The 57,671-nt window shown below is 41.5% G+C and carries 54 protein-coding genes, 1 pseudogene and 1 riboswitch; of the genes and pseudogenes, 29 read left to right on the top strand and 26 right to left on the bottom strand.

Translation table 11 applies throughout. The features are described 5' to 3' along the window. The first annotated feature begins 18 nt into the window (after positions 1 to 18). The 3 genes from sstT to FTU00_RS07845 are packed head-to-tail and all read left to right on the top strand — an operon-like array spanning position 19 to position 2,484. Positions 19 to 1,215 (top strand): serine/threonine transporter SstT, encoded by a 1,197-nt coding sequence (sstT, locus tag FTU00_RS07855; RefSeq protein WP_004785593.1) that lies wholly within the window; start codon positions 19 to 21, stop codon positions 1,213 to 1,215. A gap of 42 nt (positions 1,216 to 1,257) precedes the next feature. Then, positions 1,258 to 1,932, top strand: coding sequence for a YoaK family protein (locus FTU00_RS07850; RefSeq protein WP_104426089.1), 675 nt, complete (start codon positions 1,258 to 1,260; stop codon positions 1,930 to 1,932). 15 nt (positions 1,933 to 1,947) lie between these two features. Beyond that, positions 1,948 to 2,484 carry a DUF2058 domain-containing protein gene (locus FTU00_RS07845; RefSeq protein ID WP_180179459.1) on the top strand — a complete coding sequence of 179 codons (537 nt, stop codon included), beginning with the start codon at positions 1,948 to 1,950 and terminating at the stop codon, positions 2,482 to 2,484. Between the two features lie 196 nt (positions 2,485 to 2,680). Here FTU00_RS07845 and FTU00_RS15650 read toward each other — a convergent pair. Further along, positions 2,681 to 3,009 (bottom strand): annotated as a pseudogene (locus tag FTU00_RS15650) (hypothetical protein). Positions 3,010 to 3,405: 396 nt separating this feature from the next. On the opposite strand from FTU00_RS15650, the gene FTU00_RS07840 reads away from it, so the two are divergent. The 5 genes from FTU00_RS07840 to FTU00_RS07820 all read left to right on the top strand — a co-directional run bounded on the left by FTU00_RS07840 (position 3,406) and on the right by FTU00_RS07820 (position 10,055). Beyond that, positions 3,406 to 4,665: a mechanosensitive ion channel family protein gene (locus FTU00_RS07840; protein ID WP_125278616.1), complete on the top strand. Its 1,260-nt coding sequence runs from the start codon at positions 3,406 to 3,408 to the stop codon at positions 4,663 to 4,665. Positions 4,666 to 4,910: 245 nt separating this feature from the next. After that, a complete protein-coding gene (locus FTU00_RS07835; RefSeq protein WP_180179458.1) occupies positions 4,911 to 6,767 on the top strand; it encodes an ABC transporter ATP-binding protein in 1,857 nt (618 codons plus the stop codon). A gap of 374 nt (positions 6,768 to 7,141) precedes the next feature. Next, the gene (locus FTU00_RS07830; protein WP_104426084.1) at positions 7,142 to 8,170 is read left to right on the top strand and encodes an AraC family transcriptional regulator; all 1,029 of its coding nucleotides are present in this window, start codon (positions 7,142 to 7,144) and stop codon (positions 8,168 to 8,170) included. 82 nt (positions 8,171 to 8,252) lie between these two features. Next, positions 8,253 to 8,627, top strand: coding sequence for a glycine cleavage system protein GcvH (gene gcvH, locus FTU00_RS07825; protein ID WP_104426083.1), 375 nt, complete (start codon positions 8,253 to 8,255; stop codon positions 8,625 to 8,627). Positions 8,628 to 8,879: 252 nt separating this feature from the next. Continuing rightward, positions 8,880 to 10,055 (top strand): MFS transporter, encoded by a 1,176-nt coding sequence (locus FTU00_RS07820; protein ID WP_179992609.1) that lies wholly within the window; start codon positions 8,880 to 8,882, stop codon positions 10,053 to 10,055. Positions 10,056 to 10,130: 75 nt separating this feature from the next. On the opposite strand, the gene FTU00_RS07815 is transcribed toward FTU00_RS07820, so the two are convergent. The 5 genes from FTU00_RS07815 to FTU00_RS07795 all read right to left on the bottom strand — a co-directional run bounded on the left by FTU00_RS07815 (position 10,131) and on the right by FTU00_RS07795 (position 16,621). Beyond that, entirely contained in the window at positions 10,131 to 11,327 is a 1,197-nt protein-coding gene (locus FTU00_RS07815; protein WP_125278619.1) for a PilT/PilU family type 4a pilus ATPase, read from the bottom strand. Between the two features lie 404 nt (positions 11,328 to 11,731). After that, the gene (locus FTU00_RS07810) at positions 11,732 to 12,910 is read right to left on the bottom strand and encodes a PilT/PilU family type 4a pilus ATPase (protein ID WP_180130790.1); all 1,179 of its coding nucleotides are present in this window, start codon (positions 12,908 to 12,910) and stop codon (positions 11,732 to 11,734) included. A 255-nt stretch (positions 12,911 to 13,165) separates the two neighbouring features. Beyond that, a complete protein-coding gene (locus FTU00_RS07805) occupies positions 13,166 to 14,215 on the bottom strand; it encodes a 3-deoxy-7-phosphoheptulonate synthase (protein WP_180179457.1) in 1,050 nt (349 codons plus the stop codon). A 538-nt stretch (positions 14,216 to 14,753) separates the two neighbouring features. Beyond that, positions 14,754 to 15,278, bottom strand: a complete 525-nt coding sequence (locus tag FTU00_RS07800; protein WP_180053223.1) for a hypothetical protein — start codon at positions 15,276 to 15,278, stop codon at positions 14,754 to 14,756. A 230-nt stretch (positions 15,279 to 15,508) separates the two neighbouring features. Further along, complete coding sequence (locus FTU00_RS07795; RefSeq protein WP_180053222.1) at positions 15,509 to 16,621, bottom strand: S-(hydroxymethyl)glutathione dehydrogenase/class III alcohol dehydrogenase; 1,113 nt, start codon at positions 16,619 to 16,621, stop codon at positions 15,509 to 15,511. Between the two features lie 120 nt (positions 16,622 to 16,741). Between FTU00_RS07795 and FTU00_RS07790 the strand changes: the two genes are divergently transcribed. The 3 genes from FTU00_RS07790 to FTU00_RS07780 all read left to right on the top strand — a co-directional run bounded on the left by FTU00_RS07790 (position 16,742) and on the right by FTU00_RS07780 (position 19,660). Beyond that, the gene (locus FTU00_RS07790) at positions 16,742 to 18,295 is read left to right on the top strand and encodes a phospholipase D family protein (RefSeq protein ID WP_166138148.1); all 1,554 of its coding nucleotides are present in this window, start codon (positions 16,742 to 16,744) and stop codon (positions 18,293 to 18,295) included. Positions 18,296 to 18,558: 263 nt separating this feature from the next. Beyond that, positions 18,559 to 18,996: a hypothetical protein gene (locus FTU00_RS07785; protein ID WP_125278624.1), complete on the top strand. Its 438-nt coding sequence runs from the start codon at positions 18,559 to 18,561 to the stop codon at positions 18,994 to 18,996. A 172-nt stretch (positions 18,997 to 19,168) separates the two neighbouring features. Beyond that, positions 19,169 to 19,660, top strand: a complete 492-nt coding sequence (locus tag FTU00_RS07780) for a pyridoxamine 5'-phosphate oxidase family protein (RefSeq protein ID WP_159122904.1) — start codon at positions 19,169 to 19,171, stop codon at positions 19,658 to 19,660. A 60-nt stretch (positions 19,661 to 19,720) separates the two neighbouring features. On the opposite strand, the gene FTU00_RS07775 is transcribed toward FTU00_RS07780, so the two are convergent. The 7 genes from FTU00_RS07775 to FTU00_RS07745 form a co-directional block, all read right to left on the bottom strand. Further along, on the bottom strand, positions 19,721 to 20,305 hold the full coding sequence (locus tag FTU00_RS07775; protein ID WP_159122903.1) for a uracil-DNA glycosylase family protein: 585 nt from the start codon (positions 20,303 to 20,305) through the stop codon (positions 19,721 to 19,723). A 32-nt stretch (positions 20,306 to 20,337) separates the two neighbouring features. Next, complete coding sequence (locus tag FTU00_RS07770) at positions 20,338 to 21,048, bottom strand: SGNH/GDSL hydrolase family protein (RefSeq protein ID WP_159122902.1); 711 nt, start codon at positions 21,046 to 21,048, stop codon at positions 20,338 to 20,340. 158 nt (positions 21,049 to 21,206) lie between these two features. Continuing rightward, positions 21,207 to 22,265: a fatty acid desaturase gene (locus FTU00_RS07765; protein WP_125278627.1), complete on the bottom strand. Its 1,059-nt coding sequence runs from the start codon at positions 22,263 to 22,265 to the stop codon at positions 21,207 to 21,209. A gap of 410 nt (positions 22,266 to 22,675) precedes the next feature. Next, the gene (locus FTU00_RS07760) at positions 22,676 to 23,419 is read right to left on the bottom strand and encodes an SDR family oxidoreductase (RefSeq protein WP_004785546.1); all 744 of its coding nucleotides are present in this window, start codon (positions 23,417 to 23,419) and stop codon (positions 22,676 to 22,678) included. A 50-nt stretch (positions 23,420 to 23,469) separates the two neighbouring features. Then, positions 23,470 to 24,168: a histidine phosphatase family protein gene (locus FTU00_RS07755; RefSeq protein ID WP_034702771.1), complete on the bottom strand. Its 699-nt coding sequence runs from the start codon at positions 24,166 to 24,168 to the stop codon at positions 23,470 to 23,472. After that, entirely contained in the window at positions 24,165 to 25,286 is a 1,122-nt protein-coding gene (locus FTU00_RS07750) for a phosphotransferase family protein (protein ID WP_180179456.1), read from the bottom strand. The genes FTU00_RS07755 and FTU00_RS07750 overlap by 4 nt, the downstream gene beginning before the upstream one ends. A gap of 54 nt (positions 25,287 to 25,340) precedes the next feature. Further along, positions 25,341 to 26,582, bottom strand: a complete 1,242-nt coding sequence (locus FTU00_RS07745; protein ID WP_180179455.1) for an acyl-CoA dehydrogenase family protein — start codon at positions 26,580 to 26,582, stop codon at positions 25,341 to 25,343. Between the two features lie 94 nt (positions 26,583 to 26,676). On the opposite strand from FTU00_RS07745, the gene FTU00_RS07740 reads away from it, so the two are divergent. Then, complete coding sequence (locus FTU00_RS07740; RefSeq protein ID WP_125278631.1) at positions 26,677 to 27,594, top strand: LysR family transcriptional regulator; 918 nt, start codon at positions 26,677 to 26,679, stop codon at positions 27,592 to 27,594. Positions 27,595 to 27,755: 161 nt separating this feature from the next. Next, complete coding sequence (locus tag FTU00_RS07735; RefSeq protein WP_180179454.1) at positions 27,756 to 28,373, top strand: thermonuclease family protein; 618 nt, start codon at positions 27,756 to 27,758, stop codon at positions 28,371 to 28,373. Between the two features lie 195 nt (positions 28,374 to 28,568). Here the strand turns inward: FTU00_RS07735 and cydB are convergent, their stop codons facing one another. Both cydB and FTU00_RS07725 read right to left on the bottom strand, forming a co-directional pair. Further along, entirely contained in the window at positions 28,569 to 29,573 is a 1,005-nt protein-coding gene (gene cydB, locus FTU00_RS07730; protein ID WP_180179453.1) for a cytochrome d ubiquinol oxidase subunit II, read from the bottom strand. Continuing rightward, on the bottom strand, positions 29,570 to 31,015 hold the full coding sequence (locus FTU00_RS07725) for a cytochrome ubiquinol oxidase subunit I (RefSeq protein ID WP_159122896.1): 1,446 nt from the start codon (positions 31,013 to 31,015) through the stop codon (positions 29,570 to 29,572). Before FTU00_RS07725 ends, cydB begins: the two co-directional genes overlap by 4 nt. 260 nt (positions 31,016 to 31,275) lie before the next feature. Here FTU00_RS07725 and FTU00_RS07720 point away from each other — a divergent pair, with 260 nt between their 5' ends. The 4 genes from FTU00_RS07720 to FTU00_RS07705 all read left to right on the top strand — a co-directional run bounded on the left by FTU00_RS07720 (position 31,276) and on the right by FTU00_RS07705 (position 33,492). Next, the gene (locus tag FTU00_RS07720; protein WP_180179452.1) at positions 31,276 to 31,719 is read left to right on the top strand and encodes a MarR family winged helix-turn-helix transcriptional regulator; all 444 of its coding nucleotides are present in this window, start codon (positions 31,276 to 31,278) and stop codon (positions 31,717 to 31,719) included. Continuing rightward, complete coding sequence (locus tag FTU00_RS07715) at positions 31,716 to 32,915, top strand: MFS transporter (RefSeq protein WP_180179451.1); 1,200 nt, start codon at positions 31,716 to 31,718, stop codon at positions 32,913 to 32,915. The genes FTU00_RS07720 and FTU00_RS07715 overlap by 4 nt, the downstream gene beginning before the upstream one ends. Positions 32,916 to 33,064: 149 nt before the next feature. Beyond that, a complete protein-coding gene (locus tag FTU00_RS07710) occupies positions 33,065 to 33,271 on the top strand; it encodes a helix-turn-helix transcriptional regulator (protein WP_034702754.1) in 207 nt (68 codons plus the stop codon). Then, entirely contained in the window at positions 33,268 to 33,492 is a 225-nt protein-coding gene (locus FTU00_RS07705) for a hypothetical protein (protein ID WP_166138169.1), read from the top strand. Before FTU00_RS07710 ends, FTU00_RS07705 begins: the two co-directional genes overlap by 4 nt. 150 nt (positions 33,493 to 33,642) lie before the next feature. Here the strand turns inward: FTU00_RS07705 and FTU00_RS07700 are convergent, their stop codons facing one another. Beyond that, positions 33,643 to 34,623 (bottom strand): GlxA family transcriptional regulator, encoded by a 981-nt coding sequence (locus FTU00_RS07700; RefSeq protein WP_180179450.1) that lies wholly within the window; start codon positions 34,621 to 34,623, stop codon positions 33,643 to 33,645. Positions 34,624 to 34,701: 78 nt separating this feature from the next. Here FTU00_RS07700 and FTU00_RS07695 point away from each other — a divergent pair, with 78 nt between their 5' ends. Then, complete coding sequence (locus FTU00_RS07695) at positions 34,702 to 36,525, top strand: acyl-CoA dehydrogenase (RefSeq protein ID WP_180179531.1); 1,824 nt, start codon at positions 34,702 to 34,704, stop codon at positions 36,523 to 36,525. Positions 36,526 to 36,581: 56 nt separating this feature from the next. Here FTU00_RS07695 and FTU00_RS07690 read toward each other — a convergent pair whose 3' ends face one another. After that, a complete protein-coding gene (locus FTU00_RS07690) occupies positions 36,582 to 37,796 on the bottom strand; it encodes an alkane 1-monooxygenase (protein WP_180070798.1) in 1,215 nt (404 codons plus the stop codon). 187 nt (positions 37,797 to 37,983) lie between these two features. Here FTU00_RS07690 and FTU00_RS07685 point away from each other — a divergent pair, with 187 nt between their 5' ends. Beyond that, positions 37,984 to 38,934 carry an AraC family transcriptional regulator gene (locus FTU00_RS07685; RefSeq protein WP_180179449.1) on the top strand — a complete coding sequence of 317 codons (951 nt, stop codon included), beginning with the start codon at positions 37,984 to 37,986 and terminating at the stop codon, positions 38,932 to 38,934. On the opposite strand, the gene lpxB is transcribed toward FTU00_RS07685, so the two are convergent. Further along, positions 38,923 to 40,095: a lipid-A-disaccharide synthase gene (lpxB, locus tag FTU00_RS07680; protein WP_180179448.1), complete on the bottom strand. Its 1,173-nt coding sequence runs from the start codon at positions 40,093 to 40,095 to the stop codon at positions 38,923 to 38,925. The genes FTU00_RS07685 and lpxB overlap by 12 nt on opposite strands. Positions 40,096 to 40,503: 408 nt before the next feature. Here lpxB and FTU00_RS07675 point away from each other — a divergent pair, with 408 nt between their 5' ends. The 3 genes from FTU00_RS07675 (at position 40,504) to FTU00_RS07665 (ending at position 43,202) form a co-directional block, all read left to right on the top strand. Next, positions 40,504 to 41,394: a sulfite exporter TauE/SafE family protein gene (locus tag FTU00_RS07675; protein WP_180002067.1), complete on the top strand. Its 891-nt coding sequence runs from the start codon at positions 40,504 to 40,506 to the stop codon at positions 41,392 to 41,394. Between the two features lie 127 nt (positions 41,395 to 41,521). Next, positions 41,522 to 42,613, top strand: coding sequence for a 3-deoxy-7-phosphoheptulonate synthase (locus FTU00_RS07670; protein ID WP_125278643.1), 1,092 nt, complete (start codon positions 41,522 to 41,524; stop codon positions 42,611 to 42,613). A gap of 64 nt (positions 42,614 to 42,677) precedes the next feature. Continuing rightward, positions 42,678 to 43,202: a protein tyrosine phosphatase family protein gene (locus FTU00_RS07665; RefSeq protein WP_125278644.1), complete on the top strand. Its 525-nt coding sequence runs from the start codon at positions 42,678 to 42,680 to the stop codon at positions 43,200 to 43,202. 2 nt (positions 43,203 to 43,204) lie between these two features. On the opposite strand, the gene ispF is transcribed toward FTU00_RS07665, so the two are convergent. Continuing rightward, positions 43,205 to 43,693: a 2-C-methyl-D-erythritol 2,4-cyclodiphosphate synthase gene (gene ispF, locus FTU00_RS07660; RefSeq protein ID WP_034171374.1), complete on the bottom strand. Its 489-nt coding sequence runs from the start codon at positions 43,691 to 43,693 to the stop codon at positions 43,205 to 43,207. A 99-nt stretch (positions 43,694 to 43,792) separates the two neighbouring features. On the opposite strand from ispF, the gene FTU00_RS07655 reads away from it, so the two are divergent. Continuing rightward, entirely contained in the window at positions 43,793 to 44,446 is a 654-nt protein-coding gene (locus tag FTU00_RS07655; RefSeq protein WP_180179447.1) for a hypothetical protein, read from the top strand. A 194-nt stretch (positions 44,447 to 44,640) separates the two neighbouring features. On the opposite strand, the gene FTU00_RS07650 is transcribed toward FTU00_RS07655, so the two are convergent. The 7 genes from FTU00_RS07650 to FTU00_RS07620 all read right to left on the bottom strand — a co-directional run bounded on the left by FTU00_RS07650 (position 44,641) and on the right by FTU00_RS07620 (position 51,251). Beyond that, positions 44,641 to 45,885: a D-amino acid dehydrogenase gene (locus FTU00_RS07650; RefSeq protein WP_180179446.1), complete on the bottom strand. Its 1,245-nt coding sequence runs from the start codon at positions 45,883 to 45,885 to the stop codon at positions 44,641 to 44,643. Between the two features lie 134 nt (positions 45,886 to 46,019). Further along, positions 46,020 to 46,107, bottom strand: a riboswitch (glycine riboswitch). A gap of 292 nt (positions 46,108 to 46,399) precedes the next feature. Further along, positions 46,400 to 47,308 (bottom strand): AEC family transporter, encoded by a 909-nt coding sequence (locus tag FTU00_RS07645; RefSeq protein WP_159122882.1) that lies wholly within the window; start codon positions 47,306 to 47,308, stop codon positions 46,400 to 46,402. Positions 47,309 to 47,467: 159 nt separating this feature from the next. Continuing rightward, positions 47,468 to 47,902: an Imm44 family immunity protein gene (locus FTU00_RS07640; RefSeq protein WP_180179445.1), complete on the bottom strand. Its 435-nt coding sequence runs from the start codon at positions 47,900 to 47,902 to the stop codon at positions 47,468 to 47,470. 52 nt (positions 47,903 to 47,954) lie between these two features. Then, the gene (locus FTU00_RS07635; protein WP_180179444.1) at positions 47,955 to 48,485 is read right to left on the bottom strand and encodes a GNAT family N-acetyltransferase; all 531 of its coding nucleotides are present in this window, start codon (positions 48,483 to 48,485) and stop codon (positions 47,955 to 47,957) included. Between the two features lie 64 nt (positions 48,486 to 48,549). Further along, positions 48,550 to 49,644 carry a chorismate synthase gene (gene aroC / locus FTU00_RS07630; protein ID WP_004785500.1) on the bottom strand — a complete coding sequence of 365 codons (1,095 nt, stop codon included), beginning with the start codon at positions 49,642 to 49,644 and terminating at the stop codon, positions 48,550 to 48,552. A gap of 12 nt (positions 49,645 to 49,656) precedes the next feature. Then, positions 49,657 to 50,667 (bottom strand): 50S ribosomal protein L3 N(5)-glutamine methyltransferase, encoded by a 1,011-nt coding sequence (prmB, locus tag FTU00_RS07625; protein WP_104426049.1) that lies wholly within the window; start codon positions 50,665 to 50,667, stop codon positions 49,657 to 49,659. 197 nt (positions 50,668 to 50,864) lie between these two features. Then, the gene (locus tag FTU00_RS07620; protein WP_166138208.1) at positions 50,865 to 51,251 is read right to left on the bottom strand and encodes a DUF1311 domain-containing protein; all 387 of its coding nucleotides are present in this window, start codon (positions 51,249 to 51,251) and stop codon (positions 50,865 to 50,867) included. A 201-nt stretch (positions 51,252 to 51,452) separates the two neighbouring features. On the opposite strand from FTU00_RS07620, the gene FTU00_RS07615 reads away from it, so the two are divergent. The 6 genes from FTU00_RS07615 (at position 51,453) to FTU00_RS07590 (ending at position 57,439) form a co-directional block, all read left to right on the top strand. Next, entirely contained in the window at positions 51,453 to 51,761 is a 309-nt protein-coding gene (locus FTU00_RS07615) for a hypothetical protein (RefSeq protein ID WP_166138211.1), read from the top strand. 156 nt (positions 51,762 to 51,917) lie between these two features. Continuing rightward, positions 51,918 to 53,291, top strand: a complete 1,374-nt coding sequence (locus FTU00_RS07610) for an AarF/ABC1/UbiB kinase family protein (protein WP_005235905.1) — start codon at positions 51,918 to 51,920, stop codon at positions 53,289 to 53,291. Between the two features lie 252 nt (positions 53,292 to 53,543). Continuing rightward, positions 53,544 to 54,830, top strand: a complete 1,287-nt coding sequence (locus tag FTU00_RS07605; RefSeq protein WP_180130805.1) for an acyl-CoA dehydrogenase family protein — start codon at positions 53,544 to 53,546, stop codon at positions 54,828 to 54,830. Between the two features lie 23 nt (positions 54,831 to 54,853). Beyond that, complete coding sequence (locus FTU00_RS07600; protein ID WP_180130736.1) at positions 54,854 to 56,053, top strand: acyl-CoA dehydrogenase family protein; 1,200 nt, start codon at positions 54,854 to 54,856, stop codon at positions 56,051 to 56,053. A gap of 105 nt (positions 56,054 to 56,158) precedes the next feature. After that, entirely contained in the window at positions 56,159 to 56,647 is a 489-nt protein-coding gene (locus FTU00_RS07595) for a GNAT family N-acetyltransferase (RefSeq protein WP_166138223.1), read from the top strand. 213 nt (positions 56,648 to 56,860) lie between these two features. After that, positions 56,861 to 57,439, top strand: coding sequence for a lytic transglycosylase domain-containing protein (locus FTU00_RS07590; RefSeq protein WP_166138226.1), 579 nt, complete (start codon positions 56,861 to 56,863; stop codon positions 57,437 to 57,439). Positions 57,440 to 57,671 lie beyond the last annotated feature (232 nt).

Raw genomic sequence — 57,671 nt, 5'->3', positions numbered from 1 at the left:
TTTTCACAAGGCAACCTTATGTTTTCTGCCCTATCGCGTCTGAGTTTAGTCTCCCGAATCATCATCGCCATTATTCTAGGCGTTGGTGTGGCTCTGTTATTTCCTGAAGCTGCACCTTCCTTAAGCCTGTTGGGTGATCTGTTTATTAAGGCACTAAAATCCGTCGCGCCAGTTCTGGTTTTCATTCTGGTTCTTGCATCAATTGCAAATTTCCAGGTTGGCCAGACCAATTCAACGATAAGACCTATTATGCTGATGTATGCTGTCGGCATGTTCCTGGCAGCATTAAGCGCTGTGATCGCCAGTATTTTATTTCCAAGCACATTGTTCCTGGATATTGCAGCGCAAGGTGATTTACAGCCGCCAGGCAGCCTAGGTGAAATTCTCAAAAATCTGGTGCTGAGCTTTGTAGCGAACCCGGTGGTTGCCATTGCTGAAGCGAATTTTATTGGAATTCTGGCATGGTCAATTGCGTTAGGAATTGCCTTCCGTCATGCATCACACACAACTAAAACCTGTTTAAATGACGCTGCCAATGCCATCAATTATGTAATTCGTCTGGTGATCAGCTTTGCGCCAGTGGGTATTTTTGGTCTGGTTGCCGTGACTTTTGCTGAAGCGGGCCTAGATACCTTGACCAGCTATGCGCATTTATTAGCTGTTCTGCTGGGTACCATGGTATTTGTAGCCTTGGTGATTAACCCGTTAATGGTCGGTTTCATTACCCGTCGTAATCCGTATCCACTGGTCTTTACCTGCTTACGTGAAAGTGGCATTACCGCGTTCTTTACCCGCAGTTCTGCTGCCAATATTCCGGTAAACCTGGACTTGGCAAAACGCTTAGGTGTGAAAGAGACTACTTCAAGCGTAGCAATTCCTTTAGGTGCAGCAATTAACATGGCCGGTGCATCAGTGACGATTACCGTGTTGTCTTTAGCTGCAGTAAATACTTTAGGTGTTAATGTTGACTTCACTACTATGCTAATTCTTTCTATCGTAGCGACTGTGTCTGCGTGTGGTGCTTCAGGTGTGGCTGGTGGTTCACTATTGCTAATTCCCGTGGCTTGTGGCCTGTTCGGGATTTCTTCAGATATCGCAATGCAAGTGGTGGCAATTGGTATGGTGATCAGTGTATTGCAGGACTCTACCGAGACTGCACTCAACTCATCTACCGATGTTTTATTTACAACAGCAGTAGACCGCGCTACAGATTGATTTTATATTGAAGAATCAAGATGTTTTTCTAATGATATTGCCATGCCATTACAGCGTTTACCATCGTGGGTTCAATTGGGTGCATTCTTCCTTGCGGTAAATGCCGGAATGATTAATGTATTAGGACTGGTGACCGTGTTGCATCAGTCCGTTTCACATATGACCGGTAACGTCAGTATGCTGGCGATGGCGCTGCTGGACTGGCAACCACGCCAGATTTTATATCTGATTCTGGTTACGCTCTGTTATGTGATTGGCTCGATGTATAGCGGGCTGATTTTAGGAAATAGTCACTTTCGCTTGGGACGCCTGTATGGTTATCCTTTAAGCCTGGTGGCTTTTTTTATATTCATTTGCTGGCTGTTATTGCCCTATTTCCCGCGTTATGCCTTGTTATGGGCCTGTGTCGCGATGGGTGTACAAAATGCCATGGTCAGCCACTATAAAGGTGCGATTATCCGGACCACCCATTTGTCTGGTGTACTGACCGATTTAGGTCTGGCTATGGGCTATCGCCTGCGTGGTCTGGTAGTAGAATCCCGTAAAGTGATCCTGCATATGCTGATTCTGGCCGGCTTTTTGGTGGGTGGCATACTTGCCAGCTGGATTTATCCTTATTTAAAATTAAATGCATTCCTGGTCCCTACAGTGTTAAGCCTGCTGCTTAGCCTGACCTATTGGGTGATCTATTTACGTTATCGACATCAACACGACTAATTTCTGGAAACTCTCATGGTTAAAAATGCATTACAGGCACAATTGTTAAAGACAGGCCTGGTCGATAATAAAAAAGCCAAAAAACTGTCTAAACAGGCTGTACATGAAAAGCGCACAGGCGACAGTAAAGAAGCCGAAATCAAGGCCAAGATTGAACAGGACAAACAGGAAAAGCTGGCTAAAGACCAAGCCATTGAACAGGCGAAAAAAGCCCAGTTGCAGGAAAAAGAACTCAAAGCTGCCATCATGCAGATGATTAATCAGCATAAAATCCGCGATACGGATGGCGAAATTAGTTATCAGTTTATTGATGACAGCAAGATCAAGAAAGTTTATATCAACCAGCAGATTTATAATGCACTGGTCGCTGGCAGTCTGGTGATTGCACGTGAAAATGAGAGTTATGCCTTCCTGCCTAAAGCTCTGGCGGATCGCATCAATTCAAAAATGGAAGGCTTTATCATCGTGAATAATTCAGAGAAAAATGAAGAAACTACTGATGAAGAAGATCCATATGCAGCTTATGTGATTCCTGATGATTTAATGTGGTAAGCACATTTTCCTTAAAAGAAAAGCATAAATAAAAAAACCGGCATACTTGCCGGTTTTTTTAATCTGTTTCATTAAGTCTATGTCAGCTTGTCTTTTGCATATTCTTGTTTTAATAGATAGCAAATTTCACTCAATTCAAATCCTATTTGGAAACTTAAGATTTCATATAACAGGCTTTAAATGAAAGCGCTAATAACTAAAATTTAGTCTGTAAATATTCAATAAATCCCTCAATTTTCTTAATCACGTATAAGCAGATATGCAAAGGACTCACGTTATTTTGCTGAGCTTTTTCTACCCTATACTTTGCTCTTTCTAAGAGTGCTATTACATAATGTATAGAGCTTTTAAGAATTTTTTTTGGATCTTTCTTTGAATACAAGTAACAATCAATTTTTTCAAAAGATTCATCATTAACCACTATCTCTAATATAGTGTTATTAATTTCATGGCTTATTGATTGCTCAATATGTTCCAGTTCATAGGAATGTAAGCTTGTGCTATAACTATTTGAAGATTTTTCATTTTTAATGATTAAGATTATATGATTTTAATCCTAGCACTATCGTAAGTATATAAAATGTAAAATAAACATTAAGTTATGTCGAATTAACATAATTAAACGCTATATTAAATTCTTTAATTCACTTTGACATTTTTAATTTTTTAAAGTTTAAAAAGAAGCATAGGAATACCAAGTTAGGCTGTTCTATCGATTTTTCACATTTCCTAGCCATTAACCAATCAATTTTCATTGATCTATTTAATCTGAATTAACCTGCAGGAAAAAATAAATGCCTGAATAGTGATTAAGTTCGCCTCCTCTAAGAAAGATATGTTTTAAAAGGTTATCCAAGATTAAAAAATTGCGTTTAAACCTATAAACTCTAACAAATTTTTTGAGTTAAAGAGAAAGATCAGTTGGAACAGTTTAATTTTATTCAGAATATTCGAGATTGGGCCGATCAGTACCCATGGCTGGAAATGTTATCTTCACTGAGTATTGTGATTTTACTGGCCATCCTTGCCAATGTGTTTGCCAAACAGATTGTCGTACGCGGTATTCGTCAACTGATTTCCAAAATGCCCTTTGCCAATAATCAGATTTTTGCTGAACATAGTGTGATTCGCCGGATTTCCAATATTGTTCCGGCAATCGTGATCATGAACGGGATTACCACTGTCCCGCATTTATCCGATAAGGTGCAAACCTTTGTGCAAATGGGTGCTCAGGCGTTTATTTTCCTGACCATTGCTCTGGCACTCGGTGAGTTACTGAATATCTTTAACCTGATTTATCAGCGTAATCCCAAGTCACGCAACAAGCCGATTAAAGGTTATTTACAGCTGGTCAAGCTGATCATCTTCATTGTTTGTGGCTTGATGATTTTAGGCACTTTCCTGAAAAAAGATGTATTCACCTTGCTCGCTGGCTTTGGTGCGATGGCCGCTGTCCTGATGCTGGTCTTTCAAAATACGATTCTGTCACTGGTGGCTTCGGTTCAGATTTCATCTTATGACATGGTACGTATTGGTGACTGGATTGAAATGCCGACCCTAAATGCCGATGGTGATGTCATTGATATGTCATTACATACAGTGACTGTGCAGAACTTTGACAAGACTGTGACCACGATTCCGACCAATAAACTGGTGACTGATACCTTTAAAAACTGGCGCGGCATGCAGGAAGCGGGTGCCCGCCGGATCAAACGTTCAATTCATATTGATCAAACCAGCGTACATTTCATGACGGCTGAAGAACAGAACAAGCTGAAAAATTTTATCCTGCTGGATCAATATCTGAATACCAAATCAGAAGAACTAGAGAAGTTTAACCAGCAGCTCCAGCATCATTCACAATACAACCAGCGCCGTCTGACCAATTTAGGAACGTTCCGCGCTTATCTGGAATTTTATCTGCAACAGCATCCGGGTATTGCCAAAGATTTCTCATTGATGGTGCGTCAGTTACAACCGACCAGCGAAGGTTTACCACTGGAAATTTATGCTTTCACCAATACGACGGTTTGGGCAGAGTATGAAAATATCCAGTCAGATATCATGGACCATATTCTGGCGATTATTCCGGAATTTGGATTGAAGGTGTATCAAGCTCCTTCTGGGAGTGATTTTAAGGAATCTTTTAACGCGAGTTCTTCATCTCCGATTATCACTTAAACTAACCTCTTAACTTAAGCCCGAAATAATCTCTTATTTCGGGCTTTTTATTCAGTATTTAAAATGAATTCAATCTCTTATTTTTGGTCTTCATATTATTTGGTATAAATCTGGCATGAGTTTTTGCTCTGCAACCTAAAGTTTGATTTAGTTAAACATTTGTGGCAATTTCACTCAAATTCAGACTTCAAAAAGCAGAATCCTTTATAATTTCCGCAAAGAAAATACATGATAAGAGTACGTTAATGTTTCGATGGCTTGAACGGCTGGTAGACCCCTATCCCACCAAAAACCTGAATCAACCTTTACCCACCAGGTTTTTCCCCTTTGTCTGGCAAGCAGCTTATGGGGTACGCCGTTATTTGCTGATTCTAGTATTGTGTACCGCAGGTGCAGCCAGTTTTGAGGCCTTACTGTATTCAAAAATTGGTGATCTGGTGAACTGGTTGAGTCAAAGTCAGCCAGAGACTTTTTTAGATCAACATGCCAGCAACCTGACCTTATTGAGTATTATCTTGCTGGCCAATATCCTGTTTGCCAGTGCCCAGTCCCTGATCAAGCATCAGATTTTATACAGTAATTTCCCGATGCGTCTGCGTTGGCGCTTCCATAATTTATTGCTCAAACAGAGTTTGGACTTCTTCCATAATGATTTTGCCGGACGTTTATCGGCCAAAGTCATGCAAACGGCGCTGGCGATCCGGGAATTCTGGGTCATTTTGGGCGATATGCTGGCCTATGTGTTGATTTATTTCGTCACAATCAATATTGTTTTGGGTGCCATTTCACCTTTACTTATCTTGCCGCTTATGGTCTGGTTATTACTGTTTATCTGTGCTGCCTGCTATTTCATTCCAAGACTAAGCAAGATTTCGTCCTTACAAGCGGATGCGCGTGCAGTCATGACCGGACGTGTGACTGATGCCTATACCAATATTCAGACCGTAAAACTCTTTGCGCATGCGGGTCGTGAAAGCCAGTATGCCAAATCCTCCATGCAGGAATTTATGGTTACGGTATATAAACAGATGCGGCTGGGCGCTCAATACGAAATCAGCATTCTGATGCTGAGCGTTGTGCTGTATGCAGGTGTGCTGGGAACTGCGATCTGGCTCTGGATGCAAGGTCAGGCGCAGCTCGGGATTATTGCAGCCACTACAGCGATGGTATTAAAGCTGAATAGTATTGCCGAGTTCATGATGTGGCAGACCTCTGCCCTGTTTGAAAATGTCGGTACCATTCAGGACGGGATGAAAACTCTAGGTCGTCGGATCAATATTCAAGACAAAGAAGATGCGAAAGAACTGGAGCTAAAACACGGTGAGATTAAATTTGATAATGTCACTTTTGCCTATAATGAAAAACCGGTCATTGACCAGTTTAATCTGACCATTCGTCCGGGTGAAAAAATCGGGATCGTGGGGCGTTCCGGTGCCGGTAAATCAACCCTGATTCAATTGCTATTGCATTTCTATCATCTGAATCAGGGCCGTATTCTGATTGATGGTCAGGATATTGCCGATGTCACTCAGGACAGCCTGCGTAAAAACATTGCGCTGGTCACTCAGGATACGTCTTTGCTGCATCGTACCGTAGCTGAAAATATCAAATACGGTCGTCCGGATGCAACTGATGAAGAGATGTTTGAAGCTGTACGCAAGGCCAAAGCGGAAGAATTTATTCCGAATCTGACTGATTTGCGTGGCCGTAGAGGCTATGAAGCCTATGTGGGTGAACGTGGCGTGAAGCTTTCTGGTGGACAACGCCAACGTATTGCCATTTCCCGGGTATTCCTGAAAGATGCACCGATTCTGATTCTGGATGAAGCCACAAGTGCTCTGGATTCCGAGGTCGAAGCGGCTATTCAGAATAGTCTGGATGATTTGATGCAAGGTAAAACGGTTATTGCCATTGCGCATCGTCTTTCTACCATTGCGCAGATGGATCGTCTGATTGTGATGGATCAAGGTAAAATTGCCGAGCAAGGTACGCATGATGAACTGGTGGCCTTAAACGGAATCTATGCGCAGCTATGGCAGCGTCAAACCGGCGGGTTCTTGGTACAGCAACATGCCAAAACTGATAACTTACACGAAGCATAATCGCTCTATTCAGTAGTAGCTAAGCTCTACAACAGAAACCGAAGCATTCTATTTGAGTCACTTGAATAGCCATGCTTCGGTTTGCTTTTATGGGAATATCAACTATTCCACAAGCATTTTTAAATTCCAGATTATTCAAAAAACAGCCCTATTCTGAATTAATAGAAATCTGTAGGCTTAAAATTAAATCCCTAAAATATCTCTGGTTTACATTGATTTCCAACTTTAAGTTGAGCTACTCTGCTTTAAGTTGATTAAAATCTGCTTGTGGAAATTGCCACAGCTTTGTCCAACAATTTTTATCAAGAAAATGGCTTTTTCATGCCAATATGAAGTGAAAATAAAAAAATTTGAATGAGTGCAACGGATCGCGCATGAAAACAATAGCTCCACGCCAAGACCAAGGTATTCCAGGTGTATACGGTCTCTTGCTTCTCGATGTCATTTCCCGCTGGGGGTATAATAATGAGTCGCTTTTTAAGCCTTTTGGCCTGACCAGTGAACAGTTGGCAGATCCTGATTACCGTATTCCGACCCCTGTGGCCAATGAACTGGTCAAGCATGCCCTGAAGCTCACTGGTGAACCGACACTGGGTTATCACTTAGGTACCCAGATGCGGATTTCGATTCATGGCTTTATCGGTTATGCCATCATGACGGCGAATAATATTACCGAAGCTCTGGTGCTAGCGAACCGATTCATTCAGTTACGTTTACCCTTCCTGCAGCTATTTTTCTCGACCTTTGGCGCTAAGGCAACCGTACAGTTGCAAACTGATATTCAGCTGGAACCGCTTCGCACCGAAATTTCAATTGCCCTGATGATTGGCCTGATCAGTATGGCCAAAGCCATTACCGGGGTTAACGATGCAACCGGTGAAATCGACTTTGATTTCAAAAAACCGGAAGGTTTTGAGCGCTTCATGGCGAAATTTCCTACGCATCAGTTCCGTTTTGAACAGCCGCATTTAATTTTAAGCTTTGATAAAAGCTACCTGATGAACAAGTTGGTACACGCTGATCCGATTGCTAGCCAGATTGCGATTAACCAGTGTGAAGCTGAATTATCGGCACTTGGTGAACGGCACCGGATTGCCATGCGGGTACGGGATATTCTGACTCATTCCGAACAGCATTATCTGAGTATTGAAAGCGTAGCTGAACGGCTGCATATGTCGGATCGAACCTTAAAGCGTCAGTTGGCCGCTGAAGGTACTTCTTTCTCTACGCTAGTGGATGAAGTGCGCTACCGGCATGCCACTTCCTTATTATCCCGTACAGACTTTACTCTGGAGCAGATCGCTGATGAACTTGGCTATAGTGATGTGGCCAATTTTAGTCGGGCGTTTAAGCGCTGGAGTGGTCGTAGCCCGAGCAACTGGCGTAAAGATCCTTATTTATAAGCACGGATAAACCTTTTGTTTTGGCCAAAAAGAATGTATAAAACATATCAAAAATGATCTTAAGATTTTTAGGGAGTTATCAATGAATCATCCTTCAGAATTAAAGTACGCAAGTACGCATGAATGGGTACGCATTGAGGGTGATCTTGTTGTGACCGGTATTTCCGACCATGCACAGGATGCATTAGGTGATCTGGTTTATGTAGAAGCACCAGATCTTGACTCACATATTACTGCGGGCGAACAGGCTGGCGTGGTTGAATCAGTGAAAACTGCTTCTGATATTCATGCACCTGTCTCTGGTACAGTGGTTGAAATCAATGCTGCGCTTGAAGATGATCCTGATTTCATTAATGATGACCCGTATGGCAAAGGCTGGATCTATAAAATCAAACCGGACAATATGGCAGATGTAGAAAAGCTATTGTCTAATACAGAATATGAAGCTGGCCTATAAGCTACTTTGATTTAGTATGGAAAAATAAGAATCAGCCTGCGGGCTGATTTTTTTACGCATTGAAAACTTCGTATTTAAAGCTCACCATCAAATACAATGTATTTATATCGGAATTTTATTGTATTTTTCACACATTTTTCTTAAAGTCTTTGCTGTACCTGCTATCACTCGCATCAGATAGCTCAGGCTGCTTTATAAAAATAATATTCATGCTCATCGCAGCATTTCCCTATAGATCAATTTAGGAAAATTATGAAATCCAATCTATTGCCTTTATGGACCAAGCCTTTTGTGCTGTGTCTGGCCAATAACCTGTTTTTATTTATTTTCTATTTTGCACAAACCACGATTTTACCGATTTATATCCTGAAAGAATTAGGCGGAAACTTAGCCCAAGCTGGTCTGGCCATGACCTTGTTCATGATTTCAGCGATTGCTGTACGACCATTTAGTGGCCTAATTATTGAAAAATTGGGTATCCGTAAAACCCTGATTGTTTCTGGAATCTTTTTCAGTCTATTTTCCCTAGCCTACCTGCTTGCCGATCAGTTGACGACCTTATTTATCATCCGTTTTTTGCATGGGATCTGGTTTAGTATTTTGACTACCGTCTGTGTCCCTGTAGTAAATCAGTTTATTCCAGAACAGCGTAAAGGCGAAGGCATGGGCTATTACGTCATGTCAGTCAATCTGGGTATTGTTCTAGGACCATTGATTGGCTTAAGTCTGATTGAATACTGGTCTTATTTTCAGATCACAACGCTGCTTATTGCATTAGTTTTTATCGGATTTGCTTTCTGCTTAATGATTCCGGTCAAAGAGCCTGAGCACATCATTCAAACTATTCCTGAGAAAAAAGGACTGGTGTTGTCTGATGTTGTAGAAAAGAAAGCATTGCCTGTTGCTGTTCTGGCAGCTCTGATTTCTTTCTCTTATGCCAGCATCATGTCTTTTATTGCACCTTTTGCTGCCAGTAAAAACCTGATGGCTTATGCCAGTTTATTCTTTGTCGTATTCGCCATTTCCATGATGAGTTTACGTCCGATTACCGGAAAAATTTACGATCGCAAAGGTCCACAATATGTGATTTATCCTGCGCTACTCATCTTTAGCTTAGGACTCTTTTTACTCAGTCAGATTCAGACGTTGGGGGGATTCCTGCTGGCTGCGGTATTGATTGGTATCGGTTTTGGCAGCGCACAACCTTGCATTCAAACACTGGCCATTCAACGTGCACCGAAACACCGGATTGGTTATGCTACTTCGACCTTTTATACCTTCTATGATGTAGGAATTGCGGTCGGTTCGCTACTGATTGGGGCGCTTATTGCGACTTATAGTTATCAGTTCGCCTTTATTCTCTGTAGTTTACTCACCTTATGCAGTATTGTTTACTTTAAACTGGTCGTTCAAGTTAAGACTGCCTAATACAAGTTAATATCTAAATATAATAAAAAAACAGGCAGATGAACTGCCTGTTTTAATTCTGACACGAAGATGTATTTATTCAGATGCTGAAGTATTTTCCTGTTCTTTTTCTTCAGCTTTCGGTTCTTGCATCATCGTGAATTGTGTTGCTTCTCCAGCAGCAGGATTATCCTGGCGGTTGCTTTTCAGCTTGATCTGTAAACGTAATTCATTAGTCGAATCAGCATTACGCAATGCTTCCTCATAAGAAATCGCACCCTCGTTATACAGGTCAAATAAGGCCTGATCGAAAGTCTGCATGCCCAGTTCACGAGATTTGCCCATAATGGCTTTCAGCTCATGAAACTCACCTTTTAGAATCAGATCAGAAATCAAAGGTGTATTTAACATGATTTCAATTGCAGCCCGACGCCCTTTTCCATCCTGAGTACGAATCAGACGCTGGGAAATAATCGCCTTCATATTCGAAGATAAATCCATTAATAACTGATTACGGCGTTCTTCCGGGAAGAAGTTAATAATCCGGTCCAAAGTCTGGTTAGCATTATTGGAATGCAGTGTACCCAGACATAAATGTCCGGTTTCAGCAAAGGCAATTGCGTGTTCCATGGTTTCGGTATCCCGAATCTCACCGATCAGAATTACATCGGGGGCCTGACGCAAGGTATTTTTCAGCGCATTGTGCCAGGAATGGCAATCGACTCCAACTTCACGGTGAGTAATCATGGATTTCTTGTGTTTATGTACATATTCCACCGGATCTTCCACGGTAATGATATGCCCCGCCGAATTTTCATTGCGGTAGTCAATCATCGCTGCCAGAGAGGTCGATTTACCTGAACCCGTTCCTCCTACAACCAGTACCAGACCGCGTTTTTCCATAATCACGTGTTTCAATGATTCTGGTAATTTCAGTTTCTGGAAATTTGGAATTTCTGCCGTAATGGTCCGGATCACCATCCCGACCTGAAGCTGTTGTACAAAAACATTTACCCGGAAGCGCGATACACCCGGTACAGTAATCGCGAAGTTACATTCCAGTTCAGCTTCAAACTCTTGACGCTGTTTATCATTCATCAAGCTATAAGCAAACAGTTTGGTTTTTTCAGCAGTAAGAATTTGTTGTCCAAAGGGCTTCATTAAGCCCTGATGTTTAATACTCGGTGGAAAATCTGCGGTAATAAATAAGTCTGAGCCCCCATATTCCACTACTTTGGTCAGCATGTGATGCATGAATTTTTTTGCTTCGTCCAACAGTTCTGCCGTGAACATTCTCTTCCCCTGGAAATACACAATTACATGAATTTAAATGCTTGATTCATGCCAATATCATTTGATTTTTATTGTGCAGCGTTTTTTTTAAAGCCTCAAATAGATTTGATTTATAAAGAAAATATTTTTTTAAAATTTATGTGATGTAGTTCAATTAAATATCAATTAAGTAGACATATATTGCCTTTTAAAACCTATTTCATTTTAAAAGAATATTACAATGAAAAAGATCATATTCAGGATAAATGCAAGACGGTGAAACTGAATTCACCAGGCAAGTAAGGATAAAATTAAAAAATTAGATAGGTGGCCTAAAACTGCCTTGCTTAAAAGCCACCATTAAAGAAGATTTATGACTCAGTTCTATTGAACTGAATAGTAGTCTGTTTATTAAAAAGCCAAGATTAATCAGGAGAAAGTGCACGCGATCTGGACTGTTCCAGAAGTGAAATCTGGGCATTTTCTGCCTGTAAAACAGGATTGATACGACTGCTCTTCAGCTTGATTTGCAAACGTAATTCATTGCTGGAGTCTGCATTACGCAAGGCTTCTTCATAAGAAATAATGCCTTGGTTATATAAATCAAATAATGCCTGATCAAAGGTTTGCATGCCCAGTTCCCGCGAACGAGCCATAATCGTTTTAAGTTCATGGAATTCACCTTTACGAATCAGGTCAGAAACTAAAGGAGTATTTTGCAGAATTTCTACCGCCGCACGACGACCTTTACCATCTTCAGTGCGAATTAGCCGCTGAGAAATCACGGCTTTGATATTAGCTGATAAATCTAGCAGTAACTGATTACGGCGTTCTTCTGGAAAGAAGTTAATAATCCGGTCCAGTGCCTGATAGGCATTATTAGAATGGAGTGTTGCAAGACATAAATGGCCAGATTCAGCAAAGGCAATTGCATGCTCCATACTGTCTGTATCCCTGATTTCGCCAATCACGATAACGTCAGGTGCCTGCCGCATGGTATTAATCAGTGCATTGTGCCAGGAAACGCAATCTACACCAATTTCACGCTGGGTGATCATCGAGTTTTTATGCTGATAGACATATTCCACCGGGTCTTCGATCGTAATAATATGCCCTTCAGTATGCGTATTACGATAATCAATCATGGCTGCCAATGTAGTCGATTTCCCGACACCCGTTGCACCAACTACCAGCACCAAACCACGTTTCTGCATGATGACCTGTTGCAATGAAGCTGGTAAGCCTAACTGCTCAAAGCTTGGAATATCTGTCGTAATGATTCGAATCACCATGCCTACATTGTGCTGTTGCTGAAAGACATTAACCCGGAAGCGCGACACGCCCGGGATGCTAATACTAAAATTGCATTCCATCACCGATTCAAATTCCTGAATCTGTCGCTCATTCATCAAGGCATAAGCAAACAAACGGGTCTTATCGGCTGTGAGTTTCTGCTGACCAAATGGTTTCATCAACCCCTGCTGTTTGATACTGGGCGGGAAATCAGCTGTAATAAAAAGGTCGGAACTACCATATTCCACGACTTTGGTCAGCATATGGTGCATAAATTTACGTGCTTCATCGAGTAATTCAGTTGTATACATAGCAAGCTTCCCGGGATCATTACTCATCCGCTGTTTAAAAACAGTATCAGGCTGACCTCTAATAAATTATTGTTATTGTTTATTTTTTTAAATTAATTATTTTTTATGAATTTTTTAAAATCGTTTTAATACTCATTGTTTTAATTTTCAAAATATCGAATTGTTGCTTTCAGCATTTAGAAAAATACTTCTGAACAACCATATCCGATCATAATATCTTTCCTCAACGAATTGAGGAAAGATAAGATCGTGAGTTTAAGCGCTACGCTTTAAACTTTCGCATCGCAGTGAATCAGCCATATTTAACAATAATTGCTCGGTTTTTGTCCAGCCCAGACATCCATCAGTCACTGACTGGCCGTAAACCATATCTTCAGAGATTTTCTGATTGCCATCGACCAGATGACTTTCGAGCATTACACCCCGCACATTGCTGTGCAAACGTTCAGCGACGATCTGCTCCAGCACTTCAGGTTGTAGCATTGGGTTTTTTGAACTATTACCATGACTGCAATCAATAACCAGGGCCGGCAAATCGGTTGAGTGTTTCGCTTTAATTTTTTCAATTTCAGACAACTGGTAGTTCGGACCACTATTTGAACCACGCAGGATCAAATGTGCTTTTGGATTCCCTTTTGAGCTCAGGATACACGGCAGACCCGATTGGCTCATGCCCATGAACTGATGTGGATTGGAAGCTGACTGAATAGCATCAAGAGCAATTTGAATCGAACCATCTGTCCCATTTTTGAAACCGATGCTGTACGGCATATGGCTGGAAATTTCACGGTGAATTTGTGATTCACTGGTACGCGCGCCAATCGCACCCCAGGCCAATAGATCATCGAAATACGCCGTTGCCATTGGACTTAAGATCTCTGAGGCAATCGGCAGGCCCATGCCAATCAGTTTTAGGTACAGTGCACGAGATTTTTCCAGACCCAATTGCATATTGGATGAGCCATCGAGTTCTGGGTCATACAGGAAGCCTTTCCAGCCTACGGTGGTACGTGGTTTTTCAATATAAGCCCGCATAACCAGGAAAATTTGATCAGAAACCTGTTCCTGAAGCTGTTTTAATTTTTCTGCATATTCCAGTGCGGAAGCTTCATCATGAATGGAACATGGTCCGGTAATCACCATTAAACGGTGATCTTTACACTCTAAAATATTTTGAATAATTTGACGCTGTTCAGCGACTTGTACAGCCAATTGCGGAGACAGTGGCAATTGCTGCTTAAGTTGCTGTGGCAAAGCTAAAATGGTTTCTGTTTGATGTTGTTGTGATGTATTTGCAATATTCATGACTTTAAATCCTGGGACTGGCAATCAGTCCAAACTTTTATTTGAGCGTTATGGGTCTAATCGAAGATGTCGAAAGCGTCATTAGCTGGCTAAAGTAAGACCAATAAAAGTTGCTAAAGTATGAATAGTTAAAGTTTGTCATGGCTGTCTCCAAAAAATTGTTAAATCACATGCATAAAAAAACCTGATCAGGGTTGCCGATCAGGTATTAACTGGTGGGCAACCTTTTCATTGCCCAAACGCATTCAGGCAATTATCTAAACTGCCAGAAATAAAAATAAGCGTTTGAAATGATAGGTTGCTTTAACATGTTTATGTCTTTCATAAAAATGTGAATCTGAAATTAAAATACGCGCTCTATCCAGTTTTGACAAGTAGTAAATATAAAAAAATATTTATCAGTATTTATACTTTTACTTATCGCCCTAGAATTCTAACCTTTCAGATATTAATAATGGACAAAGTCGTGACGGTCAGCAGACTTTGCCCATTTCCTTAAAACCAAGAGCATATTAGATCTTGGTTTTGGCATTTGCAATTAACGGGTTACGCGATTCCATGCATCACGTACTGCAAATTTTGCCTGTTCCCAGTTCAGACGTGACTGGCCTTTTACTTGCTCCCATTTTACTTTCAGATCGCTTTCTACGTCTTCAAAACGGGTATTAGCATCATATGCCCCACGGTTTTCATAACCGACACGATAGGCCGCATCATAGTCACGATCGTAATCTAAATCGCTATACGTGGTACGGGCATCTGAATAATAAGGGGTTTCAACGGCATTATCTCGCCAGAATGCTGCTTCTTCAGTCGGGTTCACAGCTTCGCCTACGCCTTTACCTGCGAGACCACCGACCACTGCCCCCACAACACCGCCTACTGCTGCACCAACAGGACCGCCTGCTGCACCGACCGCTGCACCTGCAGCTGCACCACCGGCGGCACCTACGCCTGTACCAATAGGATGTGCACCTGGCTCGCCGCTAATTGGATCGGCATTTAAATCATCACGGACATCTTTAGGAGAATTTTTAATACGATCAAATCTATCATTCGACATAGAGCTTATCCTTATTCTTTAAAATGATTCTTAAACATGGTTTTAATCGCGTCTATCGATACGCTTCTATTCACTATAAGCATCTGGCATGTAATGACCTTAGAAGCCTTGTGTTTTTTAGGTAAAGCTCTGTGGTGCTTTGATAGGCAAATGTATCTGATATATTTTAATTATTAAAATAAAAGGCCGGTGTTTACCGGCCTTTATGAAGTTTAAATCGCTAAATCATTTTAATCAAAATGAATCACGCTACGGATCGATTTGCCTTCATGCATCAGATCAAAGGCTTCATTGATCTGTTCTAATGGCATCTTATGTGTCACAAATGGTTCTAACTGAATTTCACCTTTCATGGCCTGTTCAACCATGCCCGGTAATTGAGAACGGCCTTTAACACCACCAAATGCCGTACCCATCCATTTACGGCCTGTGACTAGCTGGAATGGACGAGTTGAGATTTCTTTACCTGCACCTGCTACGCCAATAATCACAGACTGACCCCAGCCACGGTGTGCACATTCTAGTGCTGAACGCATTACGTCGACATTACCAATACATTCAAAAGAGTGGTCTACGCCCCAACCGGTCATTTCCACAATCACTTGCTGAATTGGCTTGTCATAGTCTTTTGGATTCACAAAATCAGTAGCGCCAAACTGTTTAGCCAGTTCGAATTTATCTGGATTGGTATCCACGGCAATAATACGGCCGGCTTTGGCTTGGCGAGCACCTTGTACAACTGCAAGACCAATACCGCCTAAGCCAAATACAGCGACGCTATCGCCTTCCTGTACTTTAGCAGTGTTATGTACTGCACCAATACCGGTAGTCACGCCACAGCCCAATAAACACACTTGCTCATGGTTAGCTTCAGGGTTAATTTTCGCCAGAGAAACTTCTGCAACGACTGTATATTCAGAGAACGTTGAACAGCCCATATAATGATAAATCGGCTGGCCATTATAAGAAAAACGGGTAGTTCCATCTGGCATTACACCTTTACCCTGAGTCGCACGAACCGCTACACACAGGTTGGTCTTACCCGATTTACAGAACAGACATTCACCACATTCTGCTGTGTAAAGTGGAATCACATGATCACCCGGTTTCAGACTCGTCACGCCTTCACCTACCTCAACGACCACACCCGCGCCTTCATGGCCTAAAATTGCTGGAAATACGCCTTCCGGATCATCACCAGACAAGGTAAATGCATCGGTATGACATACGCCAGTATGGCTAATTTTTACCAGTACTTCACCTGCTTTTGGTGGAGCAACATCTACTTCCACAATTTCTAATGGCTGACCTGGGCCAAATGCAACCGCTGCACGTGATTTCATGTAAAACGATCCTTTTATTACTGATTTACAGATGGTTAACAGTAACCTCTTTCTATTCGGAGATTCAACCATTAACATCACAAGTTGAGGAATAAAACCCCTATAACTAATGGAACATCAATGACTAAGCCCTCGTCAATTACATGTTTAAGTATTTTTGTTTTTAGCCTGACTATTTCTGGCTGTGAATTAGCTCCCAATACAGCAAAAGAAGAAGCTATTACTCCAGTACAATCGACCCACTGGATCAGAGAGGAACAACTGCCACAGATTCAGGAAGGGAAAACGGCTTATCTGCCTTTATATGACGGTTTTATGAGTATGGCGGCAAGGTTATATCTGATTAATCAAGCCAAATACCATCTCGACCTGCAATATTACATCTGGAAAGATGACTATATTGGCAACATGATCCTCTCCCAATTATTAAAAGCCGCAGACCGTGGCGTGAAGGTTCGGGTTCAGATTGATGACCAGAACGGGACTCAACTGGATGATAAGTTGCTGGCCTTAGCCCAGCATCCTAATTTCGAAGTCCGACTATTTAATCCTTATAAATTCCGTCAATTGCGTGCCCTGGATTACGGATTCCGTATGAAATATATTAATCCGCGTATGCATAACAAACTGATTATTGCGGATGGTACGGCAGCGGTCACAGGTGGTCGGAATATCAGTAGTGAATATTTTGATGCCAGTAAGGATTTTCAGTTTAGCGATGTTGATATTTTCTTTGCCGGAAAGCCAGCACACGATGCGAATCAAACCTTTATCAAATTCTGGAACGATGATCTAAGCTATGATATCCGACAAGTTCTAAATGATTCGGGTAATCCACAACTTTTAAAACGACTAAGAACTGAATTTAAAGAAGATGAAGTCGATAAAAATGAATTGAAACGCCGAGTCGGTATTGCGGAGCAGCAGATTGATGAACAACTGAGAAAGCGCCCGATCAAATGGGGAAATGCCTATTTTGTTGCCGATGCCCCTTCCAAGGTTCGTCGTAGCGCCCAGAATGGCGATTATATTTATACCCATATGCTGGAACTCATGGGTGAACCCAAAGACCACCTGGAATTGGTTTCTTCTTATTTCATTCCTACTCAGGAAGGTGCGGATTATTTAAGTAAACGTTCCCAACAGGGTGTCAAAATCAGAATTTTAACCAATTCTTTCCAAGCAAATGATGTTGCTTTGGTTCATGCCTATTATCAGCAATACCGTAAACAGCTGCTCAAGAATGGAATCGAGCTCTGGGAATTCAAACCTTATATTGAACGGCCAAAACGGACCTGGTATGAAATTATGACCGGTAATATTATTCCGGCCAAAAATAAGAACAGTTCCAGTTTACATGCCAAATTCTTTGATCTGGATGGCATGGTATTTATTGGTTCCTTTAACTTTGATCCACGCTCTGCCTATTTAAACACTGAAGTCGGTCTGGTGATTGAATCTGATCAGCTCCAAGATGAAATTACCAAGTCCTTAAACCAGTATTTACCCAGAATGGCTTATCAACTGAAGTTAGATAAAGAGGGTGAGATCATTTGGCTGGAACACCAAAAAAATGGTTCAGTCATTCAGCATAATCATGACCCTGAAACGACACAGTTCCAGCGTTATATGATGAATCTGGCAACAAAATTCCCGGGAGAATGGTTAATGTAATGACAGATACATTGCAATCAAATTACATTTAATGTGATTTTTCCTTAATTGATAGTTGGCTTTGGATATTTTAAATCTTTATTGGTGATAAGCTGAACAATATAAAATTGACTAAATCTCTAAATCGGGTTTTTATACTTATATTTTTCAGCTTATTTCTTATATATTAATCAGATCAATACCTACAAAGGTTTTACCTATTCCGTTGATTGCTCTAAAATTACACTTTTCCAGTATTTTGCGAATTTTCGCTTTCCACTCCCATGCAATTTTTTGATTTAAGTCGTCAGTTTAAACTCAGTGATATTCTCACCCCTGTTAAGACCTTGCAGGATCTGTCTCAACAAGAATGGTTTTTAGCCAAAATACGGGTTGAACATGACTGCCTGTCTGATTCGGACTTGGTCGAAGGTCAGGTCGTACTTAAATCTAATCAGAATATCCAGGTCGAACTGGAATGGCTGATTCAGGATACCGGTTATGAATTACAGGTGCTATTCAAAGGTGTTGAAACCGAAGCTTCTGAAGAAACACTGGTGATGGTTAAAGGCGCGCAACTGGTCGATGAACAACAGCAACTGATTTCTGCACAAGCTTTAAGTTTATGGATTGACGGGACATTACTCCCGATGTTGCCGAATATCCGCAAAGAAATTAAAGCGCGCTTAAACCTGTGGGATTATGTGGAATATGATGGTTAATTCATTTTTCCATTTCTAAAATTTGAAAGAGCCATATCGGCTCTTTTTCGTTTACAGGGAATTTACCTAATATATTTAATTGGTTAAATTGCCCTTGCCTGAATATTTTTATGGCAATGCCTATTTTAGACATACAGATTAAGCTTGATTAAAATAATAAAGAGAAAACATCATGATTTCCCCTTCTGAATGGCAAAATATCCGTCAAGTTGTTGCAGATGCGCAGCGTGCAGCAATGCATTGTTCGATCGCAACCGTCAATCCCCGAGGCTTTCCTAGTATTACTCCGATCGGAACTGTCTTTCTGGATCAGCAGTCTAGTACAGGTTTCTTTTTTGATACTTACTCCACCACCTTCTCTGAAAATTTACAGCATCAGCCACTTGCCTGCATTCAGGCTGTGAATAGCAGCAAACTGTTCTGGTTAAGTTCCATGTTCAAGGGAAAATTTAAGCATTATCCCGGTGTACGTTTATATGCAGAGATTGGCTCTTTACGTCCTGCAACAGCGGAAGAGATTGAGAAAGTTGAATCTCGTATCTCTACATTAAAATGGAGTAAAGGTAGCAAACTGATCTGGTCCAGCTTTCATCATGTTCGGGATATTAAAGTTAAGGATTATCGCTGGGTCGAATATCCCAATATGCAGGTAGAAAATACTTAAATACTTTCTAAAAGTAAGCTTATTTCATAAATATACTTAATATTTATATTTATTCATAACTCAAATTAGACCGACATGCTCGAACATCATCCGGTAACTATCTGCTTTCTTATCCAGAGCCAAAGGATAAGCCCGGGATGAAGATGGCATCCGGTATAGATACAGGTCACGGCCAAGAAAATGTGCCTGTGTTGGCTCACCTATACCGGGTTTCAACGTACCTTCAGGCATAGAGAGCATCAAAGTATCTGTGGCCTTGTCGCCTGTAGTCATGATGTGGTTGCAGTCCGGCATTTTCCCTAATAGATCCTGCAAATTGGTTAGCACTACAATTTCTAGAAATTTATCGGAAGCATTTCCCTTCAGGCGTCGGATCTGATAAGCACTGTCAAAAATCGCAATCCCCGTTTCAGTTAGAAACTCACGGATTAGATGTTCCTGAAATTTTTTATTAGGTAAGTCCAAAAAGTAATCTTTATTTTTAAAGAAAATTAATCCAAATATCCGCCACATATCATTTTGGTAATTCGGATAATAAAAATTCATTTTCCAGCGCGTTGCGGGTGGCGGAAAACTGCCCAACATCAGTAATTTGGCATTGGGCGGTAAAAATGGCGGTAATGGATGGGTTTCAATATCCGACATAAACTGTTCCAGATTCAGGTATTTCAGTTATTTTAGAATGCCTGACGGATCTTGCTAGCAACTTCTTGTCCCCAAAGTGTATAAACTTCCTTACTTGGATGAAAACCGTCTTTGGCCATTTGTAAATTCATGGCCCGATATTTTTCAATATCATATTCAATCCATTGCATGTTGATCTGCTTGTTCACAAATTTTTCCAGCTGCTGGTTCATGTGTTTGGCATATTGACCAAATAACCAGGCCAAAGGATTCGGTAAAGCCGGGAACATATTCATTGGAGGAACACCGGCTGCAATGACCAGTTTTGGATTAAACTTTTGCTGGATTTTGCCATAAAACTGTTCCTGCTTCTTGATCCAGACATCGGCAGGCATGAGCTTAGTCACATCATTCACGCCGACTGAAGTCACGACCACATCATAGGATTTAGCTTCAATCTGGTCTAAAGTACGAATGACCTTTGAGGTGGTATCGCCCGTTTTTGCCTGTAACTTCCATTCAATTTCAAAGTCATTTTTTAGCTCATTCAGAATCGCGCCAAGTAAGGCATCATTCTGATGATCTACCCCGACCCCTGCTGCTGCTGAATCACCCACAATCAGTAATGAAAGTTTTTTGCCTGTTCCTGTTTGGCCTTCACGTGCACCCTCTGGTTCTGGAAGTTTTATCGTATTTTTTTTGACACGGTTACCCTGAATTACGAGCGCGGGAATTAAGGCGATAGTGGCAGCTTTGAGCAACATAATGGACTAATTTATATAAAGATATGATTAATTTTACTGCAATTTATGGATTACGAGTAATACCTCAGCAGTCATTTTTAATGAATATTCACGTAACTTTAACTAGCAAAATAAAAAAATCCCGGCGTTTAACGGGATTTTTTAATGTGGCTGATATATCAAACTTTATGATCATTCCAGCGGTTCATGCGCTTGAACGTCCCAATATCATTAAAGCGTACACCCACTTCTTTCATGACTTTATGCGCCGTTTTAGAGGTCAACTGACGTATATAAAAGGGTTCTTTGACCACAAAATGATGGATCGCATGAGTTGAACCGAAATTACAGCAAAATAACTGGAATGGCACCATCCACCATGGATTCAGTACCTGAGTCTGCTTGATGACATCGCGTGGATCAATATCACCATAATAATGCATATTGGAGCTAACGAATTGCAGGCTAAAAGAACGGATAAAATTCGGAATGATCCAAATTACTGCCAAGAAATTCACGAGCGGCATAGCTTCGATGATACTTTCCGACCAAAGCATTTCATAACCAAAGATTGGTGCAACGGCATTGCCTACATGAAAGACTACAAATAAATAGCACAGACCATAATAAATCAAGCTTAATGGCAAGAAGCCTAATAGCTGAGAAATCATGGCAACTTTACGTTCTTTTTCAGGCTGTTTTTCCATAAAAAGATGAATCATTTTAAACATCTGAAAAGGACGTAAATAGACCGACATCAACTGGTCACTTATCACTAGTATGCGGCGAATCCCCCATGGCATACCATTACTGATGCCACGTTCTTCAAGATCATATTCAGTGCCTGAATATTTATGATGATGCAAATGCATGCGTCGGCGAGCCCATGGGCTAATTGTATTTGGACGAGCCAGCCACACTAAAGCCAACATTAAATGATGTGCCCAAGGTGTTTTTTTGAAATACATATAATGAATCAGGTCATGTTCTAATTCATGTGTCAGTGAAGCAAAAATTGCAATTAGGGGAATGGTGAACCACGCAGAAAGATAACCATATCCATATGCCAATGCACATGCAATCATCCCCGTCCAGGCAAAACCTAAAATACTCGCACCAATGAAATTCTGATGTTTAAGTATAGGATAACGGGTACGTATTTCTTCCCCGGCCTGTGTAACGATATTTCTGACCTTAGAGATTCGCTGTTGGTCAGTCATATCCGAAGATGTAGACATATGGACAACCTTTGATTTCTGAACAGTTGTACATTAAAGGAATTTATAAAAAAGAGAAGTTATCTTTCCACTTTCGCAGTGAGTATGTCCAAGTTTTGGGCAGTTTTAGTAATTTTTTTAAGATCAAGAATAAAGCAGAAAAATAAGGAGATATTTTCTATAAAATTTATCGTCTAAAAATTATCTTCTTAAAAATTTAATTATTTCTATTCTGATAGAATTTTAATTTTATATAGAAATAAAATTTATTCATCATCAAAGTGTTAATGACTTTTAGAGATTTAACTAATTATCTTAGTAATTTATAACGTTTTTAAATCCGATACCAGAATTATCCTACCTACTTTTATCCAAAATTTTGAATATTAAAAAGTAAAAAAGCCCCGAATGGAGCTTTTTAAATTGAGGTTTTAACCTAATTTATTGACTAATTTTAGCGGCAATACTTTCATTGCCAGACCGAGTGGCAACCAAGGCCATTTCGGTACATAGGCTTTGACTGGCGCTTTCTCAATTTCTTCTGCCAATAAGCGTGAACCCGTTTTCTCATCCACTTCAAATGGTAATTTTTTCGCGCCTTCATTAATTTCAGTACGAATATAGCCTGGGAAAATGGTCGTAACTTTGATCGGTGTATCAATCAGTTCAGCGCGAATGCCTTCAGCCAGATGTGCAACCCCAGCCTTACTTGCGCCATAAGCGGTCAAGTGTTTTGGCATACCACGCATTGCGCTCATCGATGAAATCATTACCAGATGACCGGAGTTTTGTGCGCGGAAAATTTCCACTGCAGCTTCACATTGTGCCAATGCAGAAATAAAGTTGGTTTCGACAGTGGCTTTATTGATTGCAAAATTACCTTTACCAATCCGGCGGCCTTCACCTACACCGGCATTGACAATAATCCGGTCAATGGTGCCAAAGTCTTCTTTAAAGGCACGGAAAACTTCAAAAACCTGATCATAATTGGTCACATCCAGTGTTTTGGCAATGACTTTAATATCATATTGGCTCTCGAGTTCCTGCTTCAAAGTTTCCAGACGTTCCAGACGACGTGCACAAATCGCCAGGTTATACCCTTTTTTTGCAAATTCACGTGCCATACCGGCACCAATCCCTGAACTTGCACCAGTAATTAAAATCGTTTTAGCCATATTTTTACCCTATCCCTTTATTTTATAAGGTGTTTTATCTTCAATAATTTTTAAATCCAGGTTAGCAGGTCTGGACGCTGTGCTTTAATAAAATGATGTTCATTCAAACTGAGTAGCTGGGGTTCATTTCCGACCAGACGCAATGTAGTAATGCTGGTATTGGTAATTGCCCAGTTTAAAGCGAAAGTTTTCTCCGGACTCAGACCCAGGATTTTGCCTACCGCCACAGAGATGACGCCACCCGAGGTATACACGATTGCATAGCGCGGTTTAGTTTGCGCAAGCTGGTCACATAAATTTTGCAAACCGGTTTCTACACGGCTTTTAAAATTGGGCCAGGATTCATCATATTCGTGGTGATAATCATCACAGGTCCAGCGAGCAATCGCTCCACTAAAGATCTTGCTCAAATAATCTCGCGGATTGGCATGTTCTGAGACATCCTGCTTAAGCAGTTCAGGCTGATTAAAACGCGGTTCATAACGGGCAAAGACCTGCTGATGATTAAACTCATTCCAAGCACTATCGGTCAAGATCTCGCTTTCAGGAAAACATTCATCTAGAGATAACTGTGCCGTCTGTTGATGACGTTGCATAGAACCAGCCACTACATACGGTGCTTCTTTCAGAATTTCATCAAAATAACGACCGAGCAATTTTGCCTGTAGTTCCCCATTTGGCGAAAGCTGATCATAACTGGCTGCCCCGAAAGATGCCTGTCCATGCCGGATCAAGTAAATGGTGGTCATTTTGGCATTAACTCTTTAAATTTCAGGATATATTTTTGTGCAATGTCATTGGCTTCAAGCTTTTGTAGACCAATCAGTTTTAAGGCACGAATATGCAAGGCATGAATGACTACCCAAAAATCCTTAAAGGCTGGATTGTTGGTTTGTTTGTGGTAATAACGATAATAGATCTGCTGAGCAATTACCGAGAGACGGAAAATCCCAAACACTTCATAGAATGTCCAGTTTTCCGGTTGCAGACCGGTTTTCTCCAAATAGTAATCGACCACTTCTTTACGGGTAAACATACCTTTTAAATTGGTCGGCTGGCGACGTGTTGCTTTAAAAATGGCATTGTCCGTATCTTCTACCCAATAAGCCAAGGCAGAACCCAAGTCCATCAGCGGATCACCCAGGGTGGCCATTTCCCAGTCCAGCACCCCAATAACTTCAGTTGGATTCTCTAGATCCAGAATGACATTATCAAAACGCCAGTCATTGTGAATGACACAGGTTTTAGAATCAGATGGAATATTATCTTTCAGCCAGTTACGCACGTATTTAAAAGATGGAACATTTAATGTTTTGGCTTTTTCGTAACGTGCATCCCAGCCTTCTACCTGACGACGGCAATAGCCTTCACCTTTGCCTAACTTTTCCAGTTCTGTACCAGTGTAAGGAACTTGGTGTAGTTCGATCAGCTTATCAATCACATTAATACATAGAGTCTGGATATCTGATTCAGTCAGTTGTAATTCAGGCGGCAGCTTGGCACGCGGAATAATACCTTCAATGCGTTTCATCACATAAAAATCACAGCCAATGACTGATTCGTCCTGACAAAGTGCCACCATTTCAGGTACGACTGGATAATGGTCAGCCAAGGCTTTTTGTACATGATATTCACGTGCCATGTCATGCGCAGATTTGGCTTTAGTCCCTTGAGGCGGACGACGTAAAATTAAATCGGCATTGGCATATTGCAAACGATAAGTCCAGTTAGAAGCTCCACCTGAATATTGAGTAAGCTCTAAAGGACCTTCTACATTTACTCCTTGTTGATTTAACCACTCTGTGATGGCCTGTACATCCAGTTCCTCACCTTCACGAACTGATCCACCTACATCAATGACCGCCATAATTTTTCCTTAAAATCTTCTAATACGTTTCAATGTTCTATATATGAAGCCAGCTTATTTTTTACGACGTGTGCTATAACCACGTTTTGCCAGTTCCAGTTTGGCAATCATGCCTTTATGCACTTCATCCGGGCCATCGGCCAGACGTAAGGCACGGGCTTGGGCAAAGAATCCGGTCAACGGTGTATCACGAGAAACACCCGCACCACCGTGGATCTGAATCGCCATATCCACAACTTTTTCCAGCACACTTGGCGCAACGACTTTAATTGCAGAAATTTCAGTCAATGCTGCCATATTCCCTAAAGTATCCATTTTATAGGCAGCATACAAGGTTAATAGTCGAGCCTGATCAATGGCAACGCGAGCTTCTGCGACACGTTCCAGGTTACCACCCAGTTTTAAAATCTCTTTACCAAATGCGGTACGGCTCATACCCCGATCAATCATGAGTTCTAATGATTTTTCAGCAGCACCGATGCAACGCATACAATGGTGAATACGGCCTGGCCCTAAACGACCTTGGGCAATTTCAAAGCCTTGACCTGCCCCCCCAATAAAATTCGAAACTGGAACACGAACATTATCAAAGCTGACTTCGCCGTGGCCATGTGGCGCATCATAATCACCAAAGACTGGAAGCATCCGTTCGATTTTTACGCCTGCAGTATCGACTGGAACTAAAACCATGGAATGCTGATGATGACGGTCTTTGGATTCATCTGGCGTATGTGCCATAAAGATGATGATTTTGGCATTTGGATCACCCAAACCCGAAGACCACCATTTACGACCATTCAAAACAATTTCATCACCTTCAACTACCGCCGTCGCCTGCATATTGGTAGCATCACTAGAAGCCACTGCAGGTTCAGTCATACAGAACACTGAACGGATTTTCCCTTCCAGAAGTGGCATTAACCATTGCTGTTTTTGTTCTTCAGAACCATAGCGCCACAGTACTTCCATATTGCCGCTATCTGGTGCATTACAGTTAAAGACAGTAGGTGCAATTAGGCTTCGTCCAGAAAGTTCAGCGATATGCGCATATTCCTGAACGGATAATCCCTGACCTAATTCTGGACAAGGCAAAAACATATTCCAGAGACCTGCCGCTTTGGCTTTATCTTTCAATGTTTCAAGTTCTGCCGACCATTGCCATTTGGTCCAGTCACCGCCTTGATTCAGTTCATGTACCTGATGCCAGAAATCAGCCTCGACAGGTTCAATTTCATCAGTAATAAACTTTTTTGTTCTATTTAAATAATCCTGTGCACGTGCTGACAGCTCAAACATTGCTTTATCCCTCTGAATATTCTAATTCATACGCTTTACAACACCTTAACCCAAAACTTATTATGAATAAAATGATTTAATTCCATATAGTAGTATGCATAGTATTCATTCAAAAACCGTGATGGATCTACGAAATTTTCATCGTATTGATATTAATCTTTATCCACTTTTTATTGCCATTTACGAACAAAACAGTATTTCTAAAGCTGCGCAAATTCTATCGATAAGCCAGTCAGCGGCCAGTCATGCTTTACAACGTTTAAGACAGCATTTACAAGATGATTTATTTGTGCGAACCGGTAGCAAGATGCAACCTACGCCGTTTGCGGATCAGATCTATCCTGAAATTAAAAATGCACTTTTTACGATTCAGAATATTTCGATGCAGCATCAGCAATTCAGACCGGAATCGATTCATAGCTTAAAAATTGCTGTACATGACGAAATTGAACCCATGATCTTTCCTAAACTGGTTCAACATTTCCAAAAAATTAACCTGGATCTTCAACTGAGTAGCATGAAACTCGACCGTAAAAATATTGCTGCAGATCTCGCCTCTCAACAGGTCGATTTTGTTATTGATCTGGAGCAAAGTATTAGTGAAAAAATTCAGTTTGAACGACTGGTACAGGATGAATTCGTGGTCTGTACACAACGAACAGAAATGAATGAACAGATTTATCTGGCCTCACCTCATATTGGCGTTTCCTCACGCCGTACGGGAGTTTTAGTTGAAGATATATATTTAAGTCGAAAACATTATTCCCGACAGATTTTTTTACGTTGTCAGCACTATTCCACAGCCCTGCAAATTCTGGAACAGCAAAAGACTGCCATGCTGACAATTCCTAAAAATGTTTTGACTCATCTACAGTTAGCAAACTGTCTGAATATTTTTGACGTTCCTGTACAACTGCCGAAAATTAATATGGGGATGTATTGGCATAAAGATTTGCAGGAGAATAAAAGACATCAATTTTTGAGAAATGAAATTTATAAAATTTTTGCTTAGGCTATTTATGAGATAATTTAAACTTGCTTAGGCTATTTTTATTATCAGGTTTTAGGATTGAGATTGGCCTAATTTGATAGTGCTTAGGCTATTTTATCGGTACAAAACTAAACACTGATTGATGGCTTTTTAAGCCCTATGCGGAGTGGCTTTGATCTAAAATGGCTCAACTTTTAGCTGTGTTTATGCGGCTGTTTTTGCTGATTTGGATCTTGCCCTTGTTACATCTCTCCACCACCTGGCAAATTGTGCTGGGCTTCGTACTTCTGTGTTTTTCTTATTATTTGCTGCATAAAATTACGGTGTATTTAAAGGACCTATTTCGCCCCTTTAAGAAAGGTAAGAAATATTGGTGCCGGGTAAGTGCGGTCAGTGATGGTGACACCCTCACCTGCTACCGTTTTAATATCCGTCGCTCTGAGACCAAATTACGTTTTGCCTATGTCGATGCACCTGAATCTTCACAGGCCTATGGTAAGGAATCACTACGCCTGGTTCAAAGTATGGTTAAAAATAAAATGATTCGGGTACAAATTACGGATATTGACCGTTATGGTCGCTGTGTCGGTGTGGTCTATCGTTATCGCAAGAATATCAATGAAGAGATTGTGAAACGTGGTGCGGCATGGGTTTATGAGGAATATATCCGGGATAAAAACCATTTACACTATATGATGGAACTACAGAATAAAGCCAAAAAGCAGAAAAAAGGGTTATGGAAAAACAGCCGCCCTGTCCGTCCAAGTGTTTATCGTAAACAGATCAAAGCCTCATCTTGATATTTTAAAAATCAAAAATTTAGCCTATAAAAAGGGATTTGTACTAACAAATCCCTTTTCTTTGTTCATTTAATATACCTAATAGGCCAAATGCACCAGAAAGCGGAATGCCCCTGCAATAAGTGCTAGTGTCAAAAAACCTGCAAGCCATAAGCCGACAAACCATACTATCTGTTTGCGTGTCATAACTGCTCCTTAATGATAACCATCATCTCCAACACGTACCTTGTGTCGGAATACCCAATAGGACATACAGGTATAAATCACGATAATCGGAATCAGAATCAAGGCACCAATCAAGGCAAATAACTGACTATTTTCATGTGCCGCTGCCTGCCAGATCGTGACTGATGGCGGAATAATATATGGCCACAGACTAATCAGAAAACCGGTATATGCCAGGAATACCAGCACCAGCATATAGGAAAATGGACCTAGTTCACTGCGTCTTTTACAGGCGCGTAAGGCCAGCCAGGTAAACAATATGACCAAGATCGGTACGGGCATAAAGTAGGTAAATTGTGGCTGGCTGAACCAACGCTCCGCAATTTGCGGATGGATCAACGGCGTATAAACACTAACAGCGCCTAAAATAATCAGTAAGGCTATAATCAGCTTCGGCATCAGTTTAAACATACGATCCTGTAAATCATCACCGGTTTTATAAATGAGCCATCCACAGCCTAATGCTGCATATAGCACCACGACACTGACTCCGGTAAAGATACTGAAGGGGCTAAGCCAGTCCAGACCACCGCCCACATAGACACCATTTCGTGTTTCAATTCCCTGAATATATGCACCCAGGATCATCCCTTGCAAGAAACTGGTAACGATCGATCCCCCAATAAAGGCTTTATCCCACCAGTGTTTGCTTTTATTCGCCTTAAAACGGAACTCAAAAGCGACACCACGAAAAATCAAGGCGATCACCATCAGGATAATGGGCATATATAGCGCTGAGAGTACCGTCGAATAAGCCAATGGAAAGGCAGCAAATAATCCGGCGCCCCCTAGAACCATCCAGGTTTCATTACCATCCCAGACTGGAGCGACCGTATTCATCATGACATCGCGTTCATCCTGATGCGGGAAGAATGGAAATAGAATACCAATTCCCAGATCGAAACCATCCAGAATGGTATAGACCAGTACACCCAGGCCAATAATCGCAATCCAAATTAATGATAAATCAATCATTTTTTATCCTCCTGATCCGGATGTTCAGGAACTTCTTCAATACGTTCGCGAATACTGCTCAATGGTCGACGGGAAGCCTGAACCACATCGCTATCCGATTCATGGTGTGGTCTGGAATGAATAAATTCTGGACCTCTATGCATAAGGCGCAACATGTAGAAAATTCCTACGCCAAAAACAACACAGTACACCACCACAAAGATAATCAAGGTTAGACCGACCTGTTCAGCTGACACTGGTGATAATGCATCTTTGGTCCGCATAATGCCGTAGACTACCCAAGGCTGACGGCCGACTTCTGTGGTAAACCATCCTGCCAGCATGGCAAGAAATCCGGATGGACCCATGATGAGTGCAAAACGATGCAGACCACGTGACTCATAAAACCGTCCTCGAGTACGTGACCATAATCCCCAGAGTGCAAGCAAGAGCATTAACATACCCAGCCCGACCATAATCCGGAAACTCCAGAACACCACCAGTGAATTGGGTCGATCTTCAGGTGCAAAATCTTTAAGCCCCGTGACTTTTCCATCCATAGAATGCGTCAGAATCAGGCTACCCAATTTAGGAATACCAATTGCATATTTGGTTTCTTCAGCTTGCATGTCTGGAATCCCAAACAGGTATAAAGGCATTCCTTCATCATGATTGGTTTCCCAATGGCCTTCCATCGCGGCCAGTTTGGCTGGCTGATGTTCAAGCGTATTCAGACCATGCATATCCCCCACAAAAATCTGTAAAGGTGCAAGTGCCAGAATCAGCCACATGGCCATGGAAAATGAAGTTTTGACTAAAGGATCTCGACGGCCCTTGATCAGATGCCATGCCGCTGTTGAGGCTACAAGTAAGGCGGAGACCAGAAAGGCGGCCATTGCCATATGAGCCAAACGATAAGGAAAAGACGGGTTAAATACGATCGCTACCCAGTCTTGCGGGACGATCAGGCCATTTTCAATCGCAAAACCTTGAGGGGTCTGCATCCAGCTATTGGAAGATAAAATCCAGAACATGGAAATACAGGTGCCGATTGCCACCATTAAAGTGGAGAAAAAGTGCGCTCGTGGGCCAACCCGATCCCAGCCAAAGAGCATGATACCCAGGAATCCGGCTTCTAAAAAGAACGCAGTTAAAACTTCATAAGCCAGCAAGGGTCCAGTCACACTTCCCGCGACCCGGGAAAACTCACTCCAGTTGGTTCCGAACTGATAGCTCATTACCACACCGGATACGACGCCCATACCAAATGCGACGGCGAAAATTTTGACCCAAAACTTGAACAGATCCTGAAAAATCGGATTTTTAGTCTTTAACCAGCGCCATTCCAGAATAGCCAGAAAACTTGCTAATCCGATTGAAATTGCAGGAAAGATAATATGAAAAGATACAGTAAAGGCGAACTGTATTCGTGCTAACTCTAATGCAGTTAAACCCAGAGTCATAAACTTCACCTATGCAGTGTTATTTGGCATATCTGCCCTTCAGTTATTAAGTGATGGATTTTTCTAGTGCTTAGGTAGCTTAGGCTGAATCATTCTTAAAAGTATGTAGTCTTTTGTTGATTGTTTTTTAATCAGGTTAAAGACTTGTAATAACTTAGTCAAAAAGACGTTAACCATGCAAAAATTTTCAAAATTTCCCTCTTGTTTAATTGAATAAAGAGGCGTAGATTAGGCACAATTTAGTTAGCCAGGTTAACTATATGTTTCAACCCTCTTCCAGATTTCGTTCACTGTTGCTGCGTTGCGCACGACTCATGAGTGATGAAATCAATACGATTTTATTATCCTCCCAACTTAATTATTCCTTATGGCAAGTGCTCTATACCATTCAATCCCAACAGCAATGCACGCTGGTTGATATTTCAAGCTATTTAAATGTTTCAAAACCAAGCATAACCAAACGTATCCAGCATTTAAGTGAACTCGACTTAATCTGCCAGATCGAAACCGAAGATAAACGTCAGAAATTATTCAAACTCAGCGAGCAAGGGGTTAAAACCTTTAACCTGTGTTCCAAACAGATTGATGATTTTGAAGATCAGTTACTGCAACAGATTGACGCACATGATCTGCAAAGCAGTAAAAACACTTTGGTACAGCTGATTCAGCAATTACATCCTTCATCTCAGGAAACACCACAATGAGCCAAGATCAAGCCCGCTTATGGACCTCTAATTTCGTCCTGGTCAGTCTGGTTAATTTCCAGCTTGTTCTGGTGTTTTACCTGCTGGTGATTGTGATTGTCGGTTTCTCGGTCGCTGAACTGGGAGCATCGACTGCACAAGCCGGTCTGGTATCCGGTCTGTTTATTGTCGGAACGCTAATTGGACGCTTATTTATTGGGAAATTGCTGAATCGTCTAGGACTGAAAAATACTCTGGTGATTGGCCTGACTGGCTTTTTGCTATTTTCCGGACTTTATATGATTCCGGCCAAACTAGAAGTGTTATTGGGTATTCGTCTGATCCACGGCTTTATGATGGGTATGGCCTCTACCGTACTCGGCACAGTAATTGCGCAAACCATTCCGGCAACACGACGTGGTGAAGGTATTGGTTATTTCAGTATGAGCAGTACGCTTGGTACAGCGATTGGTCCTTTTGTCGGGATCTGGCTGATGACGAATTTTAATTATCAGGTGATTTTTATCTTCACCACTATCGTTGCGCTCAGCTGCCTGATCTGCGGTCTGTTTATCCAGCCGCCGCGTCTTAAAGCAAGTGGTACATCGACTTCATCTGTTCCACAATCTGCCAGTAAACTCGCTCAGTATGTAGAGCCGAATGCCTTGCCGATTGCTATCATTGTCCTGCTGGTGGCTACCTGTTATTCAGGCGTACTGTCCTTTATTCACTTCTATGCCAAGGACATCAATCTGGTCGAAGCAGCCTCATTCTTCTTCCTGATGTATGCCTTTGCCATTCTGCTGTCACGTCCTTTTACTGGCCCATTAATGGACCGCAAAGGTGAAAACATCATTATCTATCCTGCAATCATGATTATGGCAGTAGGTATTCTGATGCTGAGTCAGGCACAAAACTCTGTGATGTTACTGGCGAGTGCCGCGTTATTAGGTTTTGGTTTCGGTAATATTCAGTCAGTGTGTCAAACCATTGCTGTAAAAAGTACCACTTTGCAACGGATGGGTCTCGCCACCTCGACTTTCTTTATTGCACTGGATGCCGGTCTTGGTTTCGGACCTTATTTCCTCGGTATGCTGCTGGATCAGGTGGGTTATCGTCAGCTTTATTTGTTTTCCGCAGTGCTTACCTTTAGTTGTCTGATCTGGTATTACCTGCTGCATGGCCGCAAGGTTAAATCGACCTCAGTCAAAGCATAAACCAGCTGATTCAAAAATTTTTAAACGGGCATTTAGCTCGTTTTTTATATCTCAATCTTTTAAATGACACTTATTTTTATCATTATAAAATATATAGTTTACATAATGTTAAATATATATTACATTTTGAATGATGTTGGAGTAAAGACATGTTAAAGAATGACATCATCGTGTTCCGTGCTAAAAAACGTTGGACACAACAACAGCTTGCTGATGCAGTGGCAGTCAGCCGCCAAACGATTGCCGCATTAGAAAAAGAGAAGTACAACCCTTCCTTGATTCTGGCATTCAAGTTAGCAAATGCACTTGAAACGACGATTGAGGAACTGTTTAGTTATGCCGAGGAAGTAACATGACACTATATTGGGTATTGATGGCTAGTATCTTAAGTATTGTGGTGGCTGTGATTTGCTGTGAAATATATAAAATACGCTTTGAATGCTCACAGGAAGCCAAAGACGAAAGAGGAACAATGATTTTATTAAAGCAGAAGTCATTATCCTATAACATTTTATTTTTGGGGATTAGTTCAGCCTTTTTGATCATCATCGGATTTGAAGGTTTCGGACTAAAATAGTTAGAATGTGAAATTTTCATTTACTGGATTATGTTCACCGGCTTCCTGCAAAGCATAGCATCAACCATTTATACGCATTATTTACGTAAAGATATCTTTAGCTAATATGTATGCCAAGAGAGATTTTCGAATCTTTCTTTTTATCAAAATCTAGAAACGTCGGCTAAAACGACGGCGATATTCTAAAGGTGTTAACCCTGTTTTTTTATAAAATAAACGCCGAAATGAACTTGGATCCTGATAGCCGACATTTTGCATAATCAGATCTATGGCCTGATCGGTTTCCTCAAGACGTTTGCGTGCCGCTTCAATACGAATGGCTTGCAGATACTGGTTCGGTGCAATATTTAGCACCTGCTTAAAATGCCGGATTAAAGTACGAGTGGTGACATTAAAACGTTCTGCCAGCGCATTTAAAGTAAACTCTTCATGAAAATGCTGCTCTAACCAGTCCTGAACCTTTTGCACCAGTTCATCATGATGTGGTTGACCAATCTTCATTAATGAATAAGACAATTGGCTATCGCGTCGATAATCAATTACAAAGGATTTGGCAGATTGCATGGCAACTTCAAAACCATAGAAACGTTCAATCAGATGCAAGCCTAAGTCAAACCAGGCCAAACCTCCACCTGCACAGTAAATATTTTGATCCCGGCTAATCATTAGATCGGCATTCAATCTCACTTGAGGATAACGTGCACGAAACATGTCCTGAAAGCCCCAATGCGTTGTCGCCACACGATCATCTAAAATACCAGCTTCTGCCAGAAAGAAATTTCCGGTGCAGTTTCCAGCGATTAAGGTGGATTGTGCATGAGCAGAAGTTAGAAACTGAATCAGGTCTGGATTTTCATCCAGTACCTCTTGTATAGGTGCGGCGATGGTCGGCACTACCAGAATATTTGCTGTTTGAATTTCTTGATATGAACAATGAGCTGGTAATTCCAGGCCGTTAATACAACGAATTGGTTGTCCATCTGGACTGGCGATCCTGACTTTAAACAGGCGTTGCACATTTTGCTGCTGAATCCGATTCCAGCTGACGCCAGCCATGGCGAATAAGTCGACGACACCTGTAATTGCTGAAGCCAAAGCACCATCAAAGCCTAAAATCACTACCTGTTGCATATTGTTCTATTTGTCGCTTTTCACCCGTTTCATGTCATTATTGACAATCCTCCTTGATAAATGCAACTGTTAGTCTTGATGCTATCTCAAGGATTGCACATTCAGGACTATACCGTGACTCAGCTGATTAATGATAAAGACCTCAATTTTCTGCTTTATGATGTTTTCAAACTCGAAGCCTTAACTGAACTGGAACGCTATCAGGATCATGACAAAAATACCTTTGATAGTATTCTGGAAACGGCAAAAGGCATCGCGACCGATTATTTTGCGCCGCATAATGCCAAGGCTGATCACCACGAACCGAGCTTTGATGGCAAACAGGTGAAGACCATTGATGAAGTAAAAATAGCATGGCAACAATTTGCTGATGCTGGTCTACTCTGCGCCCAGCATGATTACGCAGACGGCGGCATGCAATTGCCGACTTTAGTGAATATGGCCTGCAATGCCTATTTCATGTCGGCCAATCCTTCGACTGTTGCCTACTCTTTTCTGACAGCCGCTGCAGCAAATCTGATTCAAGCCTTTGCCTCTCCAGAACAAAAACAAATGTTCTTGCCGCATATGCTAAGTGGCCGCTTTGCTGGAACTATGGCGATGACCGAGCCGAATGTGGGTTCCTCTTTGGGAGATCTGACCACTAAAGCGATTCCTCAGTCAGATGGAAGCTACAAAATTAAAGGCCAGAAAATGTTTATTTCTGGTGGTGATCAGGACATTACTGAAAATATTGTGCATCTGGTTCTGGCTCGTATCCAAGACGCTCCGCAAGGGGTAAAAGGTATTTCCCTATTCATCGTGCCGAAATTCAAAACCAATACAGATGGAACTATAGGTGAATCCAATGATGTACAATTAGCTGGCCTTTTACATAAAATGGGTTATCGTGGCACCACATCAACAGTGCTAAGCTTTGGAGAAAATGACAATTGCTTAGGCTATTTAATTGGTGAAGCGGGACATGGTTTAAAATACATGTTCAAGATGATGAATGAAGCGCGCGTTGGTGTTGGCCTCGGTGCAGCCATGATCGGTTATCGTGGTTATCTGGAGTCTCTGGACTATGCCAAGAACCGTCCTCAAGGTCGTCTGGTTCACGAAAAGACACCTGATGCCAAGCCCGTGAATATCATTGAGCATACTGATGTCAAACGCATGTTATTGGCACAAAAATCTTATGTTGAAGGTGCTTTAGCGCTGTGCTTATTTGCAGCTCGTTTAATTGATGAACATCAGGCTGCACAAGATGAAGAGAGTGCCATTTTGCTGGATCTCATTACACCAGTGGTCAAGTCCTTCCCTTCTGCCTATGGTCCTAAAGCCAATGATCTGGCGATCCAGGTCTTGGGTGGTGCGGGCTATACGCGTGAATATCCGGTTGAGCAATGCTATCGGGATAACCGCCTTAATCCGATTCATGAAGGCACTTATGGGATTCAGTCTCTGGATCTACTAGGTCGTAAACTCTGGCAGCACAATGGCAAAGGCCTGACCCTGCTCATGCAACGCATCCAGAAAACCTTGTCTGAAATTCAGGATGGCAAGTTAACAGAACTGGCAGATGTCTATAAACAGCATCTTGTCACTGTGCAAAAAACCACACAGGTTTTAGGTCAGGCTCTGCATCAAGACAAAGTTAGTGAAGCTTTGGCCAATTCTGGGCTATATCTGGATATGATGGGCAAAACTATTATCGCGTGGTTGTGGCTGGAAATGGCCAATCAGGCTCAACTTAAATTTGGCACATCTTCTCAACAGGAAGATCAAGCCTTTCTAGCTGGTAAAATTCAGGCAGCTCAATATTTTATTCATTGGGAACTGCCTGAAATTGAACATCAGGCCAAATTACTGATGAACTTCGATGACACCTGTCTAAATATGCAAAGTGACTGGTTCTAAATAAAAATCAATAAAAAATGCGCCTCGAATGGCGCATTTTTTATTTGTTTACATCATCAAGCCGCAGTGTCTTTTAGACCAAATTTCTTAAGCAGCTTGGCACGTTTCGAAGGCAGAATATTCGCTTTAGCCAGATCGCCTTGATAATGTTGATACACACGTTGATCCATCATCTTGTACCACAATGGTGGAATCAGTGCCGGTATCAGCATGGTGGCATAACCACTTGGTAATTCTGGTGCTTCATCAAAATGTCGCAATGCCTGAAATGGTCGGCTTGGATAGGCATGATGATCCGAATGGCGTTGTAACTGGTACAGGAACAGGTTGGTCACGATGTTGTTATTGTTCCAGCTATGTTCGGGCAAGGTTCGCTCATAGGTACCATCTGCTTTTTGCCCGCGTTTCAATCCATAGTGTTCGATATAATTCACGATCTCAAACAGGCTGATGCCGTAAAAGGCTTGGGTCAGCGTATAAGGAATGATTTTCTTGCCATACGTTTTCAGCATTAAGGCATGGTAACCTGCGCTCATCGCCCAGCCATGAAATAACTCATTTTCCAGACTAAAAAATTTTAAGCCTTTACGTTCCAAACGTCTTTTTTCTATCTGAATTGCTGATTTCAAGCCACCCAATACAGTACGTGGCCAGAAACGGTAAAAGGATTCTCCCATTTTCGAAGATGCCGGGTCTTCTGGCGTCGCCACCCGTTTATGATGTCCATAAGGATGCTCAATCCGGAAATGGTTATAGGCCAGTGGCATCAGGCTGGCATGCGACCAGTAATGGTCTTTTTTCTGAGGGCGATGGCTCAGCTCATGTGCAGTATTCACACCGATTCCATTGATCGCCCCCATAGAAACGCCAAGTAGAACCTGATCGACCAGAGAAACATTTGGACGGGATACGACATAGCCTGCAAAAGCATTGGCAGCCATTTGCAAAGGAATAAACACCTTCACGATCCGGTCATAATAAGGATCTTTGACCAATGCCTGAATTTGCTCATCATTTGGATTATTGGCATCATCACCAATTAAAGCATCTAATGTTGGGATAATCACATGTAATAATAAAGGCCCACCCATCGCAAAGACTTTTTTAGTGGCTTTGGGACCAAAATGATAGCCAGCCAGAATTCCCATACCGATCACAGGCAAACCGGGACTGAGCAGCCAGCCAAAACGTTTTTTATCCAGTTGTAAACCTTTCAGTGCTGACGCATCCTGCGTGAACTGAGCTTTGCTAATTTGTGCAGGGGCATTCATTGCGACCCTCCTTTTTATGTTACTCTGCACATATAGTTGAATATTTCAGCATTAGCGAACAGTATTAAACGTCCAGAAAAACTATGTCAGCGTCTTTGGCGCAATAGGCCAAGTCTTGGCCTTAAATCACAAGACTGGGCTATTTAAATTTAATTAAATGAATTAAAACAAAAGAATAGAGTCAGGCATGGATGCTTTAAGTAAAATTTTTGATGATATTCATCTGGAAAAATCCGAATATCTCTACCTCAATGTGTTTCATCCAGGCGGGTTTGATTATCAGTATGAACCTTCCATGCTGGCTTATGTATTATTACAGGGTCAAGCGCAATTAATATTCAAAGATGGCGATCTGCTTGAGCTGCAACAAGGCGATCTGGTGTTATTGCCTGCTGGTTCTGCCCATCGGATTTCTAGTCCCGGTAATGCGGATTTTTCTGAACATCATTCGATCAACTCTTATTTTCAGACTCATGCACAGCAATGTGTGGATCTCAATATCACCCATTCAGCAGAACGCAGTTTTATCCTGGCGATTCGTTCCAATCTGGATATCCAGATGGCGAAACCGCTACTGAGTGCTTTACCTAAATATCTGCACATCCAGCATATTCTGGGAGATACAGCACCAGAATGGTTACAGGTTGGTTTGCAATTTCTGGCATTGGAAACCCAGCAACTTCGTCCGGGACGAGACAAAATTCTGGATCATCTGGTCAGTATTTTACTGATTGAATGCGTACGAGATTATATTTTGAATCTGGAAAATGCTTCGAGCTGGCTGAATGCTCTTTCGCATCCTGAACTATCTAATGCCTTGGCAGCAATTCATGGCAAACCAGAACAGCCTTGGACCGTAGAAAGCCTGGCTGAACAATGCCATATGTCGCGTTCCAAATTTGCCCAGCTGTTTACCCAGATTGTTGGTGAGCCACCATTGGCTTATCTGCAACAGCATCGACTTCGCCTGGCAGCACAATATCTCAGAAATAGCGGATTTAGCATTCAGCAGATCGCCTATCTGGTGGGCTATTCTTCGGAAACGGCGTTTAGTCAAAGCTTTAAAAAACAGTTTGAACAAACCCCGACCCGATACCGTATTGCCTGTCAAAAAAGCAAGACGCCTTTATTGGACTAAGGCTAGTACCGCTTTGACAGGATCTTCACTGTTGCCGGAAAGCAGCTGCTTGTGCATGGTGAGATGCTGCATCACCTGAATTTGAGCTGCTTCAATATCCATCAATTTTTCAATTTCAGCAGCCAGGTTTTCAGGCGTTGCTTCTGACTGGATTAATTCTTGAATGACTTTTTTACCAGCAATGATATTTGGTAATGAGAAATAAGGAATTTTGACCAGCAATTTGGCAATCTGGTAAGTCAGCCAGTGCAATTTATAAAAGGTCACCATCGGACGATGCAATAACATGGCTTCCAGTGTCGCAGTACCTGAAGCTAAGGCAATAATATTGGAAGCATTCATGACTTGGCGGCCAATTTTTGACTCGCTACTGGTATTTTCCATCAGGCGGATATGCGCTTTTAAACTGTCCGGATATTGTGCCAGCAAGTTTTCAATCTGCTGTTTGCGCATCTCATTAATGGCGGGAATCAGAAACGTATAATCCGGGTATTTCTGATGCAGAATTTTGGCTGCATCCAGTACCAATGGTCCTAAACGTTCAATTTCCCCACGGCGGCTCCCTGGCAGCAGTGCAATATATTTTTGTGCAGGATCTAAACCCAGTTCTGACTGCGCTTCAGCCAGATCATTATTGAGGGGTAACTGACTTGCCAATGGATGACCGACAAAAGCTGCCGGAACATCCCATTTCTTGAAAAATGCTTTTTCAAATGGAAACAGGCACAGTACCAGATTAATGCTGGCCTTGATGCCATGCACACGTCCCTGACGCCATGCCCAGACCGAAGGACTGACATATTGCACGGTCTTAATCGGTAACTGTTTTTGTTTCAGTGTTTTAGATAATCTTAAGTTAAAATCAGGCGCATCAATTCCAATGAAAACATCGACGGGATCTTTCGTCCAGGTCTCGACCAGACCATCACGAACCGCGAACAGTTTTTTAATATCTTTCAGGACTTCAACAATGCCCATGACCGAGAGAATATCCATTGGATAGTAGCTCTTGAAGCCTTCTGCCAGCATTTGCGGCCCGCCGATCCCTTCAAATTCTGCATCAAAACCCTGCTCTCGAAAACTACGGATGAGCTTCGCACCAAGCGTATCTCCCGATACCTCTCCCACCACGATTCCGATTTTAAGCTTCCGATTTTGCAAGTGTATTCCCTCAAATGAGACCAATTAATTCCGTTCAGATTCTATCATAAAGCGTGATTTGAGCATGACTAAGTGTTGAACTCACAAATCGTGGCTATCTCAAATAATAAAACTACTGGAATCTGGACAATGCTCGCGCCTTAGCCCAGCTTAAAAATTAAAATAAATTTAAAGCGGCTGATCTTTAAACAAATAAATAAAAAGGCATTTTGCAGAATCTTTATCAATTTTCGTACTTAGCAATAGAAAGGTGTGCTAGATGATTCAAATTAAAATATAAATCAGGATGAATTACTTTAAATTTTACGGTCTTTATCTCTTTTTAGAATAAGCAAATCAATAATCAAGACAACGACTTATATTTAAAAGTCATAAGATATGCTCGTTTTTTGATTTTGGCATATATGCATGTTTGGTCCGATTGAATTTATTTTAGCAGGTGTATTGGTTGGTTTCTGTGTTGGGATTACCGGTGTCGGTGGCGGTTCGTTGATGACCCCAATCCTGATTACACTGCTTCGGGTTGAACCGCATATCGCGATTGGTACAGACCTTCTTTATGCCGCAATTTCTAAATTCTGTGGTTCATTGGTTCATGCCAAGAAAATGAATATTGTCTGGCCCATTGTAATCTGGCTGGCGATCGGTAGTATCCCTGCCTCATTTGTGACCCACTGGGTACTTGAGAATTACCTCAGTCAATCGACACACTATAAAGCGACACTGACTATGGTATTGGGCTTTATGCTGACCCTTACCGGTGCATCTATTGTATTCCGCAATTCTATTGAAAAGTTTTTTAATAAATACCGCAAACAAGAACTGCCTGACATGACTCAGGATCTGGACAAAGTTGACTTTAAATCTGGCAATAAACGTGTCTTGATCGTGATCATGGGGATTGTACTGGGCGTGTTTGTGACCTTATCATCTGTCGGTGCCGGTGCTTTCGGTATTATGGCCTTGATCCTCATGTTCCCGAATCTGCCCATGATTCGCATTATCGGTTCGGATGTAGTACATGCCGTACTTCTAACTTTAGTCGCAGGTCTAGGCCATATGAGCGCAGGTAATGTAGACTTTACTTTATTAGGCTGGTTACTTTGCGGTTCTATTCCAGCGATTGTAATTGGTACGTTGATCAGTTCACGTATGCCAGAGAAAATTATCCGTAAAATTCTTGGGATTACCCTGTTCTGTCTTGGCGTGAATTTCATTGTGAATCCAGTCAAGTCAAAACCGGTGCAACCCGCCCAACCTGAATTGGTAACAACAGCAGAAAAAGCTCCTGCTGTTTAAACTAAATCATGGATTCATCACTTTTTTTTCAAAGAAGTATTCATCTTTTTTATAACAAAGTGACGCATCATTCATGTTATATTCAGGCTATTAAACAACCTTTTGTATGATCAAACCAGTGACGGCAATGAATACACTACAGTCAAAACCTATTTCAGCATCAGATATTGATGACGTGAATATCCAAAGCATGATTCCTTTGGTAACACCTGCTCAGTTGAAAGCAGAGTTACCTTTGACTGAAACTGCTTATCAAACCGTACTGCATGGTCGTGAAACGATTCGTAATATCCTAGATGGCAAGGATAAGCGTATTTTTGTAGTAATTGGTCCATGTTCAATTCATGATCCAGCGGCTGCGCATGAATATGCTGAACGTTTAAAAGCTTTAAGCGAAAAAGTAAAAGATAGCCTGTATATCGTAATGCGTGTTTATTTTGAAAAACCGCGTACAACTGTAGGCTGGAAAGGTCTGATCAATGACCCTGATATGAATGACTCTTTCAATATTGAGAAAGGTCTGCGTATCGGTCGTAAACTGTTACTGGAGCTGAATGAACTTGGCCTGCCATGTGCAACAGAAGCACTGGATCCAAACTCTCCACAGTACTATCAGGATTTAATTTCATGGTCAGCGATCGGTGCACGTACTACCGAGAGCCAAACTCACCGTGAAATGTCTTCTGGCCTGTCTTCACCAGTCGGCTTCAAAAATGGTACAGACGGCGGCTTAACTGTTGCGACCAATGCAATGCAATCTGTTAAACATGGTCACAGCTTCCTGGGTCTAAATGACCAAGGTCAGGTTGCGGTGATTCGTACTTCAGGGAATCCATATGCACACGTGGTTCTACGTGGCGGTAATGGCAAACCTAACTACGATGCAGGTTCAGTTGCAGATGCTGAGGCAGCGCTTGCGAAAGCCAAAGTCAGCGGCAAGATCATGATTGATGCCAGCCACGCAAACTCAAATAAAGACCCGTACTTACAACCGCTTGTCTTAAAAAATATTACTGAACAAATTCTTGATGGAAACAAGTCAATTGTTGGTATTATGGTAGAAAGTCACCTGAAAGGTGGCCGTCAGGATATTCCTGCCAATCTTTGTGATCTGGAATATGGAAAATCAGTGACTGATGGCTGTATCGATTGGGAGACCACAGAAAAAGTGTTGCTTGACATGCATGAGGCATTGAAGGACGTTTTACCTAATCGTTAAACGAACTGACAAACGCCATCGACAAGATGGCGTTTTCATTTCTGAACAAGGAAAATTTTATCTGATGAATGAAATTGAAACTGCATTAAGTCAAATTGAAAATTTTCAGTTCATCCATGACCATCTGTTCAGCTCTGGTCAGCCGACAACTGAACAACTGAGGTTGATTAAAGAATACGGCGTATCCACCGTAATCAATGTGGCATTAACAGATAGCGATCATCATCTGTTACATGAAGATAAAATTTGTCTTGATCTTGGCCTGAACTATATCCAGTTGCCGATCTCTTGGGAAACCCCTTCGGATAGCCAATGCCTGCTGGTACTGGATCTGATTGATCATCTGGTCAAAGAACAAATGGTCTGGGTACATTGTACACAGAATTATCATGTCAGCTGCCTGATGTATTTATATCGACAATACTATATGGATATGGACATGCCGACTGCACAGGAATATCTGCATCAGCTCTGGGAACCGAATGAAACCTGGACCGGTTTAATTCATGCGGTTGCCCTACAGCTGCAAGGCCGTAAAGCAACACAGGAACTGGAATTATCCCTGATTCATCCTAATAACTTCGGTTGATGTTATTTGTAATGACTGATCAGAACAGTTGCCATAGACAGAATACCTTCCTGACGACCAGTAAATCCTAATTTTTCAGTGGTTGTGGCTTTAATACTGATTTGAGTCACATCCACATCCAGTACATCGGCAATGCTCTGACGCATTTCCAGGTTATGTTTAGCCAGCTTTGGACGTTCACAAGCTACAGTGATGTCAGCATTATTTAGGCGATAACCACGATCCAAAATTAGCTGATAGACATGCTTTAATAAAACCTTGCTGTCTGCACCTTTAAACTGCGGATCGGTATCTGGAAAATGCTGGCCAATATCGCCTAGCGCCAAGGCACCTAGCAAAGCATCACAAAGTGCATGTAAAACCACATCACCATCAGAGTGTGCTTTCAAGCCATGCGTATGTGGAATCTGAATACCTGCCAGAGTGACAAAATCACCTTCTTCAAATGCATGTACATCCAGTCCCTGACCAATACGAATTTGTGCAATCACTTTTATATCCTTTAGAAATAACTGATTGAAATCTTGTACACGACGTTTCTATTTCGCTATAGTTAGACCTAGCGTAACACAGTGAAAGTATAAGCGATCATGCTACTGAAAACTGATATAAATATGATGAAAATAATGGGACTTTTACTCGGGACAGGCCTTTTTGCTAGCAGCATTCATGCTGAATCGCTGGACTGTAGCAGTCATCATAACAATAACGCAGCCATGAAAAAGATCTGCTCAGCCTCTCTAGATGAACCGCGTGAAAAACTGACTGATCAATATTTTACCGCCTTTCTGATTACAGATGCGCCTGTTCGCTTGTTGCAAGATACTCAGCAACTATGGAGTACACGCTTACAACAATGTAAGACGCTGGACTGTTTTAAACAGCAATTTGACCAGCGTCTGGATGATCTCAATATTTATATTTCCCTAAATCAGAGCCTGACTCAGCACTATCTGAAGTTTGAACAGGGACAAATGGCCAAGCAGCCGATTCATCTTAAGATTCATCAGCTGACGAAAGATCGCATCAAGATTGAAGGGATCGCCTACCGCAATCCGAATAATCGTGCAGAAACCCAGACCATTCCTTTTTTGGCCTATACCACGACGGAAACTAAAAGCCAGATTACGGATAATGAGCATGACTGCAAATATACCTTTAACTATAGCAAGGCAATCTTGACGGTCAGTACTGAACAAAAAGGCTGTGAGCGCTTTAGTGGTATTTATCGTTTATATGATTAAATAGCCGACTTTTATTTTTATCTATCAATGTCCTAATTAATATTTAAAAATTTAAACTAGAAATTTCCTCTCCTTATAGGAGAGGTTTTTATAAAGATTTCCTTGACCCTAATTTTTTGCTCAGGTAGAAGGAGCTTAATGAATAAATAATTATTTTTTGATCTTTAAAAATAGCCCGTAAGCGGGCTATTTACTTAGGCCGGGTAATGCTGAGCTATTTCTTGGCTAATCATCGCTGCGGTTGCCGCTGATAATGTCCAGCCTAAATGTCCATGTCCGGTGTTATAAAAGACACGTTCCTGTCTACCACGACGCACCACTGGCATCATGTTCGGCATCATGGGACGCAGACCTGCCCATGGAACCACATGTTCAGTACACAGATCGAAATTGCGTTGTGTCCAGTCAATTAAAGGCTGAATTCGGTCAACACGAATATCCCGATTATAACCATTAAATTCCGCGGTTCCTGCAACACGTAAGCGGTCTTTACCTAAACGTGACAAGACTATCTTGGCGCTCTCATCTAGCAGACTGACCCAAGGAGCATTTTGCTGACTTTGCTCATCATTCAGCTGTACGGTAATTGAATAGCCTTTTACCGGATAGACATTCACTCGCTCACCCAACAGATCTGCCAACTGATAACTGCTTACGCCTGCACATACCACAATGGCATCCGCCTGAATCTCGAGCACATCTTCAGCATTGGCATGCACATTTTCAGGGCTTGGTCTGCATTTAACCGTAATATGCTGTGCTTGGTGATCGACCGCAAATACATCCTGACCAAATTCGAAGTTCACCCCTTTTTTCATACAGGCATTTGCCAGTCCAGTACTGAATTTATGAATATCTCCAGTCGCATCACTCTGGCAATAAAACCCGGCATAATAATCTCCAGTTAATGCAGGTTCAATCTGCTTGATTTCTTCATTGCTGATGGCATTACGTTCCAGACCACCACTACACAACAGATCATTGACCTTAATTGCGACATCATAATCAGCTTTATTATGGTAGAAATGTAGAATTCCGCGCTTTTCCAGATCAAAATCAATCTGCTCAATTTCGGCAATTTCAAACAGACGTTTTCTGGCCAGTAATGCGATTTTTACCGTTTCCCGGGTATTGGTTTCATAGTTTTTAATATGACCTAGAAATTCCATCAGCCAGCTATATTTATGCAGACTAAAAGAAGGATTAAGCAATAGCGGTGCGGTTTTTTGTGACATCCATTTGATGCCTTTCAACACAGTGGCTTTTTGATTCCAGACTTCTGCATTACAGGCAGAAAGTTGCCCGCCATTAGCAAAAGATGTTTCCATCGCGGGATAAAGATGACGGTCAATCACCGTAATCTGATAACCGAGTAAAGCGAGCTCATAAGCTGTTGTTACACCGGTAATGCCTGCCCCCACCACAATAACATGACGCATAGACACCTCTCCTCAATATGTGATGTCTTTCCCATCTGTCATGTGTACCTGAGAGCTTCGGTGACTGCATCATAGCTGTATGCGGCAACCTTCCCCCTTCGGTGAGTGATTCAACACTTCTCTCCAGAGTTTAATATATTATTGCAGTCCTTTTGCCTGAGAGTTTCCTGGGACCTTGCTCCTTCGGCGAATGCAGTAGCATTTCTCTCCTGCAATAATATTTTTATTATCCTGAGCAATTTATATACCATCTTATTGGGATCTACAGTTTTTTATTTATGTTAATTCACGTGATTTAAGCGGTAACGATACTTTTAATAAATTTAGAAGAAATAACACTATCTATTTCAAATGAATTTTAAGTTTTTAATTTTGATTTTTGCTTCATTTTCCTTCGTTATGCTCCAATGAAAGGCATTTAAGAAAAGCAATAAAGTTAATATTTGCTTAGGCTATTTAAAGGATTGATTTACCAAAAAACGCTTAATATACGACCAGCCTTCGGATCCTAAAATTAAATTAACCAGGAAAGAATCAACATGAGAGATCCTGCCGCGACTACCGTTTGCATACTGATAATACTGGCCATGAACTGGCTATCTCCTCCATAGACACGCGTCAGCACATAAGAAGCTGAAGCGGTAGGTAAAGCAAAAAACAACACCAGTACCTGTGTGGTTAAAGGATCAATATCAAATAATTGGCAGACAAAGAAAGCAGCAAGTGGCATTCCTAATAAACGTCCAAAAGTCGCCAGACCTAATGGGAAGATATCTCGCTGGAAGCCTTGGAACTGTAAGGCAGCCCCCACACACATCAAGCCAAGCGGCAAACTGCATAAGGCAATCTGTTTTAGGAATAATTCAAACCCGGCCCAGAGTGATAAGCCTGAAAGATTAAATAGGCCTCCAACAAGAGAACCTAGAATTAAAGGGTTCTTTAACAGATCAATCAGGATTTTGAAGATCTGCATATCTGAACTACGGGTAAATGCCAGTACAGATAAGATATTGACCAGTGGAATACATAATACCATCACTACGGCGAAAATGGTCATGCCCTGCTGATGAAATAAAGCATTCACTGCTGCAAGTCCGATATAGGTATTAAAACGCAGGAGTGCCTGCACATAGACCCCAAAACGTGCATAGCCAATCTGATAAATCTTGCGCAGCACATATAGAGCAATACTGACCACCGCCATAAGGCTAAAGACCACCAGAACCACATCTTTAATGACTGCCATTTCAATCTTGGCTACGGCCAGATTTAAAAATAGCATGACTGGAAACAGGACAAAATAATTAAGTTTTTCTGCCCCACGCCAGAAACTATCTTCCAGCCATTTCCTTTGTTTTAATACATAGCCCAAAGTAATCAGGCCAATAAGCGGAAACAGTACAGTGAAGATAGTCTGAAACATTGAACAACTCATGATATGGGTTTTGCGGCAATCGCATCCAATTCAATTGCCTGTCAATGAGCAAGGATACAACAACCGGCTCATTTCAGGATAAAAATAGTGGAAAATTCAATGGATAATAAAAAAAAACACTCGGGCTGGCTTTAATTAAAATACGCTTTAAATCCAACTTTCATCTTTTGCAACATTTAGTGCATCACTTTTTAGTCTTTCAAGCTCCTCATAAACCTTTGCATCAAGCTTCGGACGGACTTTTTCAAACTTAACTTTTAACAAATCTAGGCTTCTTAAGAGCATCCTAAAAATGAGTCTCTCACGGCCTAAATCATCTGTTGCCTTAAAAGTTGTTGGATCAATCCTTAAACGGAAATCCATATTTCTACGTTTAAATGAATAAAAAATACGTTCATCAAAACTATCAATTCCCATCATAATTTCAATGCACTTCCATTTATCTATCGGAATATCATACGACTTATTTTGTAGTTGAGCATTTAAGGCATTTTCTACTGCGTTACGTGCTTTATTTTCGAGATCAAGATGATCTTCTGTTAACACTTCCCTACTTAATTCAGCACTTAACCATACTTCCATTCATACATCCTGTCATTATTCTTATTAAACACACTTAGAATCAAACATAGATTCAAATAACTTCATAAATCTTTTCGAGACTCTTTTCTAAAATCACCAGATTTAAATCTACTAAAGGCTGTCCAACATCTGCATCCAGTGGGTAACTCTCTGTTTTGCCGGTTTGGTGATAACCACGACGCTCATAATACGCGATTAATTCAATGCGAACATTAAGAACAGACATTCTAAGTTTTTTGAAAGGTATTTTTTCTCTGGAGTATTGCTCAGCGAAATCTAACAATATTCGGCCATAACCTGAATTTTGCCGGACTGGGTCAATAGCAAAACTGCCGATTTCAAAACAATCTGGGAAGTGCATCAAACCAATGCAACCCACCAGTTGGTCATCATTTTCCAAGACATAAAGTTCAAAATCAGACCGTGTTAAAAGCTCACTTAACTGAGTCTTATTAATTCGATCACCTGAAACAATGCCATGTTCATGCGTCCAGCCCAAATTAGATCGATAAGCTGTATTAATTAACTTAACAATGCTTTCAATGTCTATAGGTTGGGCTAAACGAATATTGTTATTTTTCATTTTATAAATATAAAAAAGTCAGACCGAAGCCTGACTTTAATTTCATTTGCTTCTATAAAGCAAATTATTTAGGTTCAATTGGCTCAAACGGCGCAACGACATCGGCATTTTGTGCACGATGGCGCATGAAGTGATCCATCAAAACAATTGCTAGCATCGCTTCAGCAATTGGGGTTGCACGTACACCCACGCAAGGATCATGACGGCCTTTGGTCAGGACATCCGTATCTTCACGATTAATGGTAATGGTTTTACCCGGAGTTGTGATGGAAGCCGTTGGTTTCAACGCAATCGAAACACGAATATCCTGACCGCTAGAAATACCACCCAAGATACCGCCAGCATGGTTCGCCAGGAAGCCATCTGTTGTGAGTTCATCACGGGTTTCATGACCGAACTGCTCAGCCACACCAAAACCATCACCAATTTCCACGCCTTTCACGGCATTAATTGACATCATGGCATGTGCTATATCCGCATCTAAACGATCAAATACTGGTTCACCCCAACCAACAGGAACTTTCGAAGCAATGATCTCAAGGCGTGCACCACAGCTTGTACCCTGTTCACGTAATGAAGTCACGAGTGCTTCAAAGCGCGGCACCGCATCAACATCACCACAGAAGAACGGGTTATTTGGAACTTCATTCCAGTCCAGTTTTTCTGCTTTTTCAGTACCGATCTGAGTCACATGACCACGGATTTCAATACCAAATTTCTCAAATAGGAATTTCTTGGCAATCGCACCTGCTGCAACACGCATCGCAGTTTCACGCGCACTTGAACGGCCACCGCCACGGTAGTCACGGAAACCATACTTTTGGGTATAAGTATAATCTGCATGACCCGGGCGGAAAGTTTGCGCAATATTGCCATAATCTTTCGATTTCTGATCCGTATTACGGATTAAAAGGCCAATTGAAGTACCGGTTGTTTTACCCTCAAACACACCCGAAATAATTTCAACTTCATCTGGCTCTTTACGCTGTGTTGCAAATTTTGAAGTACCTGGCTTACGACGGTCCAGATCCTTTTGCAAATCGGCTTCAGACAGTTCAATCCCAGGTGGAACCCCATCAATAATGGCCATTAAGCCAACACCATGAGATTCACCACAAGTCGTTACACGGAAGAGTTGCCCTATACTATTACCTGCCATGTCAACGACTCCTTATGAATTAACAGATTGAATGAATAAATCACGATATTGACGGCATTGGGCTGCAGTCAGTGCAAAGATACCTGAACCACCACGTTGGAACTGCAACCAGTGGAAATCAACGGTATTGAAGTTTTGCTTCATCGCCCATTCAGAATTACCCACTTCAATCACGATCAAACCGTCTTCAGTCAGATAATCAGCTGCTTGAGCCAACATCTTGCGAACTAGATCCAGACCGTCTTGACCAGCAGCCAATGCCAGCTCTGGCTCATGATGGAATTCATCAGGAAGATCAGCCATATCCTCTGCATCGACATATGGAGGATTAGATACGATTAGATCATATTGGTTTTCAGCTGGAATTTTAGCGAACAGATCAGATTCAAGTAACGCTACTTGGTACTGCTTACTGTGATGTTCACAGTTAATCTGCGCCACTTCCAAAGCTTCTTTAGAAATATCGGTTGCATCCACTTCTGAATCCGGGAAAGCATAGGCCAATGCAATCGCGATACAGCCAGAACCGGTACACATATCCAGAATGCGTTGTGGAGTTTTTGGATTCGGGTTTTCTGGCAGGTTATTTACTGCCGCGCCCATTTCACCATTTTCAGTCAGGCAATAAGGAGCAAAGCGGTTTTCAATCAGCTCAACGATTGGCGAACGTGGAATCAGAACACGCTCATCGACATAGAATGGCTTACCGAAGAAATAGGCCAGATTCAATAAGTAAGAGGTTGGAACACGTTCATTAATGCGGCGTTCCAGCAAGCTCAAGAACTCAGCGACTTCACTCGGCAATAATTTAGAATCCAGAATTTCAGGATCTGCATTCCAGTCCAGTGACAAGGTTTGCAGAACCAGCGCTGAACTTTCAGCAAAATAATCTTCTGTACCTTGACCTAAGTGCGCATCGTATTGACGTAATGCTGTAACCCCAAAACGAATAAAATCACGAATGGTAGTTAAATTTTCAGCGGCTTCCTGCAAATGTTCAGGGCTAATAGTCGGTCGATCCACTTAAGGCGTCTCCAAGGTCATTTTTTAGAACGCCTTATGATACCTTGTTTTGAGGTCTTTTATAATGCCAAAACCATGAAAAACCCGAATTCTCCATGGTTTATCCATTACAGATCTTCTGGATTTCAGGCAGATTAGAATCCTGCTTTTTAAGATTTATCGCTATTTCCGGAAGGATTTATTAACTTAAAACCAGTTTAAGCACCGGCACGATAAGAACGCAATTGATACAAATTCGCCTGATCTTTTACCATCTCCAGCGCACATTGACCCTGTTTAATCTGGGCATATTGGGTATTCATGGTCAGCTTGCATTGCTGTGATAATTTACGTTGCCACACTGTATGCTGATCACGAATATTATTACGATAACCCGCATTCAATTTCAGATAAGTCTTATAGTTTTTCTTCAGACGTTTATTCTGTGCTTTTAATTCTTTTTTCACACATTTCTGCAGTTTAGCTGTATTGCCATAACTAAAGTTCATGCACTGGGTATATTCCTGAGAATAACCTGTAGCCGCCTGAACCTGTAATGCCATCGTCCCCAAACAACCTGCCATTAATAAACATGCAAAACGCATAGTATCCCCTTCACCAAAACTGGCTTGTTTCCAATCAATATTGAATAATGAATCTTGTTTAAATTATTGCCTGATACTAACTGAGTCCTTGATAAAATCCTATATTTTTCTCGCTTAAAAAGATGTCACAGTTCTTTGGTTGAAACTTGATTTTATGGCCGCATATAATTCGGCAATGATGTCCAAACGAGCCCAGATCTTATGAGCTATAAGCACAACAATCTTATGGCCATGCGCCAGAACTACTGGAATGACCAGTTATCCAGTCAGGTGCAGCAGGAAAAGGTATTTTTACAGACCACGTTAATGCAGCAAGGTGTATTTAATAGTGCGACTTTGGAAGATGCCAAATACCTGTTTTTCAGCTTGCCAAGCATCATTATTGTGAAGGGTTATGCGCTGGGTTTTATGCATGAAACAGTCCAGAACCTAATTCATCAACATATTCAAACAAATAAACAACAGTTACAACAACGATCTGAATTAAAAATTCAATTTCAAATGTCATAATATTCACCCTACACTGGTCAAAACGGCAAGCGATATGCTCTTGCCGAGATTTTCACCGTGAATTCAGCGGCTTAAACTTTTTTAATACGTGCAGACACGGTAATATCCATTACAATGATTTATTCCGCTTTATGCTGATAAAAGGATTGAGTTTACATGTCAGATCAGAACGATAAGCTTAAACAATTGAAAACTTCCTCAATGGATCGACGCTTATCGATCGCAAAGGCATCTTTGCTGGCAGGTACGCGCTGGGCAGCATCCAGTGCGGGTTCTATGTTCTCGAGTGAAGAAGAAAAAGAAAGAAGACGCAAAAAAGCCATGAAAGAACAGGCCGATTATCTGGTTGCAGAAATTGGCAAGCTTAAAGGTTCAATTGTCAAAATTGGCCAGATGATGGCCCTGTATGGCGAGCATTTTCTGCCAGAAGAAGTTACTCAAGCCTTAAATACTTTAAATAATAAAACAGTCGCTTTGGCTTGGCCGGCGATCAAAGCCCAATTACAACAGCAATTAGGTTCCAAGCTAGATGATCTGACGGTTGATCATGAGCCCCTAGGTACCGCCTCTTTGGCTCAGGTTCACCGTGCTGTACGCAAGTCAGATGGCATGGAACTGGTGCTTAAAATCCAGTACCCGGGTGTAGCTGAGGCTATTGATTCTGATATGAGCCTGTTTAAGAACATGCTCAAATTGACCCGTATGGTGCCGCAAACCCGTGAATTTGATCAATGGTTCGATGAAGTTCGTGAGATGATGCATCGTGAGGTCAATTATAAAATTGAGGCGGATACGACCCGTCGTTTCTGTAAACGTCTGCAAAATGATCCACGATATATCGTACCGACCATCATCGATAACTATTGTACTGACCGTGTCCTGTGTATGACCTTTGAACGTGGTGTACCGATCAATAGTCCAGTAATGCTGTCTCTACCACAGGAACGTCGTAATAAACTGGGGGAAGCTTCCCTTGAAATCGCAGTACGTGAGATTTTTGAATGGGGTGAGATGCAGACTGACCCGAATTTCGGCAATTATTTGGTACGTCTAGGGGATGGCGAAAATATTCAGGACAAGATTGTGCTTCTCGACTTCGGTGCAATCCGTCAGTTTGACCAGCATCTACTCAATGTAGCGCGTAACCTGATCCAGGCCGGTTATCATCATGATTCAGACATGATGGTGAAAGCCATGACCGGTTATGAATTCTTTGATTCTATTCCGCCTAGCATCAAACCGGATATGGCGAAAGTCTTCCTGTTAGCCACAGAAGCCTTCAGCTCGCCAATGAACAATAAAGACCTGCCTCCAGGTGTGATGGATGAACATGACCGCTATAACTGGAAAAAAAGCCAGCTTCATAGCCGGGTAATGCAGCAAGCTTCTAAATCCATGGCTTCACGTTATTTCAGTGTACCGCCTAAAGAATTTATGTTTATCAGCCGTAAGTTCATTGGCGCTTATACCTTCATGACGGTGATTGATGCGAAAACTAATGTACGCGCAATGATTAAACGTCATCTCTAAACGACTAAGTTATTATTAGCCTTATATAAGACCCGGATGATTTTGTCATTCGGGTCAATTTTTGATAAAAACCTAATTTTTCTTATTTTATTTTTCTATTTAGTTTCAATATCTTAAATTTTTAAATCCCCTCTTTATTTTAATTATAAATTGACAATGATTCATGTCATTGATGACATGGTTTTTTCTAGAACTGCATGTCAACATCAGGCAAATAAGATAACACCCCGTAGGATAATTAGAATGAACAATATGGTGAACAAAGCACAAGGATTTGGCTTGTCCATCCTGACCAAAGTGGCTGGAAGTGATTTACTCGACCAATTAAAGCTGCGTAAATTTTTAGAAAAATCTCTTTATCAAAGCTCTAAAGCAGGTTTTAAAACACTCAGCCAGACTCATAAAATTCTGAAATCTGGTCAGAAAATTCAAAGACAACGTTTACCACATCAGTCTAAATCCCTGTTCGATCTGAATCTGACTGAAGAACAGCAAATGACCTGTGAGGCGATGCAGCAGTTTGCCAGTGAAGTCCTTTATCCTTTGGCACATGATGCAGATCATCATGAAATCTTTCCAGAGGAACTCTGGCAATATTCAACTGATCTGGGTCTTAATTTTTATGCGCTGCCTGAAACTCTAGGTGGCGTAGCTGCAGAACAGAATATCGTCAGTAATGTCCTGATGGCTCAACAGTTGGCTCAAGGTGATTTCAGTCTGACCGCCGGTCTGCTTTCTACCTTTAGTGTGATTAATGCCATTACCCGTTGGGGTTCAGAACAGGTTCAGACTGAGTATTTGACTGCATTCGCTGATGATCCTCATCTTAAAGCTACCTTCGCAGTACAGGAAGCAACAGCTGCCTTTAATCCTTATCAGTTAAAAACTCAAGCAACGTCGAATGGAGATCACTATTTAATTAATGGTGAAAAAACCTTGGTGATGCTCGGAGAAACTGCTGATATCTATCTGGTCAGTGCAGATCTGAATGGCAAAACCGAAGTATTTATTGTGCAACGCAATAATACCATTACTGCACAAAAATCTCCGGCTATGGGCTTGAAAGCCACTCAAACTGTGAATCTCAAATTTAATAACACACCGGCACAACGCTTGGGAGATGACGATTTTGATTACACCGCTTTTCTTGATCTAGGCAATTTAATGTGGTGTGCCATGGCGGTCGGTACCTGTGAAGCGGTTAAAAAATACTGTGTGCAATATACCAATGAACGCACAGCCTTTGGTGAACCAATTTCCCATCGGCAAAGTGTAGCTTTTATGATTGCAGATATGGCGATTGAAATTGATGCCATGCAAATGCTGATCCTGAATGCCGCCAGTCTGGCAGAATCCGGGCAGGATTTTCATCGAGAAGCTTATCTGGCCCGTCTGCTCTGTGCAGAAAAATCCATGAAAATTGGCACAGATGGCGTACAGATTCTCGGCGGACATGGCTTCACTAAGGAACATCCGGTAGAACGCTGGTATCGGGACTTAAGAGCAACAGCAATCGTACATTCTGGCCTTCATGCCTGAGCAAAGAATAAGGAAAAAAATAAATGAACTTGCAAAATCCTAAAAAATTCAACTTGCTGATTGATCAGGCACATGAAGTTGCCCTGAATGTACTCCGCCCTATTTCACGCAAGTATGACAAAGCTGAACATGCTTATCCGAAAGAGTTGGATATGCTTGCCTCTGTCGTCGATGGTATGAACCAAGGCAGCGAAGGCATGAATGCAGGAGCTGCGGTCAATAAACGCGGTGATAGCGATGAAAGCAATAAAAATGGCGTCAATATGTCGACAGCACTTAGTATTGTCGAAATGTGTTATGGTGATACCGGACTGCTTTTATCCATGCCGCGTCAAGGGTTAGGAAATTCAGCCATTGCTGCCGTTGCTAATGACGAACAGTTGCAACGCTTTCATGGTATATGGGCAGCGATGGCGATTACTGAACCAGGCTGTGGTTCGGATTCAGCTGCCATTCGTACCACTGCCATTAAAGATGGTGATGACTATATCCTCAATGGTGAAAAAATCTTTGTCACCTCTGGCGAACGTGCAGATGCGGTTGTCGTCTGGGCGACTTTAGATAAAAAACTTGGCCGTGCTGCAATTAAATCCTTTGTCGTACCCAAAGGCACACCCGGCATGAAAATCGAGCGTCTGGAACATAAGCTAGGCATTAAAGCCTCGGATACGGCTGCAATTAGTTTTATTGATTGTCGTATACCTGCTGCTAATTTGCTTGGACATGCTGAAATTGATGTGGCCAAGGGTTTTGCTGGGGTCATGGAAACTTTTGATAATACCCGCCCACTCGTTGCAGCGATGGCAATTGGTTGCTCTAAAGCTTCTTTAGAGAGAACCAAGGAAATTTTTAAGGATCAGCTAGATTCTGAGTACCATACACCTTACTTACAAACATCGAATATTGCAGCGCAGATTTATCGTATGGAAGCCGAATGGGAATCTGCCCGTTTATTAATGTTAAAAGCTGCGTGGATGGCGGATAATCGTAAGCCTAATTCCCGTGAAGCTTCTATTACCAAAGCCAAGGCGGGTCGTATCGCGAATGAAATCACTTTGAAGTGTGTCGAATTAGCAGCGTCTGTAGGCTATAACGAGGCAGAACTTTTAGAAAAATGGGCGCGGGACTCCAAGATTCTGGATATTTTTGAAGGAACTCAACAGATCCAGCAACTCATTATTGCCCGACGTGAACTAGGTAAATCTTCAAGCGAATTAAAATAATCAAAAACTGGAAATACTGCTTTATTAAAAATGAAGCAATAAAAAGGATGGATTTTTTACGGTATTCGGACTATAAAATTTCCATCCTTCTTTATATCATAATCTATGTATTCTATTCGTCCTCTACAACCTCAAGATAATGCTCAAATTGCCAAGATTATTCGTGAAGTTTCCGTAGAATTCGGGCTTGCAGCAGAGTCCGGCTTTGCTGTCGGTGATTCAATTTTGGATAACCTGTATGAAGTATATCAGCAGCCAAATGCAGCTTATTGGGTCATTATCGATGAGCAGGATCAAGTCTTTGGTGGCGGAGGTATTGCGCCATTACAGGGTGATCAGAGTATTCTAGAAATACAGAAAATGTATTTCTTACCCATTATTCGTCGTTATGGATTTGCAAAAAAGATTTTAAATCTGACCTTTGACTTTGCTCATGAGCAGAACTTTAAACGAATCTATCTTGAGACTACTGCAAGTCTTTGGCAGGCAGTGAAGCTTTACGAAAAATTAGGTTTTGAACATCTCGATCATCCCGAAGGCAATACAGGTCATAGTGCAGCTTGTGAAATCTGGATGCTAAAAACTTTAGACTAAGCTTTCTTGTGCATCTAAACACATACACTTTAAAGAAAAGCCTGAGATACAAATTCGACTGTTAATTGGCTTTTCTTTAAACAATTCTTCATAAAAAATTCATTATTCAATAAAATCTAATTTGTCTTTGTAAACAAATCATCTAATTTCTTGACGATTTTCATACATCTTCCTAAGATCAATCTAATTTTAAAAATACAGGGAAGCTGAAAGTTGTTGGGCAAATTTTCTGGCAAAAACTATTCATTATTAAAGGTCTTAAATCCTACTACTTTAAAAATTGGGATACTTGGTTTAAGTACAATATTAATAAGTGCTTGCTCCTCACTAGGAGGTAATTCCTTAGAAAAACGCTCTGCTAAACTGTCTCAAGGAATTCAGACTGCATATGCTGTGCCTGCGATAACTGCTACTCGCGTTTCACCTTTAATTATTCAAAATGCCGAAAGACATAGTCTAGATCCCTTGCTAGTAGCAGCCGTGATTCGACAGGAATCTACCTATCGCAGTCAGGTCGCTTCACCTGCAGGTGCTGTGGGTCTTATGCAAATTGTTCCGCGTTATTGGCAATCTACATGTGGACCTGATTTATTTAATGAAGCAATAAATATTGGATGTGGGAGTTATATTCTGTCACGTTATCAGGAATCTAGTGGCAGCCTAGAAAAAGCGCTGGGCTATTATAATGTAGGCCCTACTGCCTATGAGAAAGATCGGAAAATGCGTAAACAAGGCAAAAAATATGCAAAAGAAGTTTTAACGCACCAGAAGCAACTTAAAAAATCGATGTAATTAGAACGTACTAATGATTAATTAAATGCATTCCAGAAATATTAATCCATAAATATAAAGGCTTAAATTTATTTAAGCCTTTTTCTATTTCATCTTTATTTTTTCTATAAAAAAAGCCCCCTGCGTGAGCAGAGGGCTTTTGGAATAATGAGCTGGCGATGACTTACTCTCACATGGGAGACCCCACACTACCATCAGCGCTAAGAGGTTTCACTTCTGAGTTCGGGAAGGG

The sequence above is a fragment of the Acinetobacter sp. YH12041 genome (assembly GCF_013419975.1).
GTDB lineage: Bacteria > Pseudomonadota > Gammaproteobacteria > Pseudomonadales > Moraxellaceae > Acinetobacter.
Note: the sequence above shows the minus strand (reverse complement) of the source record. Positions and strands in the feature narration are given on the sequence as shown.

What these genes read in the sequence shown, in the direction of transcription:
- sstT (WP_004785593.1), top strand. Translation starts at nt 19, where the DNA reads ATGTTTTCTGCCCTATCGCGTCTGAGTTTAGTCTCCCGAATCATCATC.
- FTU00_RS07850 (WP_104426089.1), top strand. Translation starts at nt 1,258, where the DNA reads ATGCCATTACAGCGTTTACCATCGTGGGTTCAATTGGGTGCATTCTTC.
- FTU00_RS07845 (WP_180179459.1), top strand. Translation starts at nt 1,948, where the DNA reads ATGGTTAAAAATGCATTACAGGCACAATTGTTAAAGACAGGCCTGGTC.
- FTU00_RS07835 (WP_180179458.1), top strand. Translation starts at nt 4,911, where the DNA reads ATGTTTCGATGGCTTGAACGGCTGGTAGACCCCTATCCCACCAAAAAC.
- FTU00_RS07830 (WP_104426084.1), top strand. Translation starts at nt 7,142, where the DNA reads ATGAAAACAATAGCTCCACGCCAAGACCAAGGTATTCCAGGTGTATAC.
- gcvH (WP_104426083.1), top strand. Translation starts at nt 8,253, where the DNA reads ATGAATCATCCTTCAGAATTAAAGTACGCAAGTACGCATGAATGGGTA.
- FTU00_RS07820 (WP_179992609.1), top strand. Translation starts at nt 8,880, where the DNA reads ATGAAATCCAATCTATTGCCTTTATGGACCAAGCCTTTTGTGCTGTGT.
- FTU00_RS07815 (WP_125278619.1), bottom strand. Translation starts at nt 11,327, where the DNA reads ATGTTCACGGCAGAACTGTTGGACGAAGCAAAAAAATTCATGCATCAC.
- FTU00_RS07810 (WP_180130790.1), bottom strand. Translation starts at nt 12,910, where the DNA reads ATGTATACAACTGAATTACTCGATGAAGCACGTAAATTTATGCACCAT.
- FTU00_RS07805 (WP_180179457.1), bottom strand. Translation starts at nt 14,215, where the DNA reads ATGAATATTGCAAATACATCACAACAACATCAAACAGAAACCATTTTA.
- FTU00_RS07800 (WP_180053223.1), bottom strand. Translation starts at nt 15,278, where the DNA reads ATGTCGAATGATAGATTTGATCGTATTAAAAATTCTCCTAAAGATGTC.
- FTU00_RS07795 (WP_180053222.1), bottom strand. Translation starts at nt 16,621, where the DNA reads ATGAAATCACGTGCAGCGGTTGCATTTGGCCCAGGTCAGCCATTAGAA.
- FTU00_RS07790 (WP_166138148.1), top strand. Translation starts at nt 16,742, where the DNA reads ATGACTAAGCCCTCGTCAATTACATGTTTAAGTATTTTTGTTTTTAGC.
- FTU00_RS07785 (WP_125278624.1), top strand. Translation starts at nt 18,559, where the DNA reads ATGCAATTTTTTGATTTAAGTCGTCAGTTTAAACTCAGTGATATTCTC.
- FTU00_RS07780 (WP_159122904.1), top strand. Translation starts at nt 19,169, where the DNA reads ATGATTTCCCCTTCTGAATGGCAAAATATCCGTCAAGTTGTTGCAGAT.
- FTU00_RS07775 (WP_159122903.1), bottom strand. Translation starts at nt 20,305, where the DNA reads ATGTCGGATATTGAAACCCATCCATTACCGCCATTTTTACCGCCCAAT.
- FTU00_RS07770 (WP_159122902.1), bottom strand. Translation starts at nt 21,048, where the DNA reads ATGTTGCTCAAAGCTGCCACTATCGCCTTAATTCCCGCGCTCGTAATT.
- FTU00_RS07765 (WP_125278627.1), bottom strand. Translation starts at nt 22,265, where the DNA reads ATGTCTACATCTTCGGATATGACTGACCAACAGCGAATCTCTAAGGTC.
- FTU00_RS07760 (WP_004785546.1), bottom strand. Translation starts at nt 23,419, where the DNA reads ATGGCTAAAACGATTTTAATTACTGGTGCAAGTTCAGGGATTGGTGCC.
- FTU00_RS07755 (WP_034702771.1), bottom strand. Translation starts at nt 24,168, where the DNA reads ATGACCACCATTTACTTGATCCGGCATGGACAGGCATCTTTCGGGGCA.
- FTU00_RS07750 (WP_180179456.1), bottom strand. Translation starts at nt 25,286, where the DNA reads ATGGCGGTCATTGATGTAGGTGGATCAGTTCGTGAAGGTGAGGAACTG.
- FTU00_RS07745 (WP_180179455.1), bottom strand. Translation starts at nt 26,582, where the DNA reads ATGTTTGAGCTGTCAGCACGTGCACAGGATTATTTAAATAGAACAAAA.
- FTU00_RS07740 (WP_125278631.1), top strand. Translation starts at nt 26,677, where the DNA reads ATGCATAGTATTCATTCAAAAACCGTGATGGATCTACGAAATTTTCAT.
- FTU00_RS07735 (WP_180179454.1), top strand. Translation starts at nt 27,756, where the DNA reads ATGGCTCAACTTTTAGCTGTGTTTATGCGGCTGTTTTTGCTGATTTGG.
- cydB (WP_180179453.1), bottom strand. Translation starts at nt 29,573, where the DNA reads ATGATTGATTTATCATTAATTTGGATTGCGATTATTGGCCTGGGTGTA.
- FTU00_RS07725 (WP_159122896.1), bottom strand. Translation starts at nt 31,015, where the DNA reads ATGACTCTGGGTTTAACTGCATTAGAGTTAGCACGAATACAGTTCGCC.
- FTU00_RS07720 (WP_180179452.1), top strand. Translation starts at nt 31,276, where the DNA reads ATGTTTCAACCCTCTTCCAGATTTCGTTCACTGTTGCTGCGTTGCGCA.
- FTU00_RS07715 (WP_180179451.1), top strand. Translation starts at nt 31,716, where the DNA reads ATGAGCCAAGATCAAGCCCGCTTATGGACCTCTAATTTCGTCCTGGTC.
- FTU00_RS07710 (WP_034702754.1), top strand. Translation starts at nt 33,065, where the DNA reads ATGTTAAAGAATGACATCATCGTGTTCCGTGCTAAAAAACGTTGGACA.
- FTU00_RS07705 (WP_166138169.1), top strand. Translation starts at nt 33,268, where the DNA reads ATGACACTATATTGGGTATTGATGGCTAGTATCTTAAGTATTGTGGTG.
- FTU00_RS07700 (WP_180179450.1), bottom strand. Translation starts at nt 34,623, where the DNA reads ATGCAACAGGTAGTGATTTTAGGCTTTGATGGTGCTTTGGCTTCAGCA.
- FTU00_RS07695 (WP_180179531.1), top strand. Translation starts at nt 34,702, where the DNA reads ATGCTATCTCAAGGATTGCACATTCAGGACTATACCGTGACTCAGCTG.
- FTU00_RS07690 (WP_180070798.1), bottom strand. Translation starts at nt 37,796, where the DNA reads ATGAATGCCCCTGCACAAATTAGCAAAGCTCAGTTCACGCAGGATGCG.
- FTU00_RS07685 (WP_180179449.1), top strand. Translation starts at nt 37,984, where the DNA reads ATGGATGCTTTAAGTAAAATTTTTGATGATATTCATCTGGAAAAATCC.
- FTU00_RS07675 (WP_180002067.1), top strand. Translation starts at nt 40,504, where the DNA reads ATGTTTGGTCCGATTGAATTTATTTTAGCAGGTGTATTGGTTGGTTTC.
- FTU00_RS07670 (WP_125278643.1), top strand. Translation starts at nt 41,522, where the DNA reads ATGAATACACTACAGTCAAAACCTATTTCAGCATCAGATATTGATGAC.
- FTU00_RS07665 (WP_125278644.1), top strand. Translation starts at nt 42,678, where the DNA reads ATGAATGAAATTGAAACTGCATTAAGTCAAATTGAAAATTTTCAGTTC.
- FTU00_RS07655 (WP_180179447.1), top strand. Translation starts at nt 43,793, where the DNA reads ATGCTACTGAAAACTGATATAAATATGATGAAAATAATGGGACTTTTA.
- FTU00_RS07650 (WP_180179446.1), bottom strand. Translation starts at nt 45,885, where the DNA reads ATGCGTCATGTTATTGTGGTGGGGGCAGGCATTACCGGTGTAACAACA.
- FTU00_RS07645 (WP_159122882.1), bottom strand. Translation starts at nt 47,308, where the DNA reads ATGTTTCAGACTATCTTCACTGTACTGTTTCCGCTTATTGGCCTGATT.
- FTU00_RS07640 (WP_180179445.1), bottom strand. Translation starts at nt 47,902, where the DNA reads ATGGAAGTATGGTTAAGTGCTGAATTAAGTAGGGAAGTGTTAACAGAA.
- FTU00_RS07635 (WP_180179444.1), bottom strand. Translation starts at nt 48,485, where the DNA reads ATGAAAAATAACAATATTCGTTTAGCCCAACCTATAGACATTGAAAGC.
- aroC (WP_004785500.1), bottom strand. Translation starts at nt 49,644, where the DNA reads ATGGCAGGTAATAGTATAGGGCAACTCTTCCGTGTAACGACTTGTGGT.
- FTU00_RS07620 (WP_166138208.1), bottom strand. Translation starts at nt 51,251, where the DNA reads ATGCGTTTTGCATGTTTATTAATGGCAGGTTGTTTGGGGACGATGGCA.
- FTU00_RS07615 (WP_166138211.1), top strand. Translation starts at nt 51,453, where the DNA reads ATGAGCTATAAGCACAACAATCTTATGGCCATGCGCCAGAACTACTGG.
- FTU00_RS07610 (WP_005235905.1), top strand. Translation starts at nt 51,918, where the DNA reads ATGTCAGATCAGAACGATAAGCTTAAACAATTGAAAACTTCCTCAATG.
- FTU00_RS07605 (WP_180130805.1), top strand. Translation starts at nt 53,544, where the DNA reads ATGGTGAACAAAGCACAAGGATTTGGCTTGTCCATCCTGACCAAAGTG.
- FTU00_RS07600 (WP_180130736.1), top strand. Translation starts at nt 54,854, where the DNA reads ATGAACTTGCAAAATCCTAAAAAATTCAACTTGCTGATTGATCAGGCA.
- FTU00_RS07595 (WP_166138223.1), top strand. Translation starts at nt 56,159, where the DNA reads ATGTATTCTATTCGTCCTCTACAACCTCAAGATAATGCTCAAATTGCC.